The 57671-nt window shown below is 71.4% G+C and carries 42 protein-coding genes (2 of these 42 running past the window's edge); 22 read left to right on the forward strand and 20 right to left on the reverse strand.

The window, feature by feature from the left end; genetic code table 11:
- Together AB0M35_RS01630 and AB0M35_RS01635 are read right to left on the reverse strand one after the other, a co-directional pair.
- On the reverse strand, positions 1-617 hold the 5' portion of the coding sequence (locus AB0M35_RS01630; RefSeq protein ID WP_363740331.1) for an SGNH/GDSL hydrolase family protein. The gene continues 187 nt to the left of window position 1, outside the view; 617 of the gene's 804 nt are visible here — the first part of the coding sequence; it begins with the start codon at positions 615-617; its stop codon lies off the left edge, out of view.
- Between the two features lie 52 nt (positions 618-669).
- Positions 670-1719: an SGNH/GDSL hydrolase family protein gene (locus AB0M35_RS01635; protein WP_363740332.1), complete on the reverse strand. Its 1050-nt coding sequence runs from the start codon at positions 1717-1719 to the stop codon at positions 670-672.
- 140 nt (positions 1720-1859) lie between these two features.
- On the opposite strand from AB0M35_RS01635, the gene AB0M35_RS01640 reads away from it, so the two are divergent.
- The 3 genes from AB0M35_RS01640 (at position 1860) to AB0M35_RS01650 (ending at position 4778) form a co-directional block, all read left to right on the forward strand.
- Positions 1860-2216, forward strand: a complete 357-nt coding sequence (locus AB0M35_RS01640; protein ID WP_363740333.1) for a YkvA family protein — start codon at positions 1860-1862, stop codon at positions 2214-2216.
- A gap of 83 nt (positions 2217-2299) precedes the next feature.
- The gene (locus AB0M35_RS01645; RefSeq protein WP_363741842.1) at positions 2300-3670 is read left to right on the forward strand and encodes a cystathionine beta-synthase; all 1371 of its coding nucleotides are present in this window, start codon (positions 2300-2302) and stop codon (positions 3668-3670) included.
- Between the two features lie 397 nt (positions 3671-4067).
- Complete coding sequence (locus tag AB0M35_RS01650) at positions 4068-4778, forward strand: IS5 family transposase (protein WP_363740334.1); 711 nt, start codon at positions 4068-4070, stop codon at positions 4776-4778.
- A gap of 69 nt (positions 4779-4847) precedes the next feature.
- Here the strand turns inward: AB0M35_RS01650 and AB0M35_RS01655 are convergent, their stop codons facing one another.
- The 5 genes from AB0M35_RS01655 to AB0M35_RS01675 form a co-directional block, all read right to left on the reverse strand.
- Complete coding sequence (locus AB0M35_RS01655) at positions 4848-5360, reverse strand: GNAT family N-acetyltransferase (RefSeq protein ID WP_363740335.1); 513 nt, start codon at positions 5358-5360, stop codon at positions 4848-4850.
- A complete protein-coding gene (locus tag AB0M35_RS01660; RefSeq protein ID WP_363740336.1) occupies positions 5357-6286 on the reverse strand; it encodes a ribonuclease Z in 930 nt (309 codons plus the stop codon). Before AB0M35_RS01660 ends, AB0M35_RS01655 begins: the two co-directional genes overlap by 4 nt.
- 319 nt (positions 6287-6605) lie before the next feature.
- Positions 6606-7799, reverse strand: a complete 1194-nt coding sequence (locus tag AB0M35_RS01665; RefSeq protein ID WP_363740337.1) for an osmoprotectant NAGGN system M42 family peptidase — start codon at positions 7797-7799, stop codon at positions 6606-6608.
- Positions 7796-9694 carry an N-acetylglutaminylglutamine synthetase gene (gene ngg / locus AB0M35_RS01670; RefSeq protein WP_363740338.1) on the reverse strand — a complete coding sequence of 633 codons (1899 nt, stop codon included), beginning with the start codon at positions 9692-9694 and terminating at the stop codon, positions 7796-7798. Before ngg ends, AB0M35_RS01665 begins: the two co-directional genes overlap by 4 nt.
- Before the next feature lie 2 nt (positions 9695-9696).
- On the reverse strand, positions 9697-11481 hold the full coding sequence (locus AB0M35_RS01675) for an N-acetylglutaminylglutamine amidotransferase (RefSeq protein WP_363740339.1): 1785 nt from the start codon (positions 11479-11481) through the stop codon (positions 9697-9699).
- 320 nt (positions 11482-11801) lie between these two features.
- Here AB0M35_RS01675 and AB0M35_RS01680 point away from each other — a divergent pair, with 320 nt between their 5' ends.
- Positions 11802-18008 carry a hypothetical protein gene (locus tag AB0M35_RS01680; protein ID WP_363740340.1) on the forward strand — a complete coding sequence of 2069 codons (6207 nt, stop codon included), beginning with the start codon at positions 11802-11804 and terminating at the stop codon, positions 18006-18008.
- A 67-nt stretch (positions 18009-18075) separates the two neighbouring features.
- Here the strand turns inward: AB0M35_RS01680 and msrA are convergent, their stop codons facing one another.
- From msrA to AB0M35_RS01700, 4 genes are all read right to left on the reverse strand, one after another.
- Entirely contained in the window at positions 18076-18738 is a 663-nt protein-coding gene (gene msrA, locus AB0M35_RS01685; protein ID WP_363740341.1) for a peptide-methionine (S)-S-oxide reductase MsrA, read from the reverse strand.
- 74 nt (positions 18739-18812) lie between these two features.
- Positions 18813-19775 (reverse strand): Fic family protein, encoded by a 963-nt coding sequence (locus tag AB0M35_RS01690; RefSeq protein ID WP_363740342.1) that lies wholly within the window; start codon positions 19773-19775, stop codon positions 18813-18815.
- A 154-nt stretch (positions 19776-19929) separates the two neighbouring features.
- A complete protein-coding gene (locus AB0M35_RS01695) occupies positions 19930-20355 on the reverse strand; it encodes an HIT family protein (RefSeq protein WP_363740343.1) in 426 nt (141 codons plus the stop codon).
- 35 nt (positions 20356-20390) lie between these two features.
- Complete coding sequence (locus AB0M35_RS01700) at positions 20391-22559, reverse strand: S8 family serine peptidase (RefSeq protein WP_363740344.1); 2169 nt, start codon at positions 22557-22559, stop codon at positions 20391-20393.
- Between the two features lie 149 nt (positions 22560-22708).
- On the opposite strand from AB0M35_RS01700, the gene AB0M35_RS01705 reads away from it, so the two are divergent.
- From AB0M35_RS01705 to ilvA, 4 genes are all read left to right on the forward strand, one after another.
- Entirely contained in the window at positions 22709-23851 is a 1143-nt protein-coding gene (locus tag AB0M35_RS01705; protein ID WP_363740345.1) for a cystathionine gamma-synthase, read from the forward strand.
- 16 nt (positions 23852-23867) lie between these two features.
- Complete coding sequence (locus AB0M35_RS01710) at positions 23868-25277, forward strand: amidase family protein (RefSeq protein WP_363740346.1); 1410 nt, start codon at positions 23868-23870, stop codon at positions 25275-25277.
- A gap of 40 nt (positions 25278-25317) precedes the next feature.
- Complete coding sequence (locus AB0M35_RS01715; protein WP_363740347.1) at positions 25318-26154, forward strand: DUF4328 domain-containing protein; 837 nt, start codon at positions 25318-25320, stop codon at positions 26152-26154.
- A gap of 176 nt (positions 26155-26330) precedes the next feature.
- A complete protein-coding gene (gene ilvA / locus AB0M35_RS01720; protein WP_363740348.1) occupies positions 26331-27551 on the forward strand; it encodes a threonine ammonia-lyase in 1221 nt (406 codons plus the stop codon).
- A gap of 88 nt (positions 27552-27639) precedes the next feature.
- On the opposite strand, the gene greA is transcribed toward ilvA, so the two are convergent.
- Both greA and AB0M35_RS01730 read right to left on the reverse strand, forming a co-directional pair.
- On the reverse strand, positions 27640-28137 hold the full coding sequence (gene greA / locus AB0M35_RS01725; RefSeq protein ID WP_363740349.1) for a transcription elongation factor GreA: 498 nt from the start codon (positions 28135-28137) through the stop codon (positions 27640-27642).
- A gap of 265 nt (positions 28138-28402) precedes the next feature.
- Positions 28403-28837, reverse strand: a complete 435-nt coding sequence (locus tag AB0M35_RS01730) for a DUF4307 domain-containing protein (RefSeq protein WP_363740350.1) — start codon at positions 28835-28837, stop codon at positions 28403-28405.
- A gap of 286 nt (positions 28838-29123) precedes the next feature.
- On the opposite strand from AB0M35_RS01730, the gene mca reads away from it, so the two are divergent.
- From mca to AB0M35_RS01770, 8 genes are all read left to right on the forward strand, one after another.
- Positions 29124-30005 (forward strand): mycothiol conjugate amidase Mca, encoded by an 882-nt coding sequence (mca, locus tag AB0M35_RS01735; RefSeq protein ID WP_363740351.1) that lies wholly within the window; start codon positions 29124-29126, stop codon positions 30003-30005.
- 48 nt (positions 30006-30053) lie between these two features.
- On the forward strand, positions 30054-30347 hold the full coding sequence (locus AB0M35_RS01740; RefSeq protein WP_363740352.1) for a hypothetical protein: 294 nt from the start codon (positions 30054-30056) through the stop codon (positions 30345-30347).
- Between the two features lie 203 nt (positions 30348-30550).
- Entirely contained in the window at positions 30551-33055 is a 2505-nt protein-coding gene (locus AB0M35_RS01745) for a bifunctional diguanylate cyclase/phosphodiesterase (protein WP_363741845.1), read from the forward strand.
- A gap of 113 nt (positions 33056-33168) precedes the next feature.
- Positions 33169-35208: a thioredoxin domain-containing protein gene (locus AB0M35_RS01750; RefSeq protein WP_363740353.1), complete on the forward strand. Its 2040-nt coding sequence runs from the start codon at positions 33169-33171 to the stop codon at positions 35206-35208.
- A 51-nt stretch (positions 35209-35259) separates the two neighbouring features.
- Entirely contained in the window at positions 35260-36450 is a 1191-nt protein-coding gene (locus AB0M35_RS01755) for a 5-(carboxyamino)imidazole ribonucleotide synthase (protein WP_363740354.1), read from the forward strand.
- Positions 36447-36938, forward strand: coding sequence for a 5-(carboxyamino)imidazole ribonucleotide mutase (gene purE / locus AB0M35_RS01760; protein WP_363740355.1), 492 nt, complete (start codon positions 36447-36449; stop codon positions 36936-36938). The genes AB0M35_RS01755 and purE overlap by 4 nt, the downstream gene beginning before the upstream one ends.
- A 260-nt stretch (positions 36939-37198) precedes the next feature.
- Positions 37199-37867: a HEAT repeat domain-containing protein gene (locus AB0M35_RS01765; RefSeq protein ID WP_363740356.1), complete on the forward strand. Its 669-nt coding sequence runs from the start codon at positions 37199-37201 to the stop codon at positions 37865-37867.
- Between the two features lie 21 nt (positions 37868-37888).
- Positions 37889-38887 (forward strand): MerR family transcriptional regulator, encoded by a 999-nt coding sequence (locus AB0M35_RS01770; protein ID WP_363740357.1) that lies wholly within the window; start codon positions 37889-37891, stop codon positions 38885-38887.
- Positions 38888-38901: 14 nt separating this feature from the next.
- Here AB0M35_RS01770 and AB0M35_RS01775 read toward each other — a convergent pair whose 3' ends face one another.
- Both AB0M35_RS01775 and AB0M35_RS01780 read right to left on the reverse strand, forming a co-directional pair.
- Positions 38902-43845, reverse strand: a complete 4944-nt coding sequence (locus tag AB0M35_RS01775) for a permease (RefSeq protein WP_363740358.1) — start codon at positions 43843-43845, stop codon at positions 38902-38904.
- Positions 43846-44097: 252 nt separating this feature from the next.
- Entirely contained in the window at positions 44098-45525 is a 1428-nt protein-coding gene (locus tag AB0M35_RS01780) for a UDP-glucose/GDP-mannose dehydrogenase family protein (RefSeq protein ID WP_363740359.1), read from the reverse strand.
- Between the two features lie 251 nt (positions 45526-45776).
- Between AB0M35_RS01780 and AB0M35_RS01785 the strand changes: the two genes are divergently transcribed.
- Entirely contained in the window at positions 45777-46940 is a 1164-nt protein-coding gene (locus AB0M35_RS01785; RefSeq protein ID WP_363740360.1) for an acyl-CoA dehydrogenase family protein, read from the forward strand.
- Between the two features lie 97 nt (positions 46941-47037).
- On the opposite strand, the gene AB0M35_RS01790 is transcribed toward AB0M35_RS01785, so the two are convergent.
- The gene (locus AB0M35_RS01790; RefSeq protein ID WP_363740361.1) at positions 47038-47685 is read right to left on the reverse strand and encodes a hypothetical protein; all 648 of its coding nucleotides are present in this window, start codon (positions 47683-47685) and stop codon (positions 47038-47040) included.
- A gap of 23 nt (positions 47686-47708) precedes the next feature.
- Between AB0M35_RS01790 and AB0M35_RS01795 the strand changes: the two genes are divergently transcribed.
- Positions 47709-48224 (forward strand): hotdog domain-containing protein, encoded by a 516-nt coding sequence (locus AB0M35_RS01795; protein WP_363740362.1) that lies wholly within the window; start codon positions 47709-47711, stop codon positions 48222-48224.
- A gap of 155 nt (positions 48225-48379) precedes the next feature.
- Positions 48380-50347: an acetoacetate--CoA ligase gene (locus AB0M35_RS01800; protein WP_363740363.1), complete on the forward strand. Its 1968-nt coding sequence runs from the start codon at positions 48380-48382 to the stop codon at positions 50345-50347.
- A gap of 188 nt (positions 50348-50535) precedes the next feature.
- Here the strand turns inward: AB0M35_RS01800 and AB0M35_RS01805 are convergent, their stop codons facing one another.
- The gene (locus AB0M35_RS01805; RefSeq protein ID WP_363740365.1) at positions 50536-51225 is read right to left on the reverse strand and encodes a TIGR03089 family protein; all 690 of its coding nucleotides are present in this window, start codon (positions 51223-51225) and stop codon (positions 50536-50538) included.
- Positions 51226-51376: 151 nt separating this feature from the next.
- On the opposite strand from AB0M35_RS01805, the gene AB0M35_RS01810 reads away from it, so the two are divergent.
- A complete protein-coding gene (locus AB0M35_RS01810) occupies positions 51377-52522 on the forward strand; it encodes a glycosyltransferase family 1 protein (RefSeq protein WP_363740367.1) in 1146 nt (381 codons plus the stop codon).
- 49 nt (positions 52523-52571) lie between these two features.
- A complete protein-coding gene (locus AB0M35_RS01815; protein WP_363740369.1) occupies positions 52572-53663 on the forward strand; it encodes a sugar phosphate nucleotidyltransferase in 1092 nt (363 codons plus the stop codon).
- On the opposite strand, the gene AB0M35_RS01820 is transcribed toward AB0M35_RS01815, so the two are convergent.
- Positions 53632-54246 (reverse strand): NUDIX domain-containing protein, encoded by a 615-nt coding sequence (locus AB0M35_RS01820; RefSeq protein ID WP_363740370.1) that lies wholly within the window; start codon positions 54244-54246, stop codon positions 53632-53634. The genes AB0M35_RS01815 and AB0M35_RS01820 overlap by 32 nt on opposite strands.
- Before the next feature lie 288 nt (positions 54247-54534).
- Here AB0M35_RS01820 and AB0M35_RS01825 point away from each other — a divergent pair, with 288 nt between their 5' ends.
- Complete coding sequence (locus AB0M35_RS01825; RefSeq protein WP_363740372.1) at positions 54535-55512, forward strand: winged helix-turn-helix domain-containing protein; 978 nt, start codon at positions 54535-54537, stop codon at positions 55510-55512.
- Between the two features lie 22 nt (positions 55513-55534).
- Here AB0M35_RS01825 and AB0M35_RS01830 read toward each other — a convergent pair whose 3' ends face one another.
- Together AB0M35_RS01830 and AB0M35_RS01835 are read right to left on the reverse strand one after the other, a co-directional pair.
- Positions 55535-56623, reverse strand: a complete 1089-nt coding sequence (locus tag AB0M35_RS01830) for a coenzyme F420-0:L-glutamate ligase (RefSeq protein WP_363740374.1) — start codon at positions 56621-56623, stop codon at positions 55535-55537.
- Positions 56620-57671 carry the 3' portion of a 2-phospho-L-lactate transferase CofD family protein gene (locus tag AB0M35_RS01835; RefSeq protein WP_363740375.1) on the reverse strand. It continues 58 nt past the right edge of the window, so the window shows 1052 of its 1110 coding nt (coding positions 59-1110); its start codon lies beyond the right edge, outside the window; it ends in the stop codon at positions 56620-56622. Before AB0M35_RS01835 ends, AB0M35_RS01830 begins: the two co-directional genes overlap by 4 nt.

A 57671-nucleotide genomic window follows, 5' to 3' on the forward strand; every position in this document is an offset into this window, starting at 1 on the left:
GTCTGGGCCCGGCCGACCTGGCGGCCGACCCAGCCGACGACCTGACGTAGCGGAGGGGCGATGGCCCGTACCGCGCCGAGGTCCGGGCAGGTGCCGACGACGACCTCGACCCCGGCCTGGCGCAGCCGGTGCACGGCCGCGCCGAGGTAGGCGGCGGCGTCGGTCGGGCGGCGCAGGGTGGTGGCGTCGTTCGCCCCGATCAGGACGACCGCCACGTCCGGCTGCTCGCCGAGCAACGCCCGGGCCACCTGGGTGGCCAGGTCGGTGGAGCGTGACCCGGAGACACCGACGCTGGACAGCCGCACCTGGCGCCCGGCCGGGCCTTCCGCGAGAAGCTCGGCCAGCTGCCCGCCGATGGTGTCGCTGAGACGGTCGACGCCGACCCCGAGGGCGGACGAGTCGCCGAGCAGCACCAGGCGCAGCGGCGGGGCGTCGGCGCGGCCGACCGTGGCGCGCAACGCGAGGCCCAGCTCGGGCTGGGCGTAGCGACGGCTGCGGGCCACCACGGCCTGACCGGCGAGCACCGCCGCGCCGCCGAGCGTGCCGGCGAGCAGCGAGGCAGCCGCCGTACGGGCCAGCCAGCCGGCGACACGGGCCCCGGGTGAGGTGCTGTTCATCTCGCTGCCCCGGCCCGTGTGGCGCTGGTGATCGGGAGCCTCGTCCGCTCGGTCATCTGAGTTCCTCCACTGCGGGTGAGTCGGCACCGGTCGGCTGGGACGCCGCACCGACACCGAACAGCCCTCGGCGACGCAATTGCGCCCAGCGGCCGCCGGGACCGCTCTCGCTGCCACGGACCTGCGTGCCGCTGACCTCCGTGCCCGGATGCCTGGCCGCTTCGTGAGCGGCCCTCGGCAATGACCGTACGCCTTCGACGCGCGTTGGCGAAGGCCTGCGTTCCGCTCCGTGGCCGAGCGCGGCGAGCACCGTGGGCAGAATGGCGGCGGCGGCCACGGCGTACCCCTCGGCGGAGGGATGGAACCGGTCCCAGGCGAACATTCGCCCCGGTTCGGCGGTGAAGCGTGGACCCAGCAGATCGCCGAGGGAGACCGTCCAACCGCCGGCCGAGACCACGGCGATGGTCTGGGCGGCGGCGAGCTGGCGGCTCCACCGGCGGGCCAGCCAGCGAAGCGGTGGCTGGATGGGGCGGATCGCCCCCAGGTCGGGACAGGTGCCGACGACCACCTCGGCCCCGGCCGCGCGCAGGGCCCGGACCCCCTCGACCAGGTACCGCACGGCCAGGCTGGGCGGCGTACGGTTGGTCACGTCGTTGCCGCCGATCAGGATGACCGCGACATCGGGGTCGCACTCCAGGGCCGCCTCGACCTGGAACTTGAGGCCGGCCGAGATGGCACCCACCACCGCGAAGCGGTGCAGACGTACGGGGCGCTGGAGCCGCCGGGACAGGCCGGTGGCCAGGAGCGCGCCGGGGGTCTCCCGGCGGCGGTGCACGCCGTATCCGGCGGCCGAGGAGTCGCCGAGCACGACCACGGTGAGTGCGGGGCCGGGAAACTTGGCACCATAGACCCCGTCACAACGCGGTGGCGGCGCCTCGGCCATCGGAATGGTGCGGCGGGCCTGCCGGGCCTGCCCGAGCAGTACGCCGGTGGTGGCTGCCGCAGCCGCCACCGTGGCACCGGTGCCGAACGCGGCCAGTCGGGCCATCCGCCAGGCGCGCTGCCAACGCGGACGGTCCGGTACGACAGAACCAGCGGCCCCCATACCGCGACATTAGCGCGCCGGTCCGACGTACCGGGGTGCTCGCCGACTGCACCCCGGTGCCTGGAATCTGACGGCTCTGGGTATTTGATTGCGGGGTGTTGCGTCGGGTCGTCACGCTGCACGTGGAGAGGAGCACGACGATGGCTAGGACGTTGAAGCGGGGTGCCGCCTTCGTGGCGCTGGGTCGGGCGTTGACCGCCGGTGCTCGGGGCGGGCCGTCGCTCGGCGCGCGGATCGGCGCGCTGCCCAGGATGATCGCCGCCACGGCCCGTGGCCGGTACGACGGGGGCCTTCGGTTGGCGATGATGACGGCGGCGACGGCGTACATCGTCTCCCCGGTCGACGCGGTCCCGGAGTTGTTCCTGACGGTGTTCGGGTTGATCGACGACGCGGTGATGGTCACCTGGCTGGCCGGGGCCGTGCTCGCCGAGACCGAACGCTTTCTGGAGTGGGAGGCTCGCGGCAGCACAGTGGTCCCCGGCCACGTGGTGCCCTGACCCACGTACCCTTGGCGCGGGAATTTACGCGAGTCACCCGCCCGGCCTGCGGCGCCGGCGCCGAAGGAGAAGGGCACAACGAGGTGCAGTACTACGACAACGTCGTCGAGCTGATCGGCAACACCCCGCTGGTGCGGCTGCGCAACGTGGCCGAGGGCATCGGAGCCACCGTGCTGGCGAAGGTGGAGTACCTCAACCCCGGTGGGTCGGTGAAGGACCGGATCGCGCTGCGCATGGTGGAGGACGCCGAGGCTGCCGGCATCCTCCGACCCGGTGGCACCATCGTCGAGCCGACCAGCGGCAACACCGGCGTCGGGCTGGCCCTGGTGGCGCAGCTCAAGGGCTACAACTGCGTCTTCGTCTGCCCGGACAAGGTCAGCCAGGACAAGCAGGACGTGTTGCGGGCGTACGGCGCCGAGGTGGTGGTCTGCCCGACCGCCGTCGCACCGGAGGACCCCCGCTCGTACTACAACGTCTCCGACCGCCTGGCCCGGGAGATCCCCGGCGCCTGGAAGCCCAACCAGTACGCCAACCCGGCGAATCCGCGTTCGCACTACGAGACGACCGGCCCGGAGCTGTGGAAGCAGACCCAGGGCCGGATCACCCACTTCGTGGCCGGCGTCGGTACCGGCGGCACCATTTCCGGCATCGGCCGGTACCTCAAGGAGGCGTCCGGCGGGGCCGTCAAGGTCATCGGTGCCGACCCGGAGGGCTCGGTCTACTCCGGCGGCACCGGCCGGCCGTACCTGGTCGAGGGGGTCGGTGAGGACTTCTGGCCGGAGACGTACGACCGCGCCGTGGCCGACGAGATCATCGAGGTCTCGGACAAGCAGTCCTTCGAGATGACCCGGCGGCTGGCCCGCGAGGAGGGGCTGCTGGTCGGCGGCTCCTGCGGGATGGCGGCCGTCGCTGCGCTGGAGGTGGCCCGCGCCGCCGGCCCGGACGACGTGGTCGTGGTGCTGCTGCCGGACGGCGGCCGAGGCTACCTGTCCAAGATTTTCAACGACACCTGGATGGCCCGGTACGGCTTCCTCGACAACTCCGGCTCCGAGCCGACCGTGGCCGAGGCGCTGGCCGGCAAGCCGGGCGGCCTGCCCGAGCTGGTACACGTACACCCGACCGAGACGGTCCGTGACGCGGTCGACTACATGCGGGAGTACGGCGTCTCGCAGTTGCCGGTGCTCAAGGCCGAGCCGCCGGTGGTGACCGGTGAGGTGGCCGGTTCGATCGCCGAGCGGGACCTGCTCGACGCGCTGTTCACCGGTCAGGCCCAACTGCACGACACCATCGAGCGGCACATGGCACCGCCGCTGCCGATGGTCGGTGGTGGCCAGCCGGTCAGCGAGGCGGTCAACCTGCTGGAGAAGTCCGACGCCGCGCTGGTGCTGATCGACGGCAAGCCCAAGGGCGTCCTCACCCGCCAGGACCTGCTCGCCCACCTCGGCGCTCGCTGAGGTGTAAGGAAGGGCCCCCTTTTAACGCCTCATGCATAGCAGGGGCCCCTTGTTAACACCCGGCCGGCACGTCGCTAGATCGAGTGTTAAGTGAGCGTTTGAGAATTGGGGTGGTTGCGGCGGCGTGTCGTGTTGGACGTGGGGGAAGGCCCTCGGTAGGTCCGGTGGTGTCGAGCCAACCGTTTCCTGTCGAGGGCCTTCTGATGACGTTGTACCCGATCGCTGGTCAGCAGTCCGTCTCGCCTCGCCGTTATCCGGCTGTGCGGGTGCGGCGGGAGCGGGAGAGGGCGGTGCGGCGGCGGTATCCCAGTGATCTGACCGATGCGCAGTGGGCCCTGGTCGCGCCGCTGCTCACGCTGGAGTCGGGGGTCCGTCGAGGGCGGCCACCGGGCATCCGATGCGGGCGATCGTGGCGGCGATCCTGTACGTGACCTGCACGGGCTGCCCGTGGCGGGCCCTGCCGCGGGAGTTCCCGCCACCGGGCACGGTGTACTGGTGGTTCGCCCGGTGGCGCGACGACCACACGTTGATGCGTCTGCACGACCGGCTGCGGGAGCAGTGCCGCACCGCCGCCGGGCGGCACCGGCATCCCACCGCCGGCGCCATCGACTCCCAGTCGGTGCGCGCGGCGGACACCGTGCCCCGTCACAGCCGCGGGTACGACGTGGCGAAGAAGGTCAACGGCCGTAAACGCCACATCGTCGTGGACACCATGGGCCTGCTGCTGGCCGTCATGGTCACCGGAGCCCACGTCAACGACCGCAGCATCGCCCGCGACCTGCTCTGGCGCACCCGACTGTTCCACCCCCGCCTACGCCTGATCTGGGCCGACGGCGGCTACATCGGCACCCTGAGCACCTGGGCCCGCCAAGCCCTGGACCTCACCGTGCACCTGGTCCGCAAACTCCCCGGACAACACACCTTCGTCGTGCTCCCCCGACGCTGGGTCGTCGAACGCACCTTCGCCTGGATCAGCAAGAAACGCCGATGCGTCCGCGACTACGAACACCTACCCGCCAGCCACGCCGCCTTCGTCACCTGGGCCATGATCCACACCATGGTCACCCGCCTGACCCGAAACACGAAACCGGCCCAGGCAACCACCTGAGCCGGAATCTCAAACGCTCACTAATAGGGGGCCCTTGCTCTACCGTAGGCGTTAATAAGGGGCCCTTCCTTACCCCAAAGCGCGGGTGTAGCGCAGCTGTGGGGCAGGGATGGTGCCGATCATGTCCTGGCGCTCCACCCCGGTCGGCTGCCAGCCGCCGCGCTCGTAGAAGCGGCGGGCGTGGGCGTTGTCGCGGAGCACCCAGAGCACCGCGCGGCGCCAGCCGCGTCTTCCCATGGCGGCCAGCGCGTCGACCATCAGCACCCGACCGACGCCGCGACCACGCTCGGCCGGTTCCAGGTGGATGGCGTTGAGCAGGCCGGTGTCCGGGTCGTCCTCGTCGTCCGGCCCGAGATAACTGAAGCCGACCAGAGTGCCGTCCCGTTCGGCCACGGTCATCCGATGGTCGGCCCGCTCATAGCTCCACCGGAGCGTCCAGTACTCGGCCATCGCCTCCGGTGTCGGATCGACCAACGCCTCGGGCGGCAGGATCGACGAGTACGCGGCGACCCGCGAACGCTGGTGGAGCCGGCCCACCGCCGGAACGTCGTCAGCGGTCGCGGCACGCAGCGTGACAGTCACTCAGCCGAGGGTACCCGCCGGGGTGGGACCTGCACGGTGGTGAGGTCCTCGGCGATCACCAGGTCGCCGTCGAAGTGGGCGCGGGCCTCGGCGGCGAAGCGGCGCGGGTCGGCGTACCGCTGGGAGAAGTGGGTGAGCACCAGCCGGCGTACCCCCGACTCGGCCGCCACCCGGGCGGCCTGACCGGCGGTGAGGTGGCCGACCTCGGCGGCGAGCGCCGCCTCCGACTCCAGGAACGTCGACTCGATCACCAGCAGGTCGGCGTGCTCGGCCAGCGCGTACACCCCGTCGCAGAGGCCGGTGTCCATCACGAAGGCGAACCGCTGCCCGGGCCGGGGCACGCTCACCTCGTCGCGGGTGACGCGCCGCCCGTCGAGGTCGAGGTGGCCGACGCGCTGCAACTCGCCGACGGCCGGCCCACCGATGCCGTACGCGGCCAGCCGCTCCGGCAACATCCGGTAGCTGTCCGGTTCCACCAGCCGATAGCCGTACGTGTCGATCGGGTGCCGCAGCCGGCGGGCCTCCAGGGTGCCGCAGCTCAACGGGATGTGCTGACCGTCCGTCTCGATCGGCGTCACGGCCAGCTCGGCGGTCTCGTGGAACGAACTGGCGTGCCGCAGCCGGGCGAAGTACTCGGCGCCCTCGGCGGGGAAGTGCACCGCCACCGGGCGGGAGACCCGGTCCAGGGAGAGTCGCTGGATGGTGCCGGGCAGGCCGAGGCAGTGGTCGCCGTGGAAGTGGGTGACGCAGATCCGGGTCAGGTCGGTGGCGGTGACCGTGGTGTGCAGCAGTTGCCGCTGGCTGCCCTCGCCCGGGTCGAAGAGGATCACCTCGTCGTCCCAGCGCAGCACGTACCCGTTGTGGTTGCGTGCCCGGGTCGGGGCCTGGCTGGCCGTACCGAGCACCACCAACTCGCGCATCGACACGGGGGCCTCCGGTGAAATGAAGCGACCCCCGGGGCTTCCGCGCTGACGCGCGGGCCGACTGGACTGGGTCGGCACCCCGGGGGTCGGGTGGCTTGTCGTGGTTTCGCCGCACCGCTGCCACACGGTCTCGACGACTCTTACTGCCCGCCCGAAGGACGGATCACTGTCGAGGACAGCGGCTAGCGGACAGCCACCTCACGAGTCCGATTGCTATACAAGTCTGGACCACCTCCTTTCCCGTGTACCGACACGCTATCCAGCGCCGACCCCGGCGGCAACGGATTTCGATCACACCCGCCGCGGAAAGCCGGGGCGGAGGTCACGAGGTGGGGGCGATGCCGATCGGCCCCTCGCGGGGGCCGTCCTCGCTGGCCGGCTGCACCGACAGGGACGGGAAGTTCGCCAGGTCACCCTCCGGCTCGGCGTCCCACTCGGGGAAGACCAGGTCGCTCTGGAGGTAGAGACAGAGCAGTTGGGCCAGTTGGCGTAGCCCTTCCAGGTGAGTGCGTTCGTGGCCGTGGGTGGCGTCGACACCGAAGCCGAGCAGGGCCACCCGGGCGTGTGCACCGGCCTCCACCGCCGCCGCCACGTCGGAGCGGTAGTAGTCGAAGACGTCGCGGACCAGGTCCACGTCGTGCTCACGGGCGATGGCGGCCAGGTTGCGGGTGAGGTGGTAGTCGAACGGGCCGACTCCGTCACCCATGGCCAGGGTGGCGGCGTCCTCCCGCGACTGCTGGCCGGGGGCGACCACCGCGGCGTCGACCGAGACGATCTCGGCGACGTCCGGGTCGAGGCCGTGCGAGGCGCCGTGGCCGATCTCCTCGGTCACGGTGATCAACAGGTGTGCGGTGACCGCCGGTTTCACCCCGGCGTCGACCATCGCCTTGATCGCCGTGAGCACCGCGGCCACCCCGGCCTTGTCGTCGAGGTGGCGGGACTTGACGTACCCGCTGGGCGTGACCGTCGGGTTGGGCAGGAACGCCACGAAGTCGCCCGCGTCGATGCCGAGCGCCCGCAGACCGTCGATGTCCTCCACCGGCTCGTCGACGCGTACCTCGACCTGCTCCCAGCCGATGCCCTGCTCGTCGACCGCCTCGTTGTATCGGTGGCCGCTGGCCTTGAGCGGCAGCACCTGACCGGTGATCACCCGCTCCAGGTCGTCGGTGAAGATCCGTACGTGTGCCCCCTCGGCGAACCGGGCGCTGTGTGTGCCGATCGGCTTGAGTTCGAGGCGGCCGTTCTCCTTGAGCCGCTTGACCATTCCGCCGATGGTGTCGGTGTGTACCACGATCGCCCGGTCCGCCCCGTGCTCGCGAGGGCCGGGCAGGCAGGCGCTGAGCGCACCCCGGCGGGTCAGCGTCGACGGGATGCCGAGCGCCGACAGACGCTCACCGACGTACTGCTGCACGTGGTCGGTACGCCCGGACGGGCTGGGAATGTCCAGCAGCTCGACCAGCACCTGGCGCAGGTAGTCCAGGTCGAGCGGCAGCGGAAGGGTCTTGCGTACGGTCATGCCCCAGATGGTGCCGCACCCGCCGGGGTCCACAGCCGTTGCGGTGCCCGCGTCCCGGGAAAGAGGAGGTCCACGAAGCGTTCGGCGGTGGGCTGCGGCTCGTGGTTGGCCAGCCCGGGCCGCTCGTTGGCCTCGATGAAGACGTGCTCGGGTTGGTCCGGTGCCGGTATCAGCAGGTCAAGACCGGTGACCGGGATGTCCAGGGCCCGGCTGGCGGCCACGCACGCCTCCGCGATCACCGGGTGCAGCTCGCCGGTGACGTCGTGGATGGTGCCGCCGGTGTGCAGGTTCGCGGTGCGGCGTACGGCCAGCACCTGCCCCTCGGGCAGGACGTCGTGCAGCTCGTACCCGGCCTCGGCGACCACGTCGCGGGTCATGTCGTCCAGCGGGATGCGGGACTCGCCACCGGTGGCGGCGGCCCGACGTCGGCTCTGCCGCTCGATCAGCTCGGCGATGTCGTGCACCCCGTCACCGGTGACGGACGCCGGGCGGCGTACGGCGGCGGCGACCACCTCGTGATCGATCACGACCACCCGCAGGTCCTCGCCGGCGCACAGCTCCTCCAGCAGCACCTCCGGGCAGTACCGGGCAGCCAACTCGACCGCAGCGGCCAGCGCCTCGGGCGTCTTCACGCCGACGGTGATGCCGTTGCCCTGCTCGCCACGGGCCGGCTTGACGACCAGCTCGCCCACCTCGGCCAGGAACTCGACGTCGGCGGCGTCCCCGGTGGCGGTGCGTCCGCGTGGCACGGACAGCCCGGCCTCGGCCAGGATCCGGCGGGTGACCCGCTTGTCGTCACAGCGGCTCATCGCCACCGCCGAGGTCAGCTCGGACAGCGACTCGCGGGTGAGGATCGTCCGGCCACCGGTGGACAGCCGCAGCTCACCCCACTGCGGGTCGGTCACCTCCACCCGGATGCCGCGCCGCATCGCCTCGTCGGCGACGATCTTCGCGTACGGGTTGAGCTGGTCGTACCCCTCGGGCATGGCGGGCAGGAACAGCCGTTCGTTGATCGGGTTCTTGCGCTTCACGCAGAGCGTCGCGGTGCGGTAGAAGCCGAGCCGCTCGTAGAGCCGGATCGCGCCGACGTTCTCGGCGAGCACGGACAGGTCGACGTACGCCCGGCCGCGGGCGACCAGCCGGGCGGCCAGCTCGGTGATCAGCGCCTGGCCGGTGCCCGGCGGCGCCTGGTTGAAGTCGACGGTCAGGCACCAGAGGCTGGCGCCGTTGTCCGAGTCGTCGAAGACCGCGACGTGGTCGATGCCGGTGATGGTGCCGACGATCTCGCCGGTCGTCGCCTCCGCCACCAGGTGCAGGAAGCGGTCGGTGGCGGCGTTGTCCACCAGCACCTCGACCGGTGCGGTGACCATGCCGTTGGCCGCGTAGATCCGGTTGACCGCGTCCGCGTCGGCGGCATCGCGCAGCCGACGGATGCGCACCCCGGGTAGCTCCGGCGGGCCGCCGGTGAGCGCCGGGGCATCGGCGGTGCCGGTCTGCTCAGCGGTGCCGGTCTGCTCGCCGGTGCCGGTGTCGGGCCGGGAGCCGTACAGCGGCAGCCGGTAGGTCAGCGACGGGTCGATGAACAGCTCGTCGGGCAGCCGGGATACCAGCACGTGCGGGTCCCGCAGGTAGATGCAGATGTCGCGGGCGCCGGCCGCCTCGGAGCGCAGGATGTCGGCGACCGCAGCCTGGTCGTGGAAGGTCTGGCCGAAGACCAGCCGCCCCCAGCCGCAGTCGAGCACGACACCTGCGTCTTCGCGCGGGCGTTCGGCGTCCTCGCCGGGGTCGGCGCTGCCGCCTGCGGCGATCGGATCACCGCCCGGGCCGACCCGCTCGTACCGCCGTCCGCGGCCCCGGTCGGTCCGAGCTATCCCGGTGGCCAGGGTGTCGGTCACGGTCAGTCGATTCCGTGGCTCTGGAGCCACATTTCCAGGAGTCCGAGTTGCCACAGCTTGTTTCCGTTCAACGGGGTCAGTTCGGCGTTGGGAGCGTCGAGCAGGGCGTTGACGTAATCGGGGCGGAACAGGTCGCGGCGACGGGCCTCGGGCGCGTACAGCGCGTCGCGTACCCGGTCGAGGAGCTTGCCCTCCAGGTGGGTGAGGCCCGGCACCGGGAAGTAGCCCTTCGGCCGGTCGATCACCTCGTGCGGCAGCACCCGGCGACCGATCTCCTTGAGGACGCCCTTGCCGCCCTGGGCGAGCTTCAGCTCGGGCGGGCAGGCGGCGGCCAGTTCCACGAACTCGTGATCCAGGAAGGGCACCCGGGCCTCCAGCCCGTGCGCCATGGTCATGTTGTCGACCCGCTTGACCGGGTCGTCGGTCAGCATGATCTGGGTGTCGATGCGCAGGCCGGCGTCGACGGCGGTCTGCGCGCCGGGGGCGGCCAGGTGCGCGGCGACGAACTCCCGCGCCGGGTCCCCCTCGGCGAGCCAGCCGGGGTTGAGCACCTGGGCCAGCCCGGCCGCGTCGCGGTCGAAGAAGGCCCGGGCGTACGTGTCGAGAGCCTGCTCACGGTCGATCCGGTGCAGCGGCGGGTACCAGTGGTAGCCGCCGAGGATCTCGTCGGCGCCCTGGCCGGACTGCACCACCTTGAGATGCCGGGACACCTCCTGGCTGAGCAGGTAGAACGCCACGCAGTCGTGGCTGACCATGGGTTCGCTCATGGCCGCGACGGTGGCCTCCAGCGGCGGCACCAGATCCCGCGCGGCGACCCGGATCTGGTGATGGTCGGTGTCGAAGGTCTTGGCGACGATGTCGGAGTAGCGGAACTCGTCGCCCTCCCGACCACCGACGGCGTCGAAGCCGATGGAGAAGGTGGACAGTCCGCGCTGTCCCTCACCGGCCAGCAGCGCGACCACCAGGCTGGAGTCCAGGCCGCCGGAGAGCAGTACGCCGACCGGCACGTCGGCCACCATCCGTCGGCGTACGGCGGTGGTCAGGGATTCGAGCAGGGCGTCCTGCCAGTCCTTCTCGGACCAGTCGGCGTGCTCGGCGCGGCGCAGGAACGGCGGGTTCCAGTAGATCCGCTCGTGGCTGCGGCCGTCGGGTTCGTAGACCCGGACGGTGGCCGGTGGCAGCTTGCTGACGCCGCGCAGGATGGTGCGCGGCGGCGGCACGATGCTGTGGAAGCTGAGGTAATGGGCCAGCGCGACCGGGTCGATGCCGGTGTCCACGCCCCCGCCGGCCAGCAGGGCGGGCAGCGTGCTGGCGAAGCGCACCGTGCCAGGCGATTCGGCGAGGTAGAGCGGCTTGATGCCGAGCCGGTCGCGGGCGAGCACCAGGCGCCCGCTGTCCCGCTCGCTGATCGCCACGGCGAACATCCCGATCAGATGATCGACGAAGTCGAGCCCCCACTCGGCGTACGCCTTGATCACGACCTCGCTGTCGCCGGAGGAGAAGAAGCGGTGGCCCTTCGCCTGTAGCTCCGCGCGCAGCTCGCGGTAGTTGTAGATGCAGCCGTTGAAGACACCGGCCAGGCCGGTGCCGGAGTCGACGATCGGCTGGCCACTGGCGGCGGACAGGTCGATGATCTTCAGCCTGCGGTGGCCGAGCGCAGTGGCACCGGAAGCCCAGACGCCACTGTCGTCGGGTCCGCGGTCGCTCATGGTGCCCGCCATGCGCTCCACCGCCGCGACGTCGGCGCGCGACCCGTCCCGCCGGAACTCTCCTGCCAGTCCGCACATGTCAGCCCATGCTGCCAGAGGATGTTGCGATTCGCCTGTTGAGGTAATGACGGTCGTGTAACAGACTTGCTAGAATCCGCGCCCACGCGATCAACTGACTGTCATGTTTTTCCGAAGGCGACGGTTCCTACCGATCTTTCACTGTCTGCACGGTTGACCGCAGGCAGGGAGATGTGACGATTGCCGCAATCTGAGCGGGCGTACTGTCTCGTCGTCCGGCCGTGGCGGCATCGACCGTCGGGGTGATTCCACCGTGGATGGTCACCCCTACTCTGGTGGCACTCGGTCACTGCGACCGTGACGGTTCGTATCCGGTGTCGGTGAGGGAGACGGTCGACGTGGGCCCGATCAGTGGCACGCTCTCCGGCTGGCTGGTGGAGGCCGGGGCGACGTGGGCGAGCCGGCGGGGCCTGGCGCTGCTGCTCGGCGACGAGCAGCAGCGGGAACTGCGTGGCGTGGTACGCCGGGCGCTGGAGGAGACCGCCCGGGTCGTACCCGCGACGATGGACCCGGCGACCCGGGCGGAACTTCCCCGCATCCTCGCCGAGCACTCCTCGCCCATCGACCGTCCCGAACTACTTGAGATCACGAATCTGCCGGCGGCACTGCGTACCTGGCTCGCCCCGTTCGACGAGCCGGTGGACGGCGACGTCGGTTTCCTCTCCGCGCACGGTATGTCCGTCGACGCCCTGGTCACCGAGTTGGCCCGGCAGATCAGGCGCGAGATCGATCAGGCCGGGCTGACCGGCGGCGCGCTCGCGCCGATCGCCGACTGGCTCTGGAAGCAGGATCTGATGACCTCCGTCGAGGCGGCGCTGCGGGCGCTGCCGGCGGGGGAGTCGCCGCTTGATCCGGTGGAGTTGGCCGTCGCCCTCGACAGCTACCTCAGCTGGATGATCCGCCTGCACCGGCGGCTGCGAATTCCCGGCCTCCAGGGCCGGGGTGGCGTGGTCGAGGTGCCGCTGGCGCAGGTTTACGTGGCGCTGCGGGTCGATCCCACCAGCCCGAGCGAACGCGCGGCGGCCCAGCAGATGCTCCTGCGGGACCTTGAGGAGATCGTGCGCAGCAGCGATCACACTCCCGAGCAGGAGGCCCGGGTGCTGTGGCTGCTCCAGGCGGACCTGCCGGTCGCCGATCACCTGGGTACGGCCGAGCGGCTGGCCACCTTCCGGGGCGAACGCGACGCCCTGCTCAACATCGCCGAGCTGCACGAGCACAGCGGCCAGATCGTCGTACTCGGCGATCCGGGCAGCGGCAAGACCACGATCATGCGTTGGCTCGCCCTGATGCACGCGCGTGCCCTTCGCGACCACGCCGTCGAGCTCCGGGTGCCGGTGGCCAAGGTCGACGCCAGCCGGACCGACGAATCCGGCGTCGCCAGTCTCGGTCCGCCCATGTTCCCGGTGCTGGTCCGCATCGCGGAGTACGCCGAATGGCGCCAGCGCAGGGCCGACGGTCAGACCCTCCTGCTGGACTTCCTCGCGGAACTCAGCTGGCTCGGCTCCACGGCGCTGTGGACGAACGACTGCGGTGAGCACCGGGCCGGCACCGCCATCCCCGCCCGGATCCGCCGCGAACTGGTCTACCGGGCCCTGAGCGAGCAGCGGGCCCTGATCATGATCGATGGGCTCGACGAGGTCAGCGATCCGAGGGAGCGCGTCGAGATATCCGAGGCGGTCACCGAGTTCCTCCGGGTCTGGTCCCGGCCCGGGCCGGACGTGACGCAGGTCCCCGGCCCTGGGAACAAGATGGTGGTCACCAGCCGGATAGCCGGATACCACCTGCGGCCGCTGCCGGCCACCATCACCCACGTCACCGTCGAGCGGATGACCGACGAGACGGTGGCGGTCTTCATGCGGGCGTGGATGCGCGAGGTCGGCGCGACGCTGCACGCCGAGCTGCCGTCCGGCTGGGCCTCGACCGAGTCGGACGAGCAGGCCGACCGGCTGTTGGAGCTGCTGCGCGCACCCGAGGGACGCTACGTGCGCGAGCTGGCCACCAACCCGTTGCTGGCCGGGACCATCGCCACGATCTACCACACCGAGCGCGGGCAGCTGCCCCGGCAGCGGGTCGAGGTCTACCAGAAGGCCGTCGACCGACTGGTGGATCTCTGGTACGAGCGGCTCAGCCGAGCCGAGGCCGACCGGCTCCGTGGCCACATGTTCGCGGTGCTGCGGGCGGTGGCGTACCACGTCCACCGGTACAAGCCCTCCGGAGTGATCGCCGAGCCGGAGTTCCGGGACGTCTTCCGTCAGGAGTTGGCCCGGCTGCGTCCGGACGCCGTCGAGGAGATGCTCGAATCGCTGCTGCGGGCGATGCGGGACGAGGTCGGGCTGCTTGCGAGCAGCGCGCCCGGCGCGTACCGCTTCTCGCACCAGACGTTCCAGGAGTTCCTGGCCGCACAGCACCTGATCAGCCGCTCCGACGGCGGCGCCGGCGCGATCCTGGAACACCTCGGGGACCCCCGCTGGCAGGAACCGATCCTCATGCTGATCGCCCTGGTCAACTGGCAGCAGAAGAGCAAGATGCCGGAACTGGTCCGGGCCCTGCTCGACGCGTCGGGCCGGCTCGGCACGCTGTTCCCCGAGTCCGCCCTGCTGCTCGCCGGTGCCATCGCGCAGATGACCGACGTGCCGCCCGAGATCGTGCAGGCGGTGCTCCGACGGTTGCTGACCAGCTACCGGGACCTGACTCTCCTGGGCCGGCTGCCACAGGCCCGGCGCCTGGTCGAGGAGGCCGTTCGGCGGCTCCGCGTGGGTGACCACGTGTCGGTGGTGGACGCCGTGCTGGCCGAGGCGCTGATCCGCCCGGTCGACGGAGCACCGTTGGCGGGGGCCACCGCCAGGCTGATCCGTGCTGTCGAGATCGCCACACCGGAGATTGCCGACGCGCTGCACCGGGCGGCGTCCCGCTGGGACAGCGAGGAACTCGGCTTTCCGATCGCCGAGGCGTTGACCCTGGTGGTCTCACCGACCTCGAAGGGTGGCCCCAGGGTCGACCCGAACGCCACCCTGCGGTCGTTGCCGATGCGAACGGCCCTGCGGCGGGACGCGGCCCTGGTCACCCGGATCCGCCGGGACCGCCGGTGGCTGGCTCTGATCACCGCTCTGTTCGGCGGGTACGCCGACCTCGACGCCCGGACCCCCCTGTACCAGTTCCATCGGATGGTGAACTACCTACAGCTCGACGACCAGTTGCGGGAGGGTTTCCTCGGCTATTTCGGCCGCATCTGGGGCAGTGACGATCCGGTCTACGCGATGGCCGTCCACCTCGACCGCTCCGGTGAGGAGGAGTCGAAGCGGGCCGGAGAACTGCCGGTCTTCACGCCCGACTCGATCACCCGGGATTCACCCCTACGGCGGGAGATCCTGGCCGCGCTGCGCCGCGACGACCTGCCCGGACTGATCGATCTCCTCCACCGGGAAACAGCGGCCGAGGACGACGAACGCCGAGCGGAGGCGGTTGTCGCGCTCTGGGCACTCGGGCGCGACGTCAGCGAACGGGTGGCCGGGGATCCGGTCGCCGCCGCCGCGCTGCGACGGCGAGCCGGCACCCTGGCGGTGACACTGCGAGACGCCGCGATGCGAGCGGCCGGCAACGGCCCCGAGGCACTCACCGCCGCCGCTTCGCACCTGCCCGTACGGCTGTGGGAACGCCTCCTGGAAGCGGTGATCGCGGTGTCGATCCAGGCCGGCGCGGATCCGATCACCCTGGACGTGCGGAAGCTGCCGGTCCCGGCCCGGCGCAAGGCCGTGGTGGAGGAGATCGCCGCCCGTCGCTTCGGCGGATACAGCAAGGATCGGGCCTATCTTGCTGCGACAGTCCTCGATGTCGGCGTGCGTGCCGACCTCTCGCCCGGCGCCCTGATCGGGGCTCTCAACGATCTCGGCTCGGCGCGGCACACCGACTACGGGCTGCACGGCCACGGGTGGCCGGCGGATGCGCTGGCCTTCGCCCACCGTGACCCCTGGGATGTGCCGATCAACGTGCTCGACCTGCTGGTCCGGGTGCCCGAGCACTTCGCGCTGGCCCGGTCCTGGGTACTGGGCTCGGTCCTGCCGAAGGTGGTCGCCGTGAACAGCCGCCTCGTGCCCGAGGTGCTCGCGGTGACGCTCGGCGAGACCGCCGATCGTCACAGGTCGGCCAGCCGGTACGACCCGACGCTGAACGAGGCCGACGACCCCGTCGAGCACGTGCGGCGGCTTGCCCACGCGGTGACCGACCCGTGGCATCGCGGCCGTGCCCTGGCCCGGCTGGCCGAGGCAGTTGCGGACCGGCGCGCGGAGTTGGCCGGCGAGGCGGCTTCGGCCTGTGCCGAACTCACCGATCCCCGCCAGGCGTTCCAACTGCACGAGTGGCTGGCTCGCCTCGTCGCCGAGCCGCAGCAACGGCAGCGGCACGTCGATGCCTGCGCCATCCAGGCCGTTCGAATGAGCGACCCGGCCGACGCGGTGCTGGCCTGGCTCCGGGCGGCCCGACTGCGGCCCGCACCGTACTCGGACGATTTGATGCGGCGGGGGATCGACGCGATCGGCGCGGTCACCGACCTCGACGAACGGGTCCGCCTGCTGGGCCTGGTGCGCAACCGCTTCGCCGAGCGGCCGGACCGGTACGCGGCAGTGCAGGCGATGACCGCCGAACTGAGTGCCCCGGTCGACCGGGCGTACGTGGAGAGCGCCTGGGGAGACGTGCTCGACGCCCACCTGCCGACGCTCACCATCGGTGAGACGGGCATCGAGACGTGGACTCCGATGGTGCTCTACGCACGCGCCGTCGATCACTGTCACCGGGCCCGGGTCACCGGTGGTGAACCGGCTACCGGGCCGGGCGGACCCGACGTGCCGGACGATTCGCCGTTGGTGCCGGCCACCGGTGCACTGATCCGGCAACTCGACCGCGCACTGGCGGCGACCGGGGTGGCCGACCTCCGCCCGGTGCTCGACCGGCTGGTCAACATAGATCCGGACAGCGAACCGACGGTGCGCCGCTGGTTGGCCCACCCCTCTCCAGCGGTGGCCGGGATCGCCGCGTTGCTGCTCGGCGAGTACCGCGGGTTGAGCACCGAACTGCTGGAACCCCTGATGAGCCTGGTGCGCCAGGAGAACGACGCACTGCGGCACCGGGCCCGGCAGGTGCTCTCGATCAGCCTGACACCCATCCGTACCTTGAGCCGGGTGGGCGCGGCGACCGACCTCAAGGCGTGGTCGTACGTCGACGAGGTGATCGACGACGAGCCGGCGCTCGCCCAGAGCCTCTACTGGCTGTCGCAGTCGATGCTGTTCGACCTGCCGCAGGTGGTGGCCGAGTGGTGCGCGCGAGCCGGGCAGGGCAGCGTGCACCTGCCCGAGGCGAGAGCACTGACCCACATCCAGGCGATGACCGATCCGGCCTGGCGGATGCTGCTGGCGCAGATCGAGTCGGGGTCGGCTCACCTGCGGGCCATCCTGATGCAGCCGGTGGCCCGGATGCTGTACCTGTCGCTGAACAACGACGGGGAGTGGATTCGCGACGAGAACGCCCGGCTGCGCATGACGCCGCAGCGCTGGGATCAGTTCTGGGCGGTGACCCGAAAACTGGATCTTGATGCCCTGCACACGCCGCCGGTGCATCTGCTCGATCATGACGCCGTGCTCGGTGCCGTCGACGCGGCCTTGATGGCCACCGAGGGCGCACTCACCGCCGACAGTGTCGAGACGGCCGCACAGCAGTTGGCTGCGGCATGCACCACCAGCTTCGGCAAGATCCTCGCCCTGCCGGAGGAGGAAGCCCGCGCGGTGCTGTACCGGTTCGGCGTGTCCAGGTACGCCGAACCGGCCAAACCGGGCAACGCCGTCGCGGCGTACCACGACGCGGTACGTGAGCGGGAGCGCAGCGGTGGCTGGCCGTGGGTCGAGTTGCTGGTGCGCTGGTGCGAGTCGCTGCTGACCGAGTCGATCAACGATCCGTTCGGCGAGGCACCCGCCGTGCACCTGCGTAGTCATCTCCTCCAGCTCACCGCCGCGGCGGTCAGCCTGAAGCGGGACTCCTTCCGGCAGCAGGTCGACGCCGCGCAGTTCGAGGTACTGCTTGCCGACACCCTCCGCTACCACTGGAGCTTCCCCGGCCGCCAGGCAGCCGCCCGGATGCTCGGCGTGCTGCGGCGCGGCTCGGACATCGGCCTTTCCGCCCTGCTCGCCGCGCTGAACGACGTGTCCCCGGTGCAGGGTGCGGCGATGGAGGCGATCCCGTTGCTCCGGCACCTCGACCACCGGGTGGTGGCGGACCTGGTGGATTCGCTGCACCACCCCAGCAGCACCACTGCCTGGGCCGCCGCGCAACTGCTCGCCACCATCGGCCAGGCCACGAATCTGCCCGACCAGATTCGGGCCCGGATCATCGACGCGCTGGCCGACGCGCTGCGCGACCCGCGATCACACCGGACGGTGCACTTCGCGTACACCTCTGCCGCGATCCCAGACATGCCGGAGCTGGACGACACCTTCGCCGAGGCGTTACGCGACGTCTACCGCTTCGGGCAGACCAGCTGAAACCGGGTGCGGTGCCGGAAACCGCCCCGCTGGACGCGGGACGGCTTCCGTGCTTGGCCGGCAGGGCTCAGCCCGCGGTCCGGGCGACGCCGACCGGGCAGCTCAGCCCGTTCGGGCCGTGGTTGCAGTAGCCGTTCGGGTTCTTGGTCGGTGCGAGGTACTGCTGGTGATAGTCCTCGGCCAGGTAGTAGTCACCGAGCCGACCGATCTCCGTGGTGATCTCGCCCTTGCCGGCGCGAGCCACGATCGGCGCGAACGCGTCGCGGGACGCCTCGGCCGTCGCCAACTGGTCGTCGGTGGTGGCGTAGACGGTCGAGCGGTACTGGGTGCCCACGTCGTTGCCCTGGCGCATGCCCTGGGTCGGGTCGTGGTTCTCCCAGAAGACCTTCAGCAGGTCCTCGTAGCTGATCCTGGCGGGGTCGTAGACCACCTGGACCACCTCGGCGTGTCCGGTCATCCCGGAGCAGACCTCCTCGTAGGTCGGGTTCTGGGTGTAACCACCCGCGTAACCGACCGAGGTGGTGAACACACCCGGCAGGGTCCAGAACAGCCGCTCGGCGCCCCAGAAACACCCCATACCGAACACCGCGACCTGCGAACCCTCGGGGAACGGGCCCTTGAGCGGGGTGCCGAGCACCTCGTGCCGGTCGGCGACGGGCATCGCGATCGGACGGCCGGGCAGGGCCCGGTCGGGGGAGATCATCTCGGCCTTCATGCGGCGGAGGAACACGGTGGAACTCCTTTCGTACCCTTCCCCGCGTGCAACACCGGCGGACCGTACTTCCTTACCCGCCCCGCCGCCCGTCAGGCCCGCTCCCGCCGCCAACGCGTCCGCGCGTACTCCTCGACCCAGCTGCGGCTGCTCCGCCAGGCACCGTCGTCACCCTTGACCGCCCGCAGACGTCCGCGGCTCGCCGCGACACGTAGGGCTGCCTCCGACAGTTCGCTGCTCGCAAGAGCCGGCAGTGGCACGAGGTGCGCCGCATCGGCGGTGGCTGGCATCAGGAAGCGGTAGATGTTCCCGGTGACGCTGCGGGCGATCAACTCCCCCAGGGCACCAGGGTCGCCCTGGTCGGCTCGCTGTAAGGCAGTCAAGTACCTGCTGCGGTCGCGCTTGTAGATGATGGCCGGCGGACAGCCGAGCCGGCCGAGCAGGAGGCTCAGGATCAGGCGTCCCACGCGGCCGTTGCCATCCAGGAATGGATGAATGACCTCGAAGCGGTGATGGAACACGCCCAAGCGCTCGGCGAGTGGCATGTCGCTTTCGGTGCGCAAGGTGTCGGTGGTGTCCACCCAGCTTCGGAGGAGGAGGGAATCCACCTCGGGCCAGGGCGGTGGCTTCATGCCGCCAGGGAAGCTGGCGATTTCGTGCTGCCGGAAGTTGCCCGGGGCCTCGGCGTCGATGGCGTGTGGATGCGGTGCCACGGTCCACACCGGGGTCATGGCCAGGTAGTGGATGTGCCGGATCTCCTGCATCGACACGAGCGAGCCGTCCTGCCAATCGCCAGACTCCAGCGCCTGGCCGTAGACCCACTTCGCGGCCTCCGCGTAGCCCTGGACCTCCAGGTAGTCGCGCAGCGGTTTGGCACCTATCGCCTGGCCTTCGTCGAGGAGCTTCTCGACCTCGCGCAAGATCAGGGTGTTGCCCTCGATCGCGGTGCTGTTGTGGGCCTCCTGGTGCCAGATGTCGGACCAGATGTCGGCAGCCTCGCCAGGGCGGGGAAGGCCGCCGAACTGGTCCCGCAACTCCTGGACAGCCTCCTCCATCCGGCGGTGAACCTCGGCACGGCTCGGGCGTCCTGGGCCTGGCACGGTGGGCCCTCCAAGATTTTGTTCGCCAACGCGGATTTAACTGTACCGAACAAAACTAAATTTGTTCGGCAGCGGGGAAAAAACCTGAACGAACAATTTCCGGTACGGGTCAGGCCGGGTCGGTGGGCAGGGCCGTCCGGATGCGCTCGGCGTACGAGGTGGCCTCGGCGTCGTCGGTGTAGCGGGTACGCGGCCAGAAGAAGCCGCGCAGACCGTCGCCCTTGGTTCGGGGCACCACGTGGGTGTGCAGGTGGGGCACCGACTGGGACACCTTGTTGTTCATCGCCACGAACGTGCCGCCCGCGCCCAGACCCTCCGGCACGGCGATGGCGAGCCGGCGGACCAGCCCGAAGTAGTCGGCCAACGACTCGGGCGGCAGGTCGGCGAGGGCGACCAGGTGGGTGCGGGGCACCACCAGCACATGACCCTTGAAGACCGGCCGGGTGTCGAGGAACGCCACCCCGGCCGGCTCGTCGACGACCCGGAAGGCAGGCACCTCGCCCGCCACGATCCCGCAGAACACGCAGCCCGCCATCGCCCCAGGCTAGGGCACCTGCCCGGTCCCGTCGCTCACCACAGGCTGGCGGGCATCGGGATCGCGGTGCCCCCGGCGAAGTTGTCGTGCCACCGGCGCAGGTCGGTGAAGTGCGACGCGGTCGACCGGACGACGTGCACGTGGGCCACCGTCCCCCGGCTGAAGGCGACCAGGTCGGTCCGCCCGTCGCCGGTGAAGTCGCCGGCGCCCGGGATCGCGCCGCCGCCGGGGAGGGTCCAGGCCCAGCGGGTACGCGGCAGGAAATAGTTGCCGGTGGAAAGAGCCACGTCGGCGTACTGCCCGTTGAGGTTGACCGCCGCGAGGTCGTCCCGCCCGTCGCCGTCGAAGTCGCCCACCAGCGGCACCTCGCTGCTGCCGAGGTTGAGGAAGTAGTCAAGCCACTGGTACGACAGCACGAAGCTGCTGCCGGTGGAGAGGGCGACGCTCGCCGCCGTACCGGTGAATCGGTCGACCGCGATGATGTCGTCCCGGCCGTCCCCGTTGACGTCCCCGACCAGCGGGAGGTCGTCGTCTCCGACGAAGTTGTCGTGCCAGCGCACGCTGGTGCCGACGAACTGGGTGCCGTTGGAGAGGGCGACGTAGACGTCCCGCACGTTCTCCCGGACGAAGGTCGCGATGTCGGCCCGCCCGTCCCCGTTGAAGTCACCGACCACCGGGGTCTCCTTGAAGGCGGCGAACCAGGTGTGCCAGTGCTGGGAGGGCGCGAACGAGGTGCCGGTGGAGAGCGCAACGTAGACGTCCGCCGCGCTGCCCCGGGTGAACGTGATCAGGTCGTCGCGACCGTCGCCGTTGACGTCGGCGAGCATCGGGAACTCCTGCCCGGCGGCGAAGTACGTGTGCCAGCGGGTGGCTGCGCCGAAGCTGGCGCCGTTCGATAGTGCCACGTACACCTCGGGCTGGACGCCCCGGGTGAAGCTGACGATGTCGTCGCGGCCGTCGCCGTTGACGTCGGCGTACCGGCCCGAGAAGCCGTCGTTGCCCGGCCCGCCCGGGTCGACGTGGAGCACCAGGTTGGGCGAGCTGGCGGGGTTGGTGATTCGGTCCCGGGTGGCCTCGTCGGCCAGCCGTGTGGCGATGGTCCGTGGCGAGGCGGTGGGGAAGCGTTGCAGGTAGCGGGCCACCGCCCCGGTGACGATGGGCGCCGCCGCCGAGGTGCCGCCGAAGTTGGTGGTAGTGGAGGTGTCGCTGGCTGCGGTGACGGTGCGGACCTGTTCTCCGAAGGAGAACAGGTCCACGCACGGGCCGAAGTTCGAGTTGGGCAGCCGGTCCCGCAGGGCGTGCACCATGCCCACGGTGATCACGTCCGGCACCCGGGCGGGGGAGTAGCCGCAGGCGTTCTGCCCGTGGTTGCCGGCGGAGGCGACCACCGGGATGCCGGCGGCGAGCACCGCGTTGACGGCGTCGTCAAGGGCCTGGTTCGCGGTCGTCGCCAGGCTCATGTTCACCACCGCCGGCCGTACCGCGTTGCGGACGATCCAGTCGAGCGCCGAGATGGCCCAGGAGACCTGGCCGGGGGTGCAGCCACCCACCCGGACGGTGTGCAGGCGTACTCCCTTGGCCACCCCGTGCACCTGGCCGCCGATCAGGCCGGCCACCTGCGTGCCGTGGCCGGAGCAGTCGCCGGTGCCCCACTGGTCGATGCCCTGCGGCACGAAGTTCACGTCCCCGGTGGCCCGGCCGCCGAAGTCGGTGTGGGTGTGCCGCATCCCGCTGTCCATGACGTAGACGTGCACACCCTGGCCCGTCGTGTCGTAGCTGTACGAGCCGTCGAACGCGCCGCCGTGCTGGTCGAGGGCGTCGAGGTGCCACGGCGGATTGGTCTGGGTGGCCTGCGGGAGCAGCAGCGAGTTCTGGGCCACGTACGCCACCTGCGGCTCCTGGCTGAGCCGACGGGCGTCCGCGGTGGACATCCGTACCGCGAAACCTGGCAGCGCGGACCGGTAACTGGCGGCCAGCGCGCCGGGGTGTCGGCGCAGCAGCGAGCGTGCGCTGCCGTCGACGTCGCGGGTGGCGTCGCCGCGCAGCACCACGATCCAACTGTCGGCCACCCCGGCGGCGGAGGCCGGAGCGAACTTCTCGGCCGCGAAGGCCGGGGCCGGCGGTGCCAGCAGCCCGCCCGCCGTGGCCAGGAGAAGGACGGCCGCCGCAGCCAGGATGCGGCGGCGGCGCGGGACACGAGTCATGGGATCTCCTCGAGGGTACGGCCGCCGGGCGGGGGAATGTCTCCGGCGGCGCTTCCCGCATGGTGACAGGGCCGCACCATGATCCGATTTGACCGACTGGGGGACGGGTTCCGTCCGTTGGGACGGACTGGACGACTAACGTTCCGGGCATGAGTCACGGCTTCGACACGCTCGCCATCCACGCCGGCCAGGACCCGGAGGCCCGCACCGGCGCGGTGATCCCACCTATTTACCAGACCAGCACGTACGCCCAGGACGCTGTCGGCGCCCCCCGGCAGGGCTACGAGTACAGCCGTTCCGGCAACCCGACCCGGGACGCGCTCCAGGAGTGCCTGGCCGCGTTGGAGGGCGGCTCGGTCGGGCTGGCCTTCGCCAGCGGACTGGCCGCCGAGGACGCGCTGCTGCGTACCGTCTGCGTCCCCGGTGACCACGTGGTCATCCCCGACGACGCCTACGGCGGCACCTACCGGCTCTTCGCCAAGGTGGCGCAGCGGTGGGGGCTGACGTACACCCCGGCGAAGGTCTCCGACCCGGACGCCGTGCGGGCCGCGATCCGGCCCGGCAGCACCAAGATCGTGTGGCTGGAGACGCCGACCAACCCGTTGCTCGGCATCGCCGACATCGCCACCCTCGCCGCGGTGGCGCGCGACGCCGGCGCGTTGCTGGTGGTCGACAACACGTTCGCCTCGCCGTACCTGCAACAGCCGATCGCCCTCGGCGCCGACGTGGTGGTGCACTCCACCACCAAGTACATCGGCGGGCACTCCGACGTGGTCGGCGGCGCGCTGGTGGCGGCCGACGCCGCGCTCGGCGAGGAACTGCGCTACCACCAGAACGCGATGGGCGCGGTCAACGGCCCGTTCGACGCCTGGCTCACCCTGCGCGGGATCAAGACCCTCGGGGTACGGATGGACCGGCACTGCGACAACGCCGAGCGGATCGCCGCGTACCTCGACGGGCACGCCAAGGTCGCTCAGGTGCTCTACCCGGGGTTGCCCCACCACCCCGGCCACGAGGTGGCGGCCAAGCAGATGCGCCGGTTCGGCGGCATGATCTCGTTCCGGGCCGCCGAGGGCGAGGAGCACGCCGTCGAGATCTGCAACCGGGCGAAGCTTTTCGTGCTTGCCGAGTCGCTCGGCGGGGTGGAATCCCTGATCGAGCACCCGGGCCGGATGACACACGCGAGTGCTGCCGGCTCGCCGCTTGAAGTTCCCGGTGATCTCGTGCGACTGTCTGTCGGCATCGAGACGGTCGAAGACCTGCTCGCCGATTTGGAGCAGGCGCTGGGCTGACCGCTGGCTGGGGAGGGTGGCCGTGCAGGACATCATGCCGACCTGGGTGGGGGCGACCGCCAAACAGATCGCCCGGGGCGTACGCCGGGGAGATGTCTCGGCCACCCAGGTTCTGGCCGACCACCTCGACCACATCGCCAAGGCCGACGCCGACCTCGCCGCGTTCCGTACGGTGCGTGGCGGGGAGGCGGTCACCGAGGCGGAGAAGGTCGACGAGCAGGAGGACCTGGCCAACCTGCCGCTGGCCGGGGTGCCGGTGGCGGTCAAGGAGAACACTCCGGTGGCCGGCATGCCCACCTGGAACGGCTCCGCCGCGGTGCGTACCACCGTGGCCGAGGCCGACCACGAGGTGGTCCGCCGGTTGCGTGGTGCCGGCGCGGTGATCCTCGGGGTGACCCGGATGCCCGAGTTGGGCCTCTGGGCGGTGACCGACGACGACACCGCGGTCACCCGCAACCCGTGGGACCCGGCGCGTACCCCGGGCGGCTCGTCGGGGGGTGCGGCGGCGGCCGTGGCGGCCGGGCTGGTGCCGATCGCGCACGGCAACGACGGACTCGGTTCGATTCGGATCCCGGCGGCCTGCTGCGGTCTGGTCGGTCTGAAGCCCGGCCGTGGCGTGGTGCCCTGCCAACTCGGCGCGGAGGACTGGTTCGGGCTGACCGAGCACGGCATGTTCAGCACCACCGTCGCGGACGCGGCAGTCGGATTCCAGGTGCTCGCCGGTCGCGCCCAGGAGAAGCTGGTCCCGCCGCAGCGGCTGCGGGTCGGCGTCTCGCTGCGCTCGCCGGTGCGTGGTGTCTCACCCGACGCACCGAACCGGGACGCGGTCGCCGCCGCCGGCCGCCTGCTCGCTGCGGCCGGGCACGATGCCGTACCCGCCGACCCGGTCTATCCGACCGCGCTGGGGTTGCAGGGGATCGCCACCTGGTTCGCCGCCGCCGCTGCTGACGTGCGGGCCGCCGGAGTCGACCGGCGCAGCCTGCAACCGCGCAGCCGGCGGCACGTCGCACTCGGCGAATGGGCGTGGCGACGGGGGTACGTCCGGGAGGCCGACCGGCTCGCCTGGCGGGAGCGTTCCATCGGCTTCTTCACCGACCACTCGGTGGACCTGCTGCTCACCCCGGCGCTGGCCACCACGCCGCCGCCGGCCACCAGCTGGTCGGCCCGTTCCTGGCGGGCCAACATGCTGGCCAGCATCCGGTACGCCCCGTTCGCCGCCCCCTGGAACGTGGCCGGGCTGCCCGCCCTGGTGGTACCGGTGGGCCGTCGCCCGGACGGACTGCCGCTGGCCGTGCAGCTGGTCGGCCCGCCCGGCTCGGAGCTGCTCCTGCTCGGCGTCGCCGGACAGTTCGAGATGGAGGCCCCCTGGTCCCGGCACGCGCCCGGCTACCCCCGGGTCGGAATGGGCTCGCCGGCAAAGACGTGATCATCTACCCTCCGGGTGCCGAACACCTGGAGGGTCTTCGATGATGCGCTGCCGAACCTGCGATGCCGACGTCGAGGTCCGCGTCCTGGAATGCACGACCTGTCGTACGCCGGTCGGCTCGCCCGCGTTGCGGCCGGACGTCCGGACTCGGGCGGTCGGTGGCGTCGGTCGGGCCGCGTCGGTCGCCGTGGCCGCGACGGTGCTGTTCCTGCTGGTTACCGTGGCGGTCCAGCCGGTCAACGCGCTGCTCGCCGAACGGGCCGTGAATTCCACCGACGGCGAAGCATTCATGCTTACCGCAGGTTTGCTGGAGTTCGGTGCGGCACTGTTGTACCAGGTGGCGTTCCTGGTCGCCATCGTCCTCGTCATCGTGTGGACGTGGCGGGCCCGCACGAACCTGGACGCCTTTCCGGGTGCCGGTCCGACCAACTCCGACGGCTGGGCGATCGCCGGGTGGCTGGTGCCGTTCGTCAACTTCGTGCTGCCGCACCGGGTGGTGGCCAACATCGCCCGGGAGAGTCTCTGGCGGCTCAGCACCCCTTGGCTGGTGCACCTGTGGTGGGGTGCCTGGCTGGCGTTCCTGCTCACGGATCGGCTCACCGCCCGTTCCGTCGTCGCCGAGTACGACGCGCTGCCGTACCCGCAGACTCCGGCGGACTTCCAGGCGTACGCCGACCACTACGCCGCCGCCACCACGACCTACCTGTTGCCCGCGGTGGCCTGCCTGGTCGCCGGCGTGTCGTTGATCGTGCTGATCCACCGGGTCTCGGCGGCGCAGACTGCCCGGATCGCGCGCGGTACGCCGACCGGACAGATCCTGCCCGGCATGACCGTCGCCACGGGGCCGACCGCGCCGACGAAGAGCGACCCGCAGTAGGGCGGGATGTGGGCGGGGCAAGATCCGGGTGCGCCGTATCGCCGAAACGGCGGGGTGCGTGGCGGTGGGAGCCCGCCATTACGGCGTAACGGAGCCGATCACCGAATCACCAGCCCGATCGCCGGTCGCTCGAAGGCGCCGCCGGGATCCGGTGGGACGGGTGGCACGATCGGGGCATGACGGAACTGGTCAGCCTGGACGACGTGCGAGCAGCGCGGGAACTGATCGCCGGAGTCACCCGTACCACCCCGTTGGAGCCGTCCCGTCCGCTGAGCGCTGCGCTCGGCGGACCGGCCTGGCTCAAGTGCGAGAACCTGCAACGGGCGGGGTCGTACAAGGTGCGGGGCGCGTACGTGCGGATCTCGCGGTTGTCGGCGCCGGAACGGGCCCGAGGGGTGGTCGCGGCGAGCGCCGGCAACCACGCCCAGGGCGTGGCCCTGGCCGCCGGGCTGGTCGGCACCCAGGCCACGGTGTTCATGCCGGTGAACGCGCCGCTGCCGAAGGTCGCCGCCACCAAGGGGTACGGCGCCCAGGTCGAACTGGTCGGTGCCACCGTCGACGAGTCCCTGGTCGCGGCACAGACGTACGCCGAACGGACCGGCGCGGTGCTGATCCATCCGTTCGACCACCCGGACGTCATCGCCGGGCAGGGCACGGTGGCATTGGAGATCCTGGAGCAGTGCCCCGAGGTGAAGACGATCGTCACCGGGGTCGGCGGCGGTGGACTGATCTCCGGGATGGCGGTGGTGGCCAAGGCGCTGCGCCCGGATGTGCGCATCATCGGAGTGCAGGCCGCCGCGGCCGCTGCCTTCCCGCCGTCGCTGGTGGCCGGCGAGCCGGTACGCCTGCCCGCCTTCGCCACCATCGCCGACGGCATCGCCGTGGGCCGACCCGGCGAGATCACCTTCGCCCATGTCCGCAAGCTCGTCGACGAGGTCGTCACCGTGACCGAGGAGGACATCTCCCGGGCCCTGCTGATGCTGCTGGAGCGCGGTAAGCAGGTGGTGGAGCCGGCTGGTGCGGTGGGGGTGGCCGCCCTGCTGGCCGGTGCCGTTCAGGTGCAGGCCCCGGTGGTGGCCGTGCTCTCCGGCGGCAACATCGACCCGCTGCTGATGCTGCGGGTCATCGAGCACGGCCTGGCGGCGGCGGGCCGTTACCTGCGGGTCACGGTGCGCTGCTCGGACCGACCGGGGCAGCTCGCCTCGCTGCTGAGCGAGATCGCCGAGCATCGTGCCAACGTGGTCGACGTCGTACACCAGCGGGCCAACCCGCACCTGAGTCTCGGGGAGGTCGAGGTGGCGTTGTCGGTGGAGACCCGGGGGGTCGAGCACTCCGACACGCTGATCAGTGCCCTGCGGGCCAGCGGGTATCAGGTGACCATCGCGCCGGAGGCGTGACACTGCCCATCGCGCCCGGAGGCGTGACACCCTCGGGTGCCACGCCTCCGGGCGCGGGGTGCCGGCGGTCGCGACGCCGGGAGACGACTCAGCCGGAGAACGGCTCGAAACTGACCACGGTCACCTTGATGTCGGCACCGCTGGGTGCGGTGTAGGTGCAGGTCTGTCCGGCCTTGCCGCCCAGGATCGCCTGGCCGAGCGCCGACTCCGGGCTGTAGACCGTGAGGTCGGTGGTCGAGGCGATCTCGCGCGAGCCGAGCAGGAATGTCTCTGTGTCGTCGGCGTCGTCGTCGAAGAAGATCGTCACGACCATTCCGGGCGCCACGGCGTCGGCGGTCGGCGCCTCACCGACCTGAGCCGTGCGGAGCAGCTCCTTCAGGTAGAGGATGCGCCCCTCGGCCTTGCCCTGCTCCTCACGGGCGGCGTGGTAGCCGCCGTTCTCGCGCAGGTCGCCTTCCTCGCGCCGGGCGTTGATCTCGGCGGCGATGATCGGCCGATTGGCGATCAACTCGTCGAGCTCGGCCTTCAGGCGGTCGTACGCGTCCTGGGAGAGCCAGGTGGCAGGCGCCTCGTTGCCATTGGACACAGGCGGTCCTCCTCGGTTGTGCGTGCTGGCTCGGTTGTGCGTGCTGACTCAGTTGTGCGTGCTGACTCAGTTGTGCGTGCTGACTCAGTTGTGCGTGCTGACTCAGTTGTGCGTGTTGGCTGACAGGTGAACCTTTAAGTTACCAGTGCCGTACGACAAGGAGTGTCGACGATCACGTCGCCCGCCCCGGCCGACCCGTGGCCTCAGCCCGGCGGGCCGGCCGCCTCGCCCTGGCGCGGCCGGCTGCCTCGGCGCGGCTGGTGCCTCAGGCGGGCGGTCGGCAGCGGACGACCTCGCCGATGAAGGGGCGTCCGCTGGTGGTCAGGCGGTGCCGAAGGGTGACCTGGCGCTGCCCTTCGACCGCACTCACCGGGACCTCCTCACGGGCCACCTCGGCACCGTCGCTGTCGCGGGCACGCAGCAGGCACACCGCCGAACCGCCGTCCGGCAGGTTCACCCGGAAGTCGACCACCACCTGGGTGTCCGTGATGTCGGTATAGGTGATCACCTGGGCGTCGTACGCGGGGTCACCGTACTGCCGGTAGAGCCGGACGGAGATCGCGGTGAGCGCGGCCACCAGAACGATCACCAGGAGCGCGGTCAGCAGCGGCCGGCGGCGGCCGGGCTCGCGGCGGCGCCCGTACCGGCCGGGAGGGAACACCGGCGCGCCCGGTGGAATTGTGGCGTGCGTCTCGGTCACCGGCGGGTATCTCCTGGCGTTGTTGTCGGCGGTATCGGCAAGAATGGCGGAGGTCCGTCCTTCCTGCACGACTCGGTATCTATGGTCGCTCGGTTCTCATGGCCCGGCTTTCAGGGATGCCCGGCTTTCTCAGGATGCCCGGCGTCAAGGCTGCCTGGCGCCAATGATGGCTGGTGTCAAATATGACAGGCCGGCGCGGGCAGGTGCCGCGACGGGCAGGAATCCGGCAGGCCAACGGTGGGCCCGGCGGGGGTCTATCAGTGGGCAGAGACGAGGAGCGCCGACGTTGGCAGAACAACTTCGACTCATGGCCGTCCACGCGCATCCCGACGACGAATCGAGCAAGGGCGCCGCGACCACGGCGAAGTACGTCGCCGAGGGTGTGGACGTGCTGGTCGTGACGTGTACCGGTGGCGAGCGCGGCAGCGTTCTCAACCCCAAGCTGGACCGGCCCGAGGTGTGGGCCAACATCGCCGACATCCGCCGGGCCGAGATGGACGCGGCCCGGGCCATCCTCGGCGTCGAGCAGGCCTGGCTGGGTTTCGTCGATTCGGGCCTGCCCGAGGGCGACCCGCTGCCCCCGCTGCCCGAGGGCTGTTTCGCCCTGCAGGACGTCGCGGTGGCCGCCGGTCCGCTGGTGCGCCTGATGCGTGAGTTCCGGCCGCACGTCGTCACCACGTACGACGAGGAGGGCGGCTACCCGCACCCCGACCACATCATGTGTCACAAGATCAGCATGGCGGCCTTCGAGGCGGCCGGCGACGCGGAGCGCTACCCCGAGCTGGGGGAGCCGTGGCAGCCGCTGAAGCTCTACTACGACATCGGGTTCTCCAAGGGCAGGATCCTGGCGTTGCACGAAGCCATCCTGGCCACCGGGGCCGAGTCCCCGTACGCGGAGTGGCTGACCCGCTGGGAGGACCGCCCCGACAAGGGCCCCCGGATCACCACCCGGGTGGAGTGCGCCGAATACTTCCCGGTCCGGGATGACGCGCTGCGGGCCCACGCCACCCAGGTCGACCCGGACGGCTTCTGGTTCCAGGTGCCGATGGAGCTTCAGCAGCGTGCCTGGCCGACGGAGGACTTCCAACTGGCCCGGTCGCTGGTCGACAGCCCGTTGCCCGAGTCCGACCTGTTTGCGGGCGTACGGGAGACGGCACATGCTCGCTGATCTGGCGGCCGGTTACCCTGGTCGGACATCGCATTTCGGAGGAATTCCATGCTGACCGCTGTCGAGGTGCTCGCGCAGAACAACTTCGGGGACACTCGGACGGGTGGTCTGGCCGGGCCGATGGGCCTGTTCCTCATCCTGGTTCTGGGCACCGCAACCGTGCTGTTGATCCGCAACATGAACGCCCGGCTGCGTCGACTGCCCGACGAGTTCCCCGTCCAGGAGCCCGATGCCTATGGGGATGCGGTGGGTCGGAAGGTCAGTGATCCGACAGATGGGACCCTCACGGCGGATTCATCCGTGGACGCCGCCAACCGGCACCAGCAGCACCGGGACGGGTGACCGGGGCATGATTCACGTCGAACCGGATGGTCGCCCCCTGTTGCGACCACCGGGTTTGGCTTAGCCTTCCGCCGGGGGACCAGAAGTCCCCAAGCTGCGCGGGAGGGGGCCACGATGACCATCGCAGTCGCGTTCACCCCTCACGTGTCCTGCTGTCGTTCGGCAGGAGGAAGTCGGTGACCTCCGGCAGGGCCGGTCATTCGATCGATCGGCCCGGGGGCCGTGGAACGTCACTGGGGCTTCATCTGCTCACCGCCGCCGTCCTGTGCACCGCACTGGTCGCCGCTGTCGTCGGGCTGAGCCTTCCGGTGCGACTACCGGCCGACGATCCGCTCGGTGGGCCGGTCCGGTTCGGCATCGCGGTGGCCGCGTTCGCCCTGTCGCAGCTGGCCCGGTTGCGGTTCCGGGCCGCCGCCGGCATGGTCAGCGTCACCTGGGCAGAGGCGGCGCTGATCGTCTGCCTCTATCTGGTGCCGCCCGGCTGGCTGCCCGCCGCGGCCATGCTCGGTGTCGCGCTGGCCTGGACCGCCATGTCCATCGTCGATGAAGGTCGGACGACCTGGGAGGTCACCCGCATCGCCGGGGCCCAGACGGCCGCTGTCGCGTTGGCGGTGGCGGTCACCACCGCCCTCGGCCAGCCACTGCTGGCCCCTCTGACGCCGGCACTCGTGCTCGCGGTCACCGCCGGAGCGGTCGCCTATCTGTTGGCGGGCGCGGCGCTGGGCGGGGTCATGCTGTCGGTGCGTCACGGGATGCCGATCGGTCGCCCGCTACTCGCCGCGCTGCGCGGCAAACTGCTGATGTTCGTCGGCAACCTGGTGGTCGGCGTACTCGTCGTAGTGCTCATCGAGATCGACCTCCGGTGGCTGTTGCTGCTGCCCGTCCTGCTCTGGCTGCTTCAGCAGACCTACCGGCAGCGGCTGCGCGATGATCGCGAACGGCGGACCTGGCGGTCGTTCGCCGAGGCCACAGCCGCGCTCAACCAGCTTGACGAGCGCGGGGTGGCGGTGGCGGGGGTCACCGGCGCGCTGGCCCTGTTCGAGGCGGAGATCGTCGACGTGGAGGTGGCCCGAGCCGACGGGCGGTGGTGGCGTTACCGGGGCGATCCCGGTGGGCAGCTGGTCGACCGGGAGATACCGCCACCCCGCGACGGCGCGCCCGACTCGGAGGAGCTGGTCCGCGACCTGCTGGTCGGCGACACGCGGGTGGGCCGGCTGCGGGTACGCCTGCCGCGTACGGCCCCGTCCACCGGGCGGGAGCGGGACGCCCTCGCCGCCTACGCCGACGCTCTGGCCGCCGCGCTGCACGACGCGGCGACGCACCGGGAGCTGCGACTGGTCACCGCCCGTTCGTCGTACGAGGCGGTGCACGACCCGCTGACCGGGCTGGTCAACCGGGCGGCCCTGCTCAGCCAGGGTGACCAGGCGCTCCGGCAGCTCGCACACGACCATCCCGTCGCCCTGCTGCTGCTCGACGTCGACCAGTTCAAAGAGGTCAACGACACGCTCGGGCACGCGGCCGGCGACCAGTTGTTGCGGCTGACCGCCAACCGGCTCAGTGCCCTGGCCCGCTCCGGTGACTTGCTGGCCCGGCTCGGCGGAGACGAGTTCGCGCTGCTGCTGACCTCGGTCCCGGTGCTCGACGACCACACCGCACCGATGGCGTACGCGCTGCGTCAGGCACGGGAGGTCGCCGAGCGGCTGGCCGCTCCGGCTGAGGTGGCCGGTGTGCGGATGTCCGTCGAGGTGTCCGTCGGTGTGGTGGTGGCTGCGGCCGGCAGCGCCGATCTGACCGAGCTGCTGCGCCGGGCCGACATCGCCATGTACCAGGCCAAGTCGGGCGGCGGCAGCGTGGCCACGTACGACAGCGCGCGGGATGCGGCCAGCACGGATCAGCTGGCCCTGCTCGCCGAGCTGCGGGAGGCGTTGCAGGCCGACGACCAGTTGGTCCTGGTGTTGCAGCCCGCCGTGGACCTGGCCACCGGCGCGCCGACCGGCGTGGAGGCGCTGATCCGCTGGCGGCATCCGCGTCGGGGCCTGCTCAGCCCCGCCGACTTCATCCGGGCGGTGGAGAACAGCGACCAGTTGGGCAGCTTCACCCGGTACGTGCTGGACAAGGCGTTGACGGTGGCCGCCAGTTGGGCCCGTGAGGGACTGGACATCCCCATCTCGGTCAACCTCTCCGCCCGCAGCCTGTTGGACCACCGGTTGCCCACCGAGATCGCCGAGGCGTTGTGCCGGCATCAGGTGCCGGCGGACCGGCTGGTCCTGGAGATCACCGAGACGGTGGTGATGAGCGAGCTGGAGGTCATCGACCAGGTGCTCACCGCCCTGCGGGAGATGGGCGTGCAACTGGCGGTCGACGACTTCGGCACCGGCTTCTCCTCGCTCAGCTTCCTCGCCCGGGTCGCCGTGGACGAACTCAAGGTCGACCGTTCGTTCGTACTGCGGATGGGGGATTCGCCGGAGGCCGCCGCGATCGTGCGCTACACCGTCGGGATGGCCCACGAGCTGGGCCTACGGGTGGTCGCCGAGGGAGTGGAGACCGCCGCGCAGCGTTCGGCCCTGACCGAGCTGGGCTGCACCGCCGCCCAGGGCTATCACTTCTTCAAGCCGATGCCCGCCGACAAGATCGGCGCGGTACTGACCTCCCTGGCCCGCCAGACCCCCGCCAACGTCCTCCCCCTCCGCGCCGACGGCGCCTCCTGACCCCCACCTCTTTTCGCGTTGATCATGAGGTTGGCGGCACTGGTTGATCTTCGAGGTGCCGCCAACCTCATGATCAACACACCTTGAGGGGTGGGGGTGGGTAGGGTCGGGGGGTGAATCGACTTGGGGGTGCCACCAGTCCCTATCTGTTGCAGCATGCGGACAACCCGGTGGACTGGTGGCCCTGGTGTGATGAGGCGTTCGCCGAGGCCAGGCGGCGGGACGTGCCGGTGTTGATCTCGGTCGGGTATTCGGCGTGCCATTGGTGTCATGTGATGGCGCACGAGTCGTTCGAGAACGAGGGCGTCGGCCGGCTGCTCAACGAGGGGTTCGTGTCGATCAAGGTGGATCGGGAGGAGCGGCCCGACGTCGACGCGGTCTACATGACGGCCACCCAGGCGATGACCGGGCAGGGTGGCTGGCCGATGACGGTCTTCGCGACCCCGGACGGCACCCCGTTCTACTGTGGAACGTATTTTCCCCGGGCGAACTTCGTCCGGCTGCTCCAGTCGGTCAGCACCGCCTGGCAGGACCAGCGGGAGGCCGTACTGCGCCAAGGCGCCGCGGTGGTCGAGGCGATCGGCGGTGCCCAGGCCGTGGGTGGTCCCACCGCCCCGCTCACCGCCGACCTGCTCGATGCCGCCGCCACCCAACTGGCCGACGAGTACGACGAGACCAGCGGCGGCTTCGGCAGGGCACCGAAGTTCCCGCCGCACCTGAACCTGCTCTTCCTGCTCCGCCATTACCAGCGCACCGGCTCGGCGCGGAGCCTGGAGATCGTCCGGCACACCTGCGAGGCGATGGCCCGGGGCGGCATCCACGACCAGCTCGCCGGTGGCTTCGCCCGGTACTCGGTGGATGCGTACTGGACCGTGCCGCACTTCGAGAAGATGCTCTACGACAACGCCCTGCTGCTGCGGGTCTACACCCAACTGTGGCGGCTCACCGGCGACGCGCTGGCGCTGCGGGTGGCCCGGGACATCGCCCGGTTCCTCGCCGACGAACTGCACCGACCGGGCCAGGGATTCGCTTCCGCGCTGGACGCCGACACCGAGGGTGTCGAGGGGCTCACCTACGTCTGGACCCCCGCTCAACTGATCGAGGTGCTGGGCTCCGAGGACGGCCGGTGGGCCGCCGACCTGTTCGCCGTCACCGAGACCGGCACCTTCGAGCATGGCCGGAGCGTGCTGAAACTGGCCCGGGACGTCGACGACGCCGATCCGGCCGTACGGGAGCGCTGGCAGGACGTCGTACGCCGGCTGCTCGCGGCCCGGGACACCCGCCCCCAGCCGGCCCGCGACGACAAGGTGGTGGCCGCCTGGAACGGCCTGGCCGTCACCGCGCTCGCCGAGTTCGTCCGGCTGGTCGAGACCTCCGGCCGGATCGGCACCGAGGGGGAGGCGAACCTGCTGGAGGGGGTCACCATCGTCGCCGACGGTGCGATGCGCGACACCGCCGAGTACCTCGCCCGGGTGCACATGGTGGACGGGCGGCTGCGGCGCGCCTCCCGGGACGGCCGGGTCGGTGAGCCGGCCGGCGTGCTGGAGGACTACGGCTGCGTGGCCGAGGCGTTCTGCGCCATGCACCAGGTCACCGGCGAAGGCCGCTGGCTGGAACTGGCCGGGCAACTGCTGGACAGCGCGTTGACGCACTTCGCCGCCCCCGGTGGGGCGTTCTACGACACCGCCGACGACGCCGAGCAACTGGTGGCCCGTCCCGCCGACCCGACCGACAACGCCACCCCCTCCGGGCGCTCCGCGATCGCCGCCGCCCTGGTGGCGTACTCGGCGTTGACCGGGCAGACCCGCTACCGCGAGGCAGCCGAGGCGGCCCTGTCGACCGTCGCGCCGATCGTCGGGCGGCACCCGCGCTTCACCGGGTACGCGGCGACGGCGGGTGAGGCGCTGCTCTCCGGCCCGTACGAGATCGCGGTGGTCACCGCCGACCCGGCCGGTGACCCGCTGGTTGCGGCGGCGTACCGGCACGCCCCGCCCGGAGCGGTGATCGTGGCCGGGCAGCCGGACCAACCCGGCGTACCGTTGCTGGCCGACCGGCCCCTGCTCGACGGCCGACCCGCCGCGTACGTCTGCCGGGGCTTCGTCTGTCAGCGGCCGGTCGACACGGTCGAGGACCTGGTGGCGCAACTGGGCTGAGCCGGATCCGCCGGGCAGCGTCCCGACCGGCCCCGATAGGCTGGCGCCGCTATGGATTCCCGTACCGGTCTGCCTGTTGTCGGCATGGTGGGTGGTGGCCAGCTGGCCCGGATGACCCACCAGGCTGCGATCTCCCTCGGCCAGTCGCTGCGCGTGCTCGCGCTCACGCCCGACGACGGGGCGGCCCTGGTCGCCGCCGACGTCCAGTACGGCGACCACACCGACCTGGCCGCGCTGCGTACCTTCGCGAAGGGGTGCGACGTGGTCACCTTCGACCACGAGCACGTCCCGACCGAGCACATCCGCGCCCTGGCCGGCGAGGGGGTGAAGCTCTTTCCGCCGGCGGACGCCCTGGTGCACGCCCAGGACAAGCGGGTGATGCGGGAGCGGCTCGATGCTCTGGCAGCGCCGAACCCGGCCTGGCGGCCCGTCGAGTCGACGGCCGACCTGATGGCCTTCGGCGCCGAGCTGGGCTGGCCGGTCATGCTCAAGGCGGCCCGTGGCGGGTACGACGGGCGCGGAGTCTGGCCGGTCGCCGACGCCGGGCAGGCCGCCGAGCTGGCGGAGAGACTGCTCGCCGGTGGCACGAAGCTGATCGTCGAGGAGCGGGTGGCGCTGCGCCGCGAGCTGGCCGTGCAGGTCGCCCGTTCCCCGTTCGGGCAGGTCGCGGTCTACCCCGTGGTGGAGACGGTGCAACGCGACGGCATCTGCGTCGAGGTCCTGGCGCCCGCACCCGGCCTGCCGGAGGAGTTGGCGGTTGCCGCGCAGCAACTCGCCATCGACCTGGCCACCGCGCTCGGCGTGGTGGGGCTGCTGGCGGTGGAGTTGTTCGAGGTCGCCGACACCTCGGCGCCCGGCGGCGCCCGGCTGCTGGTCAACGAGCTGGCGATGCGCCCACACAACTCCGGGCACTGGACCATCGAAGGCGCCCGCACCTCGCAGTTCGAGCAGCACCTGCGGGCGGTGCTGGACTACCCGATGGGCGACACCTCGCTGAGCGCTCCGGTGGTGGTGATGGCGAACGTGCTCGGTGGTGAGCCCGGTGGCATGCCGATCGACGAGCGGTTGCACCACCTCTTCGCCGCCGAGCCGACCGCCCGGGTGCACCTCTACGGCAAGCAGGTACGCCCCGGCCGCAAGATCGGGCACGTCACGGTGCTCGGCGACGATCTGGACGAGGTACGCGCCCGGGCCGCGCGGGCGATGCGCTGGCTGCGGGACGGCACGGAGGGAGCAGAGTGAGCACCGTCGGTGTGATCATGGGCAGCGACTCGGACTGGCCGACGATGAAGGCGGCGGCCGACGTGCTCGCCGAGTTCGAGGTGCCGTACGAGGTCGAGGTCGTCTCCGCGCACCGCACCCCGGTCAAGATGATCGACTACGGACGGGCCGCCGCCGGGCGGGGCTTGAAGGTCATCATCGCGGGGGCGGGTGGGGCGGCCCACCTGCCCGGGATGATCGCCTCGGTCACGCCGCTGCCGGTGATCGGGGTACCGGTACCGCTGAAGCACCTCGACGGCCTCGACTCGCTGCTGTCCATCGTGCAGATGCCGGCCGGCGTACCGGTGGCCACCGTGTCGATCGGCAACGCGCGTAACGCGGGGCTGCTCGCCGTACGCATTCTCGGCACGGCGGATCCGGGGTTGGCCGAGCGGATGTCGGCTTATCAGGCTGATCTGGAGCAGTTGGTCGCCGAGAAGGACGCGGCGTTGCGGGCTTCGTTGGCTTAGGTCTGTCGTGGTTGCGGTTGGGGCTGGGGGGCGACCGTGCCCGGCTCCGGGCGGTCAGGCTTGATCCCTGCGCCGGACACGGTCGCCCCCCAGCCCCGTCGTGGGCCGGCAGGACGACAAGTGGTGCCGTCCAGTGCGGTGATCGACTCCGTTGCGCCGAAACGGCCGTTTCCACCATGTTTCGGCGATACGGTGCGTCAGCGACCGGGTTGACCTTGACACGGTGAGAAGGGGTTGGGTGGGCTCGGGAGGTGGTCGCGGTGGCCGAGCCAAAGCAGGGCGTGGAAGCGAGTCGGGTGCTCGCGGGGTTGGCGCACGGTAGTTCGTCGGTGCGGCTGCGGGTGGCGTTGGCGGTCGGGTCGACCCCGGATCCGCAGTTCGTGGACGCGCTCGTCGAGCGGTGCGCGGTCGAGCCGGAGTTCTTCGTGCGCGAGATGCTCACCTGGGCGCTCACCCGACAGCCGGCGTCGGTGACGGTCCCCAGGCTGATCGAGGAGCTGCGCTCGGCGCGTACGCAGGCGCGCAGCCAGGCGTTGCACACGCTGTCCAAGATCGGGGACCGGCGGGCCTGGCCGGCGATCACGCACGAGCTGCTGACCGACGCCGACGACGAGGTGGCGCGCAGCGCCTGGCGGGCTGCGGTCGTACTCGTGCCGGAAGGTGCGGAATCCGGGTTGGTCCAGGTGTTGACGACGCAACTCGGGCGCGGCGAGCGGGAGACACAGTTGAGCCTCAGCCGCGCGCTGGTCGGGCTCGGTGAGGTGATCATGCCGGTCCTGCGCGCCGCGACGACCCATCCCGAACTGCGGGTACGTCAGCACGCGATCGCCACCGAGCGGCTCTGGCGCAACCCGGATGCCGGCTTCGACTTCGCCGTCGAGGAGGCAAAACGCGTCGTGGCCCTCGGCCCAGCAGGCCGGGAAGGGTGACGGGCAGGAAGGAGACGGGCGGTGTTGATCGGTGAGGTGGCCCGCAGGTCCGGGGTCAGTGCTCGGATGCTCCGGCACTACGAGGCGCTCGGGCTGGTGCGGCCGACGGGTCGTACCGGGTCCGGCTACCGGGAGTACTCGGACGCGGACATCCGGCGGATCTTCCACATCGAGAGCCTGCGGTCGTTGGGACTGTCGCTGCGTGAGGTCGGGCGGGCTCTCGACGACCCCGGCTTCGCGCCCTCGGTACTCGTCGACGACCTCATTCGGCAGACCCGCGACCGCATCGCGGCCGAGACGGAACTGCTCACCCGGCTCCGTCGGATCGGTGCCGCGGAACCCGCCGACTGGGCGGAGGTGTTGCAGACCGTCGCGCTCCTCCAGGCGCTCAGGTCGGACAGCGCAGGCGAACGCCAACGCGCGGCCCTGTCGCTGCGCCGAGAGGCTCCGATGCCGGTGGAGGCACTGGTCGAGGCGGTGCTCAGCGAGGAGGATCTCAACGTCGCCGGGGCCCTGCGCTGGGCGTTGGCGCAGTCGGGCGACGGCGGACTGCCGCTGCTGGCGGAGGGCCTCGATGCGCCGACGGCCGAGGTACGCAGACGTGCCGTCGAAGCCCTCGCCGAGATTCCGAGCGCTGCCGCGACCGTACTGTTGCGGGACGCCCTCGCCGACGCGGACCTCGCGGTCGCCAGGTACGCGGCGCTGGCGCTCGGGGCGCGTGGCGTGGCCGACGCGGTCCCCACCCTCATCGACATGGTCGTCGAGCAGGCCAGCGACGTCGACGCGGCCGATGCGCTGAGCACGTTGGCGAGGGACGCCGCCCTGGCCGATCAGATTGCTGCCCGGCTGATCGACCGCCTCGAAGCCGTCGAGGCGTCTGCCCGCCGACGGTTGGTGGCGGCGCTCGCGGACATCCCGGGAGGCAGAGCAGCACAAGCCCTCGCCGACCTGTCAGCGGACGCCGACCCGGTCGTCGCGCGTACCGCAGTGAATTTGATCAAGCTACGCGCCGCCCGGTAGCGGCTCCGGGCGGGTCACCGCATACCGCGCAGGGCGGTCTGGAGGCGTTCCTGGGCGCGGCGGCGACGTTCGTTGCTGGCGCCGAGGATCAGCAGCAGGAACCCGACCGGGATCAACGCCAGCCACGGCCCGAGGCTGAACAGGGCGTGCACCGCCGCGATGGCGGTCACCACCGCCCCCACGATCACCGGCGCCTGCTGTTGGCTCATCGAGCCGAAGACCAGGACGGCGACCGCACCGAGCAGCAGCAACACCTGACGCAGTGTGCTCGAATCCGTGGCCAGCACGATCGCCAGCGTCGGTACGAAGGCCGCCACCAACGCCGGACCGTACGCCACCCAACTGCTCATGTCCGAGCGTTGCCGCAACTCCAGGACGCCGACCAGCAGGGCCAACGCGGCGAACGGCAGTGTGTACGCCTCGGGCAGCGCCACGTCCGCGACCCACATCAGGATCCACCAGGCGGTGATCTCGCAGATCACCACGGCCCAGAACAGTATTCGTCGCTCCACCGGTCGACGCCCCGGCCGCATCGCCGCGACGCCGAGCACCGCACCCCAGGCGGCCAGCAGTGCGGCGATGTGCCGTGGCGAGTCGAAGGCCAAGGCCAGCGCGATCAGGGCGGCGGCGTGGCCACTCCACTCCACCGTCGCGGCCTCACCCTGCGCCTCGGGACGACGCAGCCGGGGCAGCCGGGCGGCGAAGACCTGCAACGCGGCGCCGACCGCCAGCACCCCGAAGGCGGACCAGACCGCCGCGAGCCCGGCCACCAGGCCCACCGTGAGCACGAACAGTTGCGCCATCAGCGAGGCGAACAGCCAGCCGAGGATCCGTGCCCGGGAGGTGGTGCCGAACAGTGCCGCCACCAGGCCGACCCCGACCGCGCCGCCGAGGCTGAGCAGGGTCAGGTCCCGGGTGGCGAGGCTGCCGGCCAGGCCCGCCCCACCGGCCGCCAGGCCGATCAGGAAGACCAGCACCCGGGCCAGCCGCAACGAGCGCGCCCGCTCCACGAGGGACGGTGGTGGCGTCAGCGCCAGTCCCAACATCGAGATGGTGAACACCACCAGCGCCGCACGGGTGCTCGTCGGCCAGCCGCCGCCCAACGCGATCGGGGCGATCAACAGGGTTATCGCGGCGCCGGGCAGCACCACGGGCACCGCCCGGGAACGACGGCCCGCGCTGAATCCGGTAGCCGCCAGCGCCGCCGTCACGGTGAGTAGCAGCGCGGTAAGCACATGGGTCGGATTGACCGCCGCCGCAGGCGGGTCGAGCAACTCCGGTGGCGGTCCCTGCCAGACCTGGCGCAGCGTACGGATCGGGTCGACCAGAGCGGCCAGCAGCGCCGGAGCGATGGAGACCAGCGCCAGTACGGTCGGCAGGGCGGCAGCGGCCAACGCCCCGGCAGCGGGGCTGACCCGCCACCGGCGGCGCAGACCGTCGTCGGGCAGCCGCCGTAGCGCCCCGTCCAGCAGCCCCGTCCAGCGGCGTACCGGCTGGACCGGATCAGCGGGCGGTTCGGTCGCCTCCCGGACCAGTTCGGCGAGCACCCCGAGCAGGGCAGCTGCGGCGGCGTAGACACCGACCGGCAGACCAAGGGGTACGGCGGCCAGCGCGGTCACCGCCGCGCCACCGACCACACCGGCGCTCGCCCAGGGCAGGTACTGCGGAATCTGCCAGCGGACTCCGGCGACCAAGGCCAGGCCGAGGCTGGTGGCGGCCAGGCCGGCGGTGAGTATCGTCTGGGGGGCGTGGCCGAACTCGGCGGCCAGTGCGGCGGTGGCACCCGGCAGTGCCAACAACGCCGCACCCACGGCTGCCCCACCGATCTGCGCCAGATGCGGCGGCATCCCCTCGGTCCGGATGTCCTCGACGAGGGAACCGGCCATCGACCGGGCCAGCGCCGCCACCACCGTACCGATCAACACGATGCTGGTCAGCGCCAGTGCGGTGGTCCACGGACGGACCAGGCCGGCGCCGGCCGCGTACAGGGCGACCACCCCGGCGACGGTGATCCGGGACAGGGCGGCCCGGGGGTCGACGGAGGCGACGGCCGCCATCGCGAACACGGCGGCGACCATGCCTCCGATCAGGACCGGCGACCACCACGACAGGTCGAACGCGGCCGGGGCGCCGATGGTGGCCAGCACCATCGCCGTGCCGGAAACGTCGTAGCGCCACGGCGGCGGCAGCAGGATGGCGGCGGAGAGGGCGAGCAGGGCCAGCGCGATGGGACCCTGCCAGGTGGTGCCACCGGTCGGTGCGGCCGGCCATCCGCTGAGGTCGCCGTTCCAGATCGGGCCGGGGGTGGCCAGGACGCCGAGGCCACCACGCAGGGCCATCCAGCCGGCCAGCAGGCCGATCAGTACGCCGCCGACGGCGAGGCCGAGCACGGGCCCGCGTCGCCACTGTTCGGGCATCGCCCGTGCAGCGACGGCGACCACCAGGACCAGCGCGGCGGCGACGGCGAGTTGGCCGCCGGGGGCGAGTACCGAGCCGATGCGCAGCAGTGTGGCGACCAGAGCGGCGGTCACTGCGGCGGCGGCCAGGTCGGAGCCGTCCATATTCAGGTCGGCGCGACGCCCGGCGTCGATCGACGGGGCCAGGAAGAGGAGTACGGCGGAGACCAGCAGCAACGCGCTGACCCAGGCGTCGGCGACGGTGGCACCGGGCGCGCCGAACCCCGCAGCCGCGACCATCAACGCACCGAGGCCGGTACCCACCGACAACGGCACCGGGATGTGTCGCTGGGACACCTGGACGACCGCGGCGTAGCCGAGCGTGACGCAGACGGCCAGGAAACTGGCGGCCAGCACCGGCACGGTCGCCGCACGCAGGCTCGCCGGAGTCAGCGCCGGTTCGCCGGACAGGAGGGCGGCGACGAACGCGGCCACCGCCCCGGGCAGCGCGAATGCCGCTCCGCCGGCCGCCCAGGCCGAAAGGCTGTCGGCGGCGGCCGGTGCGAGCCTGATCCGGGGGGCGACGGCGACCAGCACGCCGGCCACGACGAAGGTGAGCAGCACGGCGGCGGTCAGCGCGGGTCGGGCCAACGCCGCCCCGGCGCCGACCAGCCCGACGCTGGCAGCTGCCACCGCGTGCGCCAGCGCGGCCCGGGTCGTACGGGCGGACAGCCCGATCACCCCGATGCCGATCGCGGTCAGCACCATCGGCCACGGCGCCACCGCCCAGCTCAACCCGAACGAGGCGGGTACGGCGAGGGCGGTCAGCGCGGCGCCGGTCACCGCGAACTCGCGGCGGATCTCCGGGGGCAGGGCCAGCACCGCCGCCACGGTCAGCAGGAAGGCGCTGGCGGCGAGCTGCCAGGCGGCCGGTCCCACGGCGGCGGCCAGTTCGGCCGGGTACCGGTCGAGGTCGGCGGCCCAGGCCGGCAACGCGGCCTGGACGGGTGCGATTCCGGCGCGTAGGGCGCTGCCGGCGACCACCACCCCGCTGACCGTGAGCGCCACCGCAGAGGCCAGTTGTGGCCCGCGGCGGGCGGATTCGGGCACCGCCCGCACCACCAGGCCGGTGGCCGCGATGACGGCCGCGATCAGCAGCAGCGAACGTCCGGGCAGCGCCACCGAGGCGACCCGGCCGAGGGCGCCGATGACGGCGAGGGTGAGCACCCCCGCGCCGATGTCGGGCAGTGGTGGGCGCCGCAGCAGCAGGGTGCCGGCCAGGCAGACGGCGGCGGCGAGCAGCAGTATCAGACCGGCCCCGACCGCGCCGGGCACGGTGTCGGTGCGCAGCAGGGCGGTCACCGCGTAGCCGAGGGCGAGCACGACGGCGACGCCGTGCAGCGACCAGGTCAGCTCCCGTAGCCCCGGCACCGGCCGCACGGGCGAGGCGGCCGGGGTGCCGGCGGTCGGGTCGAGCAGCTCACCGGACTCCTCCGGCGCACCCTCGGGGCGCCCCTCGGCCTGCCGCTGGCGCGGGGTGCCCGTCCGACCCGGTGCGGCGCCCGTCGTCGGGTCGACGGCCGGTCGTTCCACAGTGACCGGCGAGCGGGCCAGCCAGAGGTCGAGTACGGCCACCACGGTCAGTACGAGGGCCCAGCCGGCGGGGCCGCTGACACGTTCGTACGCCAACAGGGGCACCACCGGCTGGGCGGCCAGCACGGTGGCGAAGCGGGGGGCGCGGAGCCGGGTCAGCCCGGCGTACCCGACGGAGACGGCGGCGGTCACCGCGAAGATCACCCCGGCGAAGACCGCCCCGGAGCCGTCGCCGCCGATCCGGTCCACGGCCCACAGCGCGTACCCGGCCAGCGGCACCAGCAGCAGTCCCACCGCGGAGATGGTCTCCGCGGTGGAGGTCAGCCCGCGCCGGACGAGCACCGGCGGGGCGAGCAGCATGAGCACGGTGGCGAGCAGCAGGATGCCGAGGCGGGTCAACGCGTCCATCGCGCTGGTCGCGAGCACGGCGAAGACCACTGCGGCCACGCCGAGCAACAGCGCGCCGAGGCCGAGGGGGATGTTCTGGACCTCCCGGGAGGAGGCCTCCGGCGGATGTTCCGGATCGTCGGCGTCCAGCCAGACGGGCGCGGTCGGTGGCAGATCCTCGGCGCCTCCGGTGGCACTCTGCCGGGGCACCCGGGGCGGCGGCGGTGGTGGGCCGTTCTCGGTCGGCTTGTTCCGTACCGGTGGGACGGTGCCGTTGGGCGGCGACTTGTACGCCGGGCGGCGGCGCAGCACCCGGCGGGGTCGGCCAGCCTGCTTCGTCCGCCCGTCACCGACGTTGCCGGCGTGCGCGAGGGTGTCCCGCTGGAAGATCGCGGCCTGCATCTTGGATGCGAGCTGCCGTTGCTCGCTGGCGATGGCAGCCTCGCGGGCCTTCATCTCCGCGATGGACCGTTCGATCTCCGCCAGGTGCTCGGCCCACTGTGGCTGGTGCGCACCACAATGCGGGCAGCGAACCGCCGGCTTGATCTCCCGGCCACACGAGGAGCACTGAAAGGTCGCCACGACACCCCTCCACCCGCACTGTGGATTCCCACTGTCGCAGCATGCACAATGCGCGCCCGGAATTCGACCGTTGTCGGCGGGTCACCCCCAGCCGCCACCCTCCGGACCCCTGACCTCACCCCTGACGACGGTGGCGGTGGAAGTCAGGTTTTTCCGGGGGAGCCCACCCGCGCAGGGATCAAGCCTGACCGCCCGGAGCGGGTGGGCTCACCCGGAAGACCCGCCTCGGAAACCCCGAAACTCCAGAGCAGGTCAGGGACGACCCAACCCCCGGTACTCCCAACCAGCTTGCGTCCACAGTGCCGAGTCCAGGCAGTTGCGAGCGTCTACCACCCGTCGCCCGGCGACCAACTCGCCGAGGACGGTCGGGTCGGCGTTGCGGAAGTCGGCCCACTCGGTGAGCACGCAGACCAGGTCGGCGCCGGCCACCGCCTCGGCCATGCCGGGCTCGTAGGTCAGCTCCGGTACGGCCCGGCGGGCGTTGTCGATGCCCTGGGGGTCGTAGACGTGTACGTCGGCGCCGGCCTTGCGCAGCAGCGCGGCGACGGCGAGGGCCGGCGCGTCGCGTACGTCGTCGGTGTTGGGTTTGAAGGTCGCGCCGAGCACGGCGATGCGGGTGCCGGACAGGTCGGGGCCGGCAGGGCCGTAGCGGCGGCCGAGCAGTTCCGCGGCGAGGTGCAGCACGCGGGTGCGACGGCGCAGGTTGATCAGGTCGACCTCGTGCAGGAAGCGCAGTGCCTCGCCGGCGCCGAGTTCCTGGGCGCGGGCCTGGAAGGCCCGGATGTCCTTGGGCAGGCAGGCGCCGCCGAAGCCGAGTCCGGCCTGGAGGAAGCGGTTGCCGATGCGGGGGTCGTAGCCGATGGCCCGGGCGAGCTGGGTGACGTCGCCGCCGGCGACCTCGCAGACCTCGGCCATCGCGTTGATGAAGGAGATCTTGGTGGCCAGGAAGGCGTTCGCGGCCACCTTGACCAACTCGGCGGTGGCGAAGTCGGTGACCACCAGAGGCACCTCGCGGTCCTCGGTGGCGGCCAGGTCGAACACGCCCTTGTGCGCCGCGTAGAGCATGCTGTTGGCCCACTCGCTCTTGACGCCGACCACGATCCGGTTCGGCCGCAGTACGTCGTCGACGGCGAAGCCCTCCTGGAGGAACTCGGGGCTCCAGGCGACCTCGACGCCGAGGTCGGCGGGGGCGTGCTTGCCGACCAGCTGCTCGACCCAGTCGGCGGTGCCCACCGGAACGGTGGACTTGCCGACGATCAACGCCTTGCGGGTCAGGTGCCGGGCCAGACTGGTCACCGACGCCTCGACGTACGACAGGTCGGCGCCCATGCCGTCGGCGCGCTGGGGGGTGCCCACGCAGATGAAGTGCACGTCACCGAAGTCGGCGGTCTCGGCGATGTCGGTGCTGAAGCGCAGCCGGCCGGCGGCGAGGTTGCGCCGCAGCAGCTCGTCCAGGCCGGGCTCGTGGATCGGCACCTCACCGGCGTTCAGCTTGGCGATCTTGTCCGGGTCGACGTCGTACCCGAGCACCTCGTAACCCAGCTCGGCGTAGCAGATGGCGTAGGTCGCGCCGAGATAGCCGGTGCCCAGGAAGCTCACCCGAGGGCGGGAGGCGCCCGAAGGGGGTGTCACCGCGGCGATGGCGGGCATCGGCTGGGTGTTCGGGTACGGGATGGTCACGCCTGTCTCTCCGCTCGCACTGGCGGCGCGCAATCGCGTCGCGTTCCGCAGCGGCGCCGGGCCGGCACCGGAGGGGTAATTTCTGTGGTTCTGTCATCCATCATCGCCGAGCGGCGTCGTGCTCCGTGACGGGCCCAGCCTACGCGCCGGTAACATCGCCTGAACTGTGGTCGCTATCCTTCAGTCTGCGCGGTGGGCGTCCATAGGACGCTACAGACTGCGCATGATAGCCGTGAAGGGGAGGGGCCGACATGGCCGCAGAACAGTCGTTCGACGCGTATCGGTTGCCCGAGGAGCATGAGGCGATTCGAGAGGCGGTCCGTGAGGTCTGTGCGGCGAAGGTGGCGCCGCACGCCGCTGAGGCGGACGAGACCGGAGAGTTCCCGAAGTCGTCGTACGACGCGCTGCGCGCCGCGGACTTCCACGCCCCGCACATTCCCGTCGAGTACGGCGGTGCCGGGGCGGACGCGCTGGCCACCGCCATCGTGATCGAGGAGGTGGCGCGGGCCTGCGCCTCGTCCTCGCTCATCCCGGCGGTGAACAAGTTGGGCACCATGCCGTTGCTGCTGGCCGGTTCGGAAGAGCTGAAGCGCCGGTACCTGACCCCGGTCGCGGCCGGCGAGGCGATGTTCTCGTACTGCCTGTCGGAGCCGGAGGCCGGCAGCGACGCGGTGTCGATGACCACTCGGGCGGTGCGTGACGGTGACCACTGGGTGCTCAACGGCGTGAAGCGGTGGATCACCAACGCCGGCGTCTCCGAGTTCTACACCGTCTTCGCGGTCACCGATCCCGCTGCCCGGTCCCGGGGCATCTCCGCCTTCGTGGTCGAGAAGTCCGATCCGGGGGTCAGCTTCGGCGCACCGGAGAAGAAGCTGGGCATCAAGGGTTCACCGACCCGCGAGGTCTATCTGGACAACGTACGGATCCCGGCGGACCGGATGATCGGCGCCGAGGGCAGCGGCTTCGGCACCGCGATGAAGACCCTGGACCACACCCGGGTCACCATCGCCGCCCAGGCCGTCGGCATCGCCCAGGGCGCGCTCGACTACGCCAAGGGGTACGTGGCCGAGCGCAAGCAGTTCGGCAAGGCGGTCGCGGAGTTCCAGGGCGTGCAGTTCATGCTCGCCGACATGGGCATGAAGCTGGAGGCCGCCCGGCAGCTCACGTACGCCGCAGCCGGCCGCTCCGAGCGCGGTGACGCGGACCTGACCTACTTCGGTGCAGCCGCCAAGTGCTTCGCCTCCGACGCCGCCATGGAGATCACCACCGACGCCGTGCAGCTGCTCGGCGGCTACGGCTACACCCGCGACTACCCGGTCGAGCGAATGATGCGCGACGCCAAGATCACCCAGATCTACGAGGGCACCAACCAGGTCCAGCGCATCGTCATGGCCCGCCAACTACTCAAGGACTGACCCTCGCCGTCCACTGTGTCGATCATGAGGTCAGCGGCGTTCTGATCTCCAGTTCCGTCGCTGACCTCATGATCAACCTGGGCCGAGTAGGTGCCGGTCAGTTGCTGGTGGTGTCGCGGTGGGGGAGTGAGCCCGGTGGGGCCGACCAGGGCGACGCGCCGCCGGTACGCCGCGGCAGCGGCTCGGTCGGCGTCGGATCCGGGTAGCCCAGGCTGAGCGGAGCGGTGTCCTGCTCAGCCGCCGCAACCGGTGACCAGTCGGTCGGGGACTGCTCGGGGGTCGGGTCCTGGTCCGTCACCGGCGTCGGGTCGGTGACCGGTCGGGGCCAGCGCCGCCAGCGTTGCCCGCTGAATGTCGCCACCAGCAGCAGCATGCCGATCAGGAACAGGGTGCCGTTCTCCACCGGCAGCCGTAGCGGCAGCGGGTCACCGAGGAACTCCCAGTCCGCGGGGATGCGGTCCCGCACCCGAAACGGCGTGACGAACATCCCGATGTACGGGGTGATCAGCAGCAGCCCGGCCACCAGCGCGCCGAGCGGTGAGATGCGCAGTGTGCCGAGCAGGCCCAGCACGATGCCGCCGACCGCGAGGTAGACGGCCGGCTCGATGAGATTGGCCGTGTTCGAGGTGCCGATCTCCACCCACCGATTGACGGTGCTGGCCGACCCGTCCTGCCCGAGGGTGACCAACACCCAGGTGACCGGCGCCACCACCAACCCGGCGAGGAAGCTCCACAGATGTCGCATCCGCGCACCGTACCGTTTTCGACATGACCGAGCACCCCTCCGCCATGCCAGGTAAACCGACGTCGTACTCCCGCGTCACGCTCAGTCGGATCATGACCGCGATCGACGTGAACCTCTACGGAACCGTGCACGGCGGCGTGCTGATGAAGTTCGTCGACGACGTCGCCGGAGCGGCGGCGGCCCGGCACAGCGGCGGTACGGCGGTCACTGCCGCCATCGACGAGATCGTCTTCTCCGAGGCGGTCCGGGTGGGTGATCTGGTGCACGCGTACGCCCAGGTCAACTGGACCGGGCAGACCTCCATGGAGATCGGCGTACGGGTGATGGCCGAGCGCTGGGACTCGGCCGAGGACGCGCCGGTACGGGTGGCCACCGCGTACCTCGTCTTCGTCGGTGTCGAGGTCGGCGGGGCGCCCCGGCCGGTGCGTCCGGTGCTGCCCGAGACCCCCGAGGACGAACGGCGCTGGCGGGAGGCGGAGATCCGCCGGGAGCACCGACTGGCCCGCCGCCGCGCCATCCAGGCCCACCGGGCGGGCTGATCCCTCGCCCCGCACCCACCTAACCGGGCCCGCTCGTGTGGGTCGGGCACATGCGCCCGCAGGGTCCGGCTGCGGAGAATGGCGCTTCGGGGTAGGGCAAGATGGCGCCACGGCCCACCGCACAGCGCCGTGCCGGGCCAGGGGAGGAGTGGGCAGTGACTGACGTGCTGTGGACGCCGCCGGCGGACGTGCTCCAGCGATCGCGGATCGGGGCTTACCTGCGCTGGCTGGCCGAGCACCGTGGGTTGGAGTTCGCCGACTACGACGCGCTGTGGCAGTGGTCGGTCACCGATCTGGACGCCTTCTGGCGCTCCATCTGGGATCACTTCGAGGTCGTCGCGCACACCCCGCCGACCGCCACCCTGTCCGGGCGTGACATGCCAGGGGCGCGATGGTTCCCCGGCGCCACCCTCAACTACGCGCAGAACGTGCTGCGGATGCCCGGTCGGGCCGACGAGGACCCGATCGTGCTCGCGTACGGGCAGACCCGCGAGCCCGAGGCGCTGACCGCCGCGCAGCTACGCGACCAGGTCCGTCGGGTGGCCGCCGGGCTGCGTCGGCTCGGCGTCACCACCGGCGACCGGGTGGCCGCGTACGCGCCGAACATTCCCGAGACGTACGTGCTGATGCTGGCCACCGCGAGCCTCGGCGCGATCTTCTCCTCGTGCGCGCCGGAGTTCGGTACCCGCAGCGTCACCGACCGCTGGCAGCAGATCGAGCCGAAGGTGCTGGTCGCGGTGGACGGCTACCGCTACGGCGACAAGCCGGTGGACCGCTCGGCGGAGGTGGCCGCGATCCGGGCGGCGTTGCCGTCACTGCGGCACACCGTCGGCATCTCCTACCTCGACCCGGCCGCACCGCCGCCGGACGGCGCCCTGTCCTGGGTCGAGTTGGCGGCGGCGACCGACGAGCCGTTGACCTTCACGCCGGTGCCCTTCGACCATCCGCTCTACGTGCTCTACTCCTCCGGCACCACCGGCCTGCCCAAGCCGATCGTGCACGGCCATGGCGGCATCCTGCTGGAGCACCTCAAGATGCTCGCCCTGCATCACGACCTGGGCCCGGCCGACCGGTTCTTCTGGTTCACCACCACCGGCTGGATGATGTGGAACTTCCTGGTCTCCGCCCCGGCGGTGGGCGCGGCGATCGTGCTGTTCGACGGCAACCCGGGCCACCCCGACCTGGGCGCGCTGTGGCGGCTCGCCGAGGAGTCCGGCACCACCTACTTCGGCACCTCCGCGCCGTTCCTGCTGGCCTGCCGCAAGGCCGGCCTGGTGCCGCGCGAGATCGCCGACCTGTCCGCGCTGCGTGGGGTCGGCTCCACCGGTGCGCCACTGCCCGCCGAGGGCTTCACCTGGGTGTACGACACCGTCGGTCGTGACCTGCAACTTCAGTCGCTGTCCGGGGGCACCGACGTGTGCACCGGATTCGTCGGCGGGGTGCCGCTGCTGGCGGTGCACGCCGGTGAGATCACCTGCCGGGCGTTGGGAGCCAAGGTCGAGGCCCGCTCGGCCGACGGCACCCCGGTCCTCGGCGAACTCGGTGAGCTGGTGATCACCGAGCCGATGCCGAGCATGCCGGTGGGCTTCTGGAACGACCCGGACGGGGTCCGCTACCGGGAGGCGTACTTCGACGTCTATCCCGGTGTGTGGCGGCACGGCGACTGGATCACCATCAACTCGCGCGGTGGTTGTGTGATCACCGGTCGGTCCGATGCCACCCTCAACCGAGGCGGCGTACGGCTGGGCACCGCCGAGTTCTATTCGGTGGTGGAAGGGCTGGACGAGGTCGTCGACTCGGTGGTGGTGCACCTGGAGGACGACGAGGGTGGCGCCGGTGAGCTGCTGCTGTTCGTGGTACTCGCCGACGGCCTGACCCTCGACGACGAGCTGCGCAGGAAGATCTGCCGCGAGCTGCGTACCGCCCTGTCGCCCCGGCACGTGCCCGACGAGATCCACCAGGTCCGCGCCGTCCCCCGCACCCTGTCGGCCAAGAAGCTCGAAGTCCCGGTCAAGAAGATCCTCACCGGCACCCCCGTCGACCAGGCCGCCGCCAAGGGCGCCCTGGCCAACCCCGACTCCCTGACCGCCTTCGCCACCCTCGCCCAAACCCGCACCCCCTAACCCGCACCCCCCGCCCCTGCCCCGCCCTGCCCCCGCCCTGCTCTGTTCCGCGATCTTGCACTTCCTGTCCCCGCAAAAGGGATGTGGCGCGCATATCGGCGACCAGAACTGCAAGATCGCGGGGCAGAGCGGGGTGGGGCGCGGGGGAGGGTGGGGCGCGGGGGAGGGGGTGGGTGGGGTGGGGTGGGTTAGGGGAGGGGGTGGGTTACGTGTTCGGTGGATTGGCGGGTGGGGAGGAGGGTGGGGTCGGGGTGGGCACAGAGGACCAGGGTGGCGTTGGCGGTGAGGGGGGCCAGTAGCCAGTCGAGTGGGTCCGGATGGCGGTCCACGTTGATCAGGACCCGGTCGCCCGGGGAGATGCCCAACTCGGCGGCGCGTGCTCTCGCCTTGTCGATCAGCGCGGTGTGCGACGGACCGCCCGGCGGGTACGCGCCGAAGTGGTCGCCGTGCACCCGTACCTCGGTCACGTAGTCGGCGAAGCCCGCCGGTACCTCCCGCAGCGGCAGCGCGAACGGGTGCAGCGCGAGGGCGTACCGCTCGTCGGTGGGCCAGGCGTCCGCCTCGGCGACCCGGCCGGCGGCGGCGAACAGCACGTCCACGTCACCCGGCTGCTCGGCCACGGTCAGCCCGGCCGCCCAGCAGCCCAGCAGCACGGCGGCGGTCTGCCAGTGCGGCGGGATCAGTACGGCGGCAGTGTCACCGGGCCCCAGGGCCAACTCGTCGGTGAGCAAGTTGGCCGTCTTGGCCACCCAGTTCGCCAGGGTCGCGCCGGAAAGTTCGGTGCGCTCACCGGTGGCGTCGTCGTACCAGGTCAGCAGTGGTCGGTTCGGGTCGGTCGCGATCGCGTCGGCGAACACCCGGGCAATGTTGTCGGCCATCGACGCGAACGATACGCGGCCCGCGACCGTACTCGATGGCAGCGACAAGTCGGCATACCGTCGGGTCGCAGTCAGCGTCCGTACCCGGCTCCGGCGTAGGCTTGCCCGGAGTGTTGTTTCCCACAGTCTCGCCATCGCAAGGAGTCGCCCCGTGACCGCCGGCCGCCCGCCCCGCGTGCTCATCGACGCCACGAGTGTCCCCGCCGACCGTGGGGGCGTCGGTAGATACGTCGATGGCCTGCTCGGTGCCCTCGGCAAGGTGTGCGGGTCGGCGGTGGACCTGGTCGTCGTCAGCCTCCGCACCGACCTGGAGCGCTATCGCAGGATGCTGCCCGGCGCCGAGATCATTCCCGCGCCCGCCGCCGTCGCGCACCGCCCCGCCCGGCTCGCCTGGGAGCAGACCGGCCTGCCTCTGCTCGCCCAGCAGGTCGGCGCGGAGGTGCTGCACGCACCCTTCTACACCTGCCCGTTGCGGGCCGGTTGTCCGGTCACCGTCACCGTGCACGACGCGACCTTCTTCACCGAGCCGGAGCACTACGACAAGTCCCGCCGGACTTTCTTCCGCAGTGCGATCAAGACTTCGCTGCGCCGCGCCGACCGGGTGATCGTGCCGAGCAAGGCCACCCGGGACGAGTTGATCCGGTTGCTGGACGCCGACCCGACCCGCATCGATGTCGCCTATCACGGCGTCGACCAGGCCGCCTTCCACGCCCCCGGCGACGAGGAGAAGGCCCGGGTACGCGCCCGGCTCGGCCTCGGTGGCAGCAGTTATGTCGCCTTCCTCGGCGCCAAGGAGCCGCGCAAGAACGTACCGAACCTGATCCGTGGCTGGGCCCGCGCGGTCGCCGATCGGCAGGATCCGCCGGCCCTGGTCGTCGCCGGTGGCCAGGGCCACGACGACGACATCGACCGCGCGGTGGCGGAGGTGCCCTCGCACCTGCGGCTGCTGCGGCCCGGTTACCTGCGCTACGCCGATCTGCCGGGCTTCCTCGGCGGTGCCTTGGTCGCCGCCTACCCGTCGTACGGTGAGGGCTTCGGTCTGCCCATCCTGGAGGCGATGGCGTGCGCCGCTCCGGTGCTCACCACGCCCCGGTTGTCGCTGCCCGAGGTCGGTGGCGACGCGGTGGCCTACACCAGCGAGGATCCGGACCAGATCGCCACCGACCTGGCGGCACTGCTCGACGACGAGCCGCGCCGGTTGTCGCTGGCCAAGGCTGGCTTCGACCGGGCGAAGGAGTTCACCTGGGAGTCCAGCGCCGAGGTGCACATCGCCGCCTGGTCCCGGGCCCGGGCCTGAGGTCGGCAACCCGGGCGCCCACTCCGGGCGGTTCGGGCATGATGTCCTGGTGATCTATGTCGTCATTCCGGCGGGTGGCAGTGGCACAAGGTTGTGGCCGCTGTCCCGGGCCGGCCATCCCAAGTTTCTCCATCCGTTCACCGGCACGTCCGCCTCGCTGCTCCAGGCGACGGTGCAGCGGGCGGCGCCGCTGACCACCCCGGAGCGGACCATGGTGGTCACCGGCGCGGCTCACGCCGCGGCCGTGGCCCGCCAGCTGACCGGTCTACCGGAGGAGAACATCCTGGTCGAGCCCTCGCCACGGGATTCCTGCGCGGCCATCGCGTTGGCCGCGGCGGTGATCGCCGTACGGGATCCGGACGCCGTCATGGGTTCGTTCGCCGCCGATCATCTGATCGGTGACCCGCAGCGCTGGGTGGACACGGTTCAGGCGGCGGTCCGAGGTGCCGAGCAGGGGCTGCTGATGACCGTCGGAATCACGCCGACCCGGCCGGAGACCGGCTACGGCTACCTACAGACCGGCGATCCGGTCGATGACGGCCCGATGCGGCCGGTCACCGAGTTCAAGGAGAAGCCGAACGCCGAGGTGGCCGAGGCGTACGTCAGGTCGGGTCGATACCTGTGGAACGCCGGAATGTTCGTCTGGCGGGTGTCGGCGTTCCTCGCCGAACTGGCCCGCCAGCAGCCCGCCCTGCACGCCGGGGTGACCAGCATCGCGGCGGCCTGGGGCAGCGACGAGCAGGACGACGTCCTCGGCGCGGTCTGGCCGACGTTGCCGAAGATCTCCGTCGACTACGCGGTGATGGAGGGCGCGGCCAGCGCGGGCCGGGTGGCGACCGTACCGGGTGACTTCCGGTGGAACGACGTGGGCGACTTCCACACCCTCGGCGAGGTGCTGCCGGCCGACGCCGACGGCAACGTGGTGCTCGGGATGGACGACAAGGCCGAGGTGCTGCTGCGCGACAGCAGCGGCATGGTGGTGGTGCCGCAGTCCGGCCGGCTGGTGGCCACCGTCGGGGTGCACGACCTGATCGTGGTCGACACCACCGACGCGCTGCTGGTCTGTCCGCGCGACCGGGCTCAGGACGTCAAGGCGATCGTGGACGAACTCAAGGAGCGGGGCGAGGACAAGCTCGTCTGAATGCGGCCCGGCCCGGTGCGACCAGCCGGGCCGTCCCGTTGGCCAGCGGACGTGGCAGCTGGTCCGGCGGGAACCAGCCGAGATCCTCGGACTCCGCGCTGACCTGCGCCACCGCCGCCGGCGGGGCGAAGATGGCGAAGCGTACGTCGTAGTGCAGTGATCCGCCCTGGCAGGCGACCGAGTGCACGTCCACGTCGATGGGCACCGGGTCCATCCACAGGCCGGTGATGCCGGATTCCTCGGTGGCCTCGCGCAACGCGACCCCGGCCAGGGTCCGGTCGCCCGGCTCACAGTGCCCGCCGAGCTGAACCCACATGCTCATCTTGCCGTGCAGGCAGAGCAGCACTTCGGCGCCGGTCGCGTCGAAGACCAGGGCGCTCGCGGTGACGTGACCGGCCCGGTGCGCGCGGCTCATCGCGATCGGCCCGGCGGCCAGCAGGTCGAGGGTACGGTCCCGGGCCGTCGCGGCGTCCGGGGAGGTCGGCTCCCAGGCGGTGAGCACCGCCAGGGTGTCGGCGTACAGCGCCGTCCAACCGTCGTCGTGGTGGAGAGCAGGCCCCTCCAGTAGCGGAGGCGTTGACATGTGCCCCTCCTTATCGGGATCGGCGAACGGACGGCACCCCTGCGGAATCTATCCGCCGCAGACCCTCGTGCGGTGCCGCCCGTTCGACCCTCCCCGGCCTCGGACGTGCGTGCGGCACGTCCGAGGGTGTCGCTCCCCCCGGTACGACATCGGGAACTATGGCCTACTCGATCGGCACGTGTCGAGGTCTTTCAGCTCAGCCTTAACAGGCCGGGTCGGATGCGACCCAGTCCAGTAGAGTGCGAAAGGTCGCCAGGCGCCCCCAACCGGGCGACGAGGAGTCGCTCCATGCTGAAGATCCACTTCTCCGGCGAGGACATCCTTCGGACCCGGGTGGCTCCGGCGGCGGATCCGGTCTGGGAAGCGGTGCTGAGTCTGCACGTGCTGCCCGAACGCAACCGGGATCCGCTGCTGTCCGGTTGGCGCCGCGAAGTCGTGCGCGACCTGCGCCGCCAGGACGCCGACGGCCTGCGACTGCTGATGGCGTTGAATCCGCCGCGTGGCTATTTCCCGGACTTCCTCACCCCGTCCGAGAGCGTGGACGGGTTTGAGGCGGGGATGGAGGCGGTCCGGCGTACCCCCGTGTCGCTGCTGCACCGTGACCTCACCCTGCTGGCCAATGCCCGCAGCCTGCCCGCCGACGCCAGCGCCCTGGCCCGGGGTGAGCCGGCGGCCCTGGAACAGTTGACCACCGTCATGGGCCGCTACCGTGAGCTGGCCCTCGGGCCATACTGGACGCACGTCCAGGCGGCGGTGGAGGCCGACCGGGCCCGGCGGGCTCGGGCCCTGCTCGACGTTGGCATCAAAGGGCTGCTGACCGGCCTGTGGCCGGGGGTGCGCTGGGACTCGGGCATCCTGGAGATTCCCGGCTATCCGACCAGCCGCGAGTTGCACCTACAGGGACGCGGCCTGCTGCTGGTGCCATCGTTCTTCTGCGCGCCCACGCCGGTCGCGTTGCTCGACCCGGAACTGCCGCCGGTGCTGGTCTACCCGGTGGACCGGCTTGGTGGTCTGGCGTCGAACAAGCCGGAGAAGCCCACCGCGGCGCTGGCCGCGCTGCTCGGGCGGACCCGCGCGGCGGTGCTCGCCGCCAGCGACGACGGTTGCAGCACCGGAGAGTTGGCCCGCCGGTTGCACATCTCGGCTGCCGCGGCCAGCCAACACACCACCATCCTGCGTAATGCCGGCCTGCTGGTCAGCCACCGAGACCGCAACACCGTCCTGCACACGCTCACCCCGCTGGGCCGGGCCATCCTCAACACCTGACCCACGCTTCGGGGCAGGTGGGCTAGAGAGCGAGTGCGGCGGCGGCGGTGGTGTGGGCGGGGGGCGGAAGGAGCTGGGAAGGGATGCCCTGTGCCGCGAGGGCGGTACGGAGGCGCTGCACGTCGGCGCCGAAGCGGACCAGTTGGACGGGGCCGACCGGGGTGGGTGGGGAGCAGAGGACCAGCGCGGTGGCCTCAGCCGGCCAACCGGCCACGGTGGCGACCAGGCCATTGCGTACGTCGCTGTCGGTGACCTGGGTGAAGACCGTGCCGGGCGTGACGACGCCGGCGACCGCGGCGATCGCCCGGTCGACCTCCGCCGAATCGGGTGCGGTGTCACCGGGGCCGTCGGCGAGGGTGGCGGCGGCGGCCAGGCCAGCGGCCCTGGCCTCAGCGGTGCCGAGTGCGAACAGGTCCATCGAGGCGTCCCGGACCAGGACCCTGGCACCCGCACCGTCCTCGGGCAACGGCGCGGTGAGGTAACCACGGATCACCGCCACCGGCATCTGGTCGCACTTGCCCTTGATCAGCTCGCCCGCCGCGGCCAACTCGTCGGCCACCGCCATCTGCGTCAACACCAGCTCGTTGCCGTACGGGTCGACCTCGCCCCGGTGATCCCGAATGGCGTCCATCCCGGCCACGCCGAGGGCCACGTCGGTCAGCCCGTTGCGCCAGGGCCGCCCCATGGTGTCGCTGATGATGACGGCCACCTCCACGCCGTACCGGTCGCGCAGGTCGGCGCGCAGCGCCCGGGCCGAGGCATCCGGGTCCTCGGGGAGCAGCACCAGCCGTGTCTTGTCGACGTTGGAGGCGTCGATGCCGGCCGAGGCCATCACGAAGCCGTGCCGGGTCTGCACGATCCGGGTGGTACCCCGGGTGGCCACCACCCGGACCGTCTCGGACGCCAGGATCTCGTCCCGGGCGGCCTGGCGATCCGGGCCGTCAGCCGGGACGTCCACCAGCCGTCCCTCCGCCTTGGAGACGATCTTGCTTGTCACCACGAGCACATCGCCGTCGCGCAGCCAGGGCGCCGCCGTCGCGATCAGCGCGGCCAGATCGTCACCCTCGGTCACATGGCCGATGCCGGGCACCGGCATGATCTCCAGTTTCATGCCATCTCCACCGCGGCGCGGACCATCGCCGCCGTCGCCGCCTCGTCGGTCATCCGCAGTGGTACCGCGCGGACGGTCACCTGCGGTACCAGCGTCTGCGCATCCTCCTCGGCCACCAGCCAGCCGTCGAGCAGCCCACCGGCCGACCGGGCGCCGTACAACTGGCCGACCCCGGCCGCGCTGCACTCCACACCGACCACTGCCAGGCACCGGTCCGCCATGCCCCGGACCGGTGCGCCACCGATGATCGGCGACACCCCCACCACCGGCGCCGGCCCGTTCGCCACCGCGTCCCGTAGGCCCGGCACGGCCAGAATCGGCGTGACGCTGACCACCGGATTGCTCGGCGCGATCAACACTACGTCGGCCTCGGTGATCGCCTCGGTCACACCGGGAGCCGGCTTCGCCGCGTCGGCGCCGACGAAGACGAATCGATGGGTCGGCAACTGTGCCCGATGGCGGACCCACCACTCCTGGAAGTGGATCGCCCGTTGCGCACCGTCGGGTCCGCCAGCATCAGCGTTGTTCGCGGCTGCGGGGCTCGCAAGCTCGCTCCTCGCGCTCACGGTGTTGGCGTTGTTCGCGACTGCGGGGCTCGCAGGCTCGCTCCTCGCGCTTACGGTGTTGGCGTTGTTCGCGACTGTGGGGCTCGCAAGCTCGCTCCTCGCGCTCACGATCACATGGGTTTCCAGGCGGTCGTTCGTTGCCGGCAGCAGGCGTACGCCGGGCTGCCAGCGGGTCGCCAGCGCCTCGATCACCTGGTGCAGCGGGTAGCCCGCGTCCAACATCGTGGTGCGGACCAGGTGGGTGGCGAGATCCTTGTCGCCCAGCCCGAACCAGCTCGGCTCGACGCCGTACGCGGCCAGTTCGTCCTTGACCGTCCAGCTCTCCCCGGTCCGACCCCAGCCTCGCTCCGGATCGGCGCCTCCACCCAGGGTGTACATGACGCTGTCCAGATCCGGGCAGACCCGGAGCCCGTGCAGGCGGAGATCGTCGCCGACGTTGACCACCGCGGTAACCTCGGCGCCCACCTCTCGGGCGTAGGCCC

This window comes from Micromonospora sp. NPDC051196 (assembly GCF_040682415.1).
GTDB lineage: Bacteria > Actinomycetota > Actinomycetes > Mycobacteriales > Micromonosporaceae > Micromonospora.

Bases quoted from the DNA above. Each gene is read 5' to 3' on its own strand.
- AB0M35_RS01635 (WP_363740332.1), bottom strand. From the start codon at position 1,719: ATGGGGGCCGCTGGTTCTGTCGTACCGGACCGTCCGCGTTGGCAGCGC.
- AB0M35_RS01640 (WP_363740333.1), top strand. From the start codon at position 1,860: ATGGCTAGGACGTTGAAGCGGGGTGCCGCCTTCGTGGCGCTGGGTCGG.
- AB0M35_RS01650 (WP_363740334.1), top strand. From the start codon at position 4,068: ATGCGGGCGATCGTGGCGGCGATCCTGTACGTGACCTGCACGGGCTGC.
- AB0M35_RS01665 (WP_363740337.1), bottom strand. From the start codon at position 7,799: ATGACCGTACGCAAGACCCTTCCGCTGCCGCTCGACCTGGACTACCTG.
- AB0M35_RS01675 (WP_363740339.1), bottom strand. From the start codon at position 11,481: ATGTGCGGACTGGCAGGAGAGTTCCGGCGGGACGGGTCGCGCGCCGAC.
- AB0M35_RS01690 (WP_363740342.1), bottom strand. From the start codon at position 19,775: ATGGAGGAGGCTGTCCAGGAGTTGCGGGACCAGTTCGGCGGCCTTCCC.
- AB0M35_RS01695 (WP_363740343.1), bottom strand. From the start codon at position 20,355: ATGGCGGGCTGCGTGTTCTGCGGGATCGTGGCGGGCGAGGTGCCTGCC.
- AB0M35_RS01700 (WP_363740344.1), bottom strand. From the start codon at position 22,559: ATGACTCGTGTCCCGCGCCGCCGCCGCATCCTGGCTGCGGCGGCCGTC.
- AB0M35_RS01705 (WP_363740345.1), top strand. From the start codon at position 22,709: ATGAGTCACGGCTTCGACACGCTCGCCATCCACGCCGGCCAGGACCCG.
- AB0M35_RS01715 (WP_363740347.1), top strand. From the start codon at position 25,318: ATGATGCGCTGCCGAACCTGCGATGCCGACGTCGAGGTCCGCGTCCTG.
- ilvA (WP_363740348.1), top strand. From the start codon at position 26,331: ATGACGGAACTGGTCAGCCTGGACGACGTGCGAGCAGCGCGGGAACTG.
- AB0M35_RS01740 (WP_363740352.1), top strand. From the start codon at position 30,054: ATGCTGACCGCTGTCGAGGTGCTCGCGCAGAACAACTTCGGGGACACT.
- AB0M35_RS01755 (WP_363740354.1), top strand. From the start codon at position 35,260: ATGGATTCCCGTACCGGTCTGCCTGTTGTCGGCATGGTGGGTGGTGGC.
- AB0M35_RS01785 (WP_363740360.1), top strand. From the start codon at position 45,777: ATGGCCGCAGAACAGTCGTTCGACGCGTATCGGTTGCCCGAGGAGCAT.
- AB0M35_RS01790 (WP_363740361.1), bottom strand. From the start codon at position 47,685: ATGCGACATCTGTGGAGCTTCCTCGCCGGGTTGGTGGTGGCGCCGGTC.
- AB0M35_RS01795 (WP_363740362.1), top strand. From the start codon at position 47,709: ATGACCGAGCACCCCTCCGCCATGCCAGGTAAACCGACGTCGTACTCC.
- AB0M35_RS01805 (WP_363740365.1), bottom strand. From the start codon at position 51,225: ATGGCCGACAACATTGCCCGGGTGTTCGCCGACGCGATCGCGACCGAC.
- AB0M35_RS01820 (WP_363740370.1), bottom strand. From the start codon at position 54,246: ATGTCAACGCCTCCGCTACTGGAGGGGCCTGCTCTCCACCACGACGAC.
- AB0M35_RS01825 (WP_363740372.1), top strand. From the start codon at position 54,535: ATGCTGAAGATCCACTTCTCCGGCGAGGACATCCTTCGGACCCGGGTG.
- AB0M35_RS01830 (WP_363740374.1), bottom strand. From the start codon at position 56,623: ATGAAACTGGAGATCATGCCGGTGCCCGGCATCGGCCATGTGACCGAG.